50 protein-coding genes, 1 tRNA gene and 1 riboswitch (1 of these 52 only partly in view) are annotated in these 57270 nt (G+C 58.2%); of the genes, 27 read left to right on the forward strand and 24 right to left on the reverse strand.

The window, feature by feature from the left end:
* Positions 1 to 612 precede the first annotated feature (612 nt).
* Complete coding sequence (locus tag C7477_RS13165; RefSeq protein ID WP_110752862.1) at positions 613 to 1056, reverse strand: Ros/MucR family transcriptional regulator; 444 nt, start codon at positions 1054 to 1056, stop codon at positions 613 to 615.
* A gap of 559 nt (positions 1057 to 1615) precedes the next feature.
* Positions 1616 to 2518, reverse strand: a complete 903-nt coding sequence (locus C7477_RS13170; protein ID WP_146226100.1) for a hypothetical protein — start codon at positions 2516 to 2518, stop codon at positions 1616 to 1618.
* A 210-nt stretch (positions 2519 to 2728) separates the two neighbouring features.
* On the opposite strand from C7477_RS13170, the gene C7477_RS13175 reads away from it, so the two are divergent.
* Positions 2729 to 3427 carry a hypothetical protein gene (locus tag C7477_RS13175; RefSeq protein WP_110752866.1) on the forward strand — a complete coding sequence of 233 codons (699 nt, stop codon included), beginning with the start codon at positions 2729 to 2731 and terminating at the stop codon, positions 3425 to 3427.
* Positions 3428 to 3798: 371 nt separating this feature from the next.
* Here the strand turns inward: C7477_RS13175 and C7477_RS13180 are convergent, their stop codons facing one another.
* Positions 3799 to 4059 (reverse strand): hypothetical protein, encoded by a 261-nt coding sequence (locus C7477_RS13180; protein ID WP_110752868.1) that lies wholly within the window; start codon positions 4057 to 4059, stop codon positions 3799 to 3801.
* A gap of 671 nt (positions 4060 to 4730) precedes the next feature.
* A riboswitch (cobalamin riboswitch) is annotated at positions 4731 to 4973 on the forward strand.
* 36 nt (positions 4974 to 5009) lie between these two features.
* Between C7477_RS13180 and C7477_RS13185 the strand changes: the two genes are divergently transcribed.
* The 3 genes from C7477_RS13185 to C7477_RS13195 all read left to right on the forward strand — a co-directional run bounded on the left by C7477_RS13185 (position 5010) and on the right by C7477_RS13195 (position 8052).
* Positions 5010 to 6056 (forward strand): ABC transporter substrate-binding protein, encoded by a 1047-nt coding sequence (locus C7477_RS13185; RefSeq protein ID WP_110752870.1) that lies wholly within the window; start codon positions 5010 to 5012, stop codon positions 6054 to 6056.
* A gap of 194 nt (positions 6057 to 6250) precedes the next feature.
* Positions 6251 to 7285, forward strand: coding sequence for a FecCD family ABC transporter permease (locus C7477_RS13190; protein WP_110753010.1), 1035 nt, complete (start codon positions 6251 to 6253; stop codon positions 7283 to 7285).
* Entirely contained in the window at positions 7282 to 8052 is a 771-nt protein-coding gene (locus C7477_RS13195) for an ABC transporter ATP-binding protein (RefSeq protein WP_110752872.1), read from the forward strand. The genes C7477_RS13190 and C7477_RS13195 overlap by 4 nt, the downstream gene beginning before the upstream one ends.
* 7 nt (positions 8053 to 8059) lie before the next feature.
* Here C7477_RS13195 and C7477_RS13200 read toward each other — a convergent pair whose 3' ends face one another.
* From C7477_RS13200 to C7477_RS13215, 4 genes are all read right to left on the reverse strand, one after another.
* A complete protein-coding gene (locus C7477_RS13200) occupies positions 8060 to 8587 on the reverse strand; it encodes a GNAT family N-acetyltransferase (protein ID WP_245411837.1) in 528 nt (175 codons plus the stop codon).
* 131 nt (positions 8588 to 8718) lie between these two features.
* Positions 8719 to 9495: a metallophosphoesterase family protein gene (locus tag C7477_RS13205; protein WP_110752874.1), complete on the reverse strand. Its 777-nt coding sequence runs from the start codon at positions 9493 to 9495 to the stop codon at positions 8719 to 8721.
* A 70-nt stretch (positions 9496 to 9565) separates the two neighbouring features.
* The gene (gene aptA, locus C7477_RS13210) at positions 9566 to 10888 is read right to left on the reverse strand and encodes an omega-aminotransferase AptA (protein ID WP_110752876.1); all 1323 of its coding nucleotides are present in this window, start codon (positions 10886 to 10888) and stop codon (positions 9566 to 9568) included.
* A gap of 223 nt (positions 10889 to 11111) precedes the next feature.
* Positions 11112 to 12251 carry an alpha-hydroxy acid oxidase gene (locus tag C7477_RS13215; protein ID WP_110752878.1) on the reverse strand — a complete coding sequence of 380 codons (1140 nt, stop codon included), beginning with the start codon at positions 12249 to 12251 and terminating at the stop codon, positions 11112 to 11114.
* 160 nt (positions 12252 to 12411) lie between these two features.
* Here C7477_RS13215 and C7477_RS13220 point away from each other — a divergent pair, with 160 nt between their 5' ends.
* The 4 genes from C7477_RS13220 to C7477_RS13235 all read left to right on the forward strand — a co-directional run bounded on the left by C7477_RS13220 (position 12412) and on the right by C7477_RS13235 (position 20871).
* A complete protein-coding gene (locus C7477_RS13220) occupies positions 12412 to 13509 on the forward strand; it encodes an efflux RND transporter periplasmic adaptor subunit (protein WP_110752880.1) in 1098 nt (365 codons plus the stop codon).
* Positions 13510 to 13682: 173 nt separating this feature from the next.
* Positions 13683 to 14786, forward strand: a complete 1104-nt coding sequence (locus C7477_RS13225; protein WP_110752882.1) for an efflux RND transporter periplasmic adaptor subunit — start codon at positions 13683 to 13685, stop codon at positions 14784 to 14786.
* Positions 14783 to 17848, forward strand: a complete 3066-nt coding sequence (locus tag C7477_RS13230) for an efflux RND transporter permease subunit (protein ID WP_110752884.1) — start codon at positions 14783 to 14785, stop codon at positions 17846 to 17848. Before C7477_RS13225 ends, C7477_RS13230 begins: the two co-directional genes overlap by 4 nt.
* Positions 17849 to 18438: 590 nt before the next feature.
* Positions 18439 to 20871 carry a mechanosensitive ion channel family protein gene (locus C7477_RS13235; protein WP_181418416.1) on the forward strand — a complete coding sequence of 811 codons (2433 nt, stop codon included), beginning with the start codon at positions 18439 to 18441 and terminating at the stop codon, positions 20869 to 20871.
* A 46-nt stretch (positions 20872 to 20917) separates the two neighbouring features.
* Here C7477_RS13235 and C7477_RS13240 read toward each other — a convergent pair whose 3' ends face one another.
* From C7477_RS13240 to C7477_RS13260, 5 genes are all read right to left on the reverse strand, one after another.
* Positions 20918 to 21868 carry a hypothetical protein gene (locus C7477_RS13240; RefSeq protein ID WP_110752888.1) on the reverse strand — a complete coding sequence of 317 codons (951 nt, stop codon included), beginning with the start codon at positions 21866 to 21868 and terminating at the stop codon, positions 20918 to 20920.
* 108 nt (positions 21869 to 21976) lie between these two features.
* Positions 21977 to 22903, reverse strand: a complete 927-nt coding sequence (locus C7477_RS13245) for a hypothetical protein (RefSeq protein WP_110752890.1) — start codon at positions 22901 to 22903, stop codon at positions 21977 to 21979.
* 509 nt (positions 22904 to 23412) lie between these two features.
* Complete coding sequence (locus C7477_RS13250; protein ID WP_110752892.1) at positions 23413 to 24798, reverse strand: aspartate aminotransferase family protein; 1386 nt, start codon at positions 24796 to 24798, stop codon at positions 23413 to 23415.
* Between the two features lie 294 nt (positions 24799 to 25092).
* Positions 25093 to 25620, reverse strand: a complete 528-nt coding sequence (locus tag C7477_RS13255; RefSeq protein ID WP_110752894.1) for a hypothetical protein — start codon at positions 25618 to 25620, stop codon at positions 25093 to 25095.
* A 156-nt stretch (positions 25621 to 25776) separates the two neighbouring features.
* Complete coding sequence (locus C7477_RS13260; RefSeq protein ID WP_245411839.1) at positions 25777 to 28101, reverse strand: DNA translocase FtsK; 2325 nt, start codon at positions 28099 to 28101, stop codon at positions 25777 to 25779.
* Between the two features lie 495 nt (positions 28102 to 28596).
* Here C7477_RS13260 and C7477_RS19435 point away from each other — a divergent pair, with 495 nt between their 5' ends.
* Together C7477_RS19435 and C7477_RS13270 are read left to right on the forward strand one after the other, a co-directional pair.
* On the forward strand, positions 28597 to 30060 hold the full coding sequence (locus tag C7477_RS19435; RefSeq protein ID WP_342633279.1) for an N-acetylmuramoyl-L-alanine amidase: 1464 nt from the start codon (positions 28597 to 28599) through the stop codon (positions 30058 to 30060).
* A gap of 131 nt (positions 30061 to 30191) precedes the next feature.
* Positions 30192 to 30374: a DUF3606 domain-containing protein gene (locus tag C7477_RS13270; protein WP_110752898.1), complete on the forward strand. Its 183-nt coding sequence runs from the start codon at positions 30192 to 30194 to the stop codon at positions 30372 to 30374.
* Between the two features lie 82 nt (positions 30375 to 30456).
* On the opposite strand, the gene C7477_RS13275 is transcribed toward C7477_RS13270, so the two are convergent.
* A tRNA-Met gene (locus C7477_RS13275) sits at positions 30457 to 30533 on the reverse strand.
* Between the two features lie 172 nt (positions 30534 to 30705).
* Between C7477_RS13275 and C7477_RS13280 the strand changes: the two genes are divergently transcribed.
* Positions 30706 to 31668, forward strand: coding sequence for a Gfo/Idh/MocA family protein (locus C7477_RS13280; protein WP_110752900.1), 963 nt, complete (start codon positions 30706 to 30708; stop codon positions 31666 to 31668).
* A 203-nt stretch (positions 31669 to 31871) separates the two neighbouring features.
* On the forward strand, positions 31872 to 32996 hold the full coding sequence (locus C7477_RS13285; RefSeq protein ID WP_110752902.1) for a DegT/DnrJ/EryC1/StrS family aminotransferase: 1125 nt from the start codon (positions 31872 to 31874) through the stop codon (positions 32994 to 32996).
* Between the two features lie 12 nt (positions 32997 to 33008).
* Here C7477_RS13285 and C7477_RS13290 read toward each other — a convergent pair whose 3' ends face one another.
* Positions 33009 to 33926: a coiled-coil domain-containing protein gene (locus tag C7477_RS13290; protein ID WP_110752904.1), complete on the reverse strand. Its 918-nt coding sequence runs from the start codon at positions 33924 to 33926 to the stop codon at positions 33009 to 33011.
* Positions 33927 to 34003: 77 nt separating this feature from the next.
* Positions 34004 to 34600 (reverse strand): DUF1134 domain-containing protein, encoded by a 597-nt coding sequence (locus C7477_RS13295; protein WP_181418417.1) that lies wholly within the window; start codon positions 34598 to 34600, stop codon positions 34004 to 34006.
* Positions 34601 to 34885: 285 nt separating this feature from the next.
* Here C7477_RS13295 and chpT point away from each other — a divergent pair, with 285 nt between their 5' ends.
* On the forward strand, positions 34886 to 35527 hold the full coding sequence (chpT, locus tag C7477_RS13300; protein WP_110752907.1) for a histidine phosphotransferase ChpT: 642 nt from the start codon (positions 34886 to 34888) through the stop codon (positions 35525 to 35527).
* Positions 35528 to 35610: 83 nt separating this feature from the next.
* Positions 35611 to 35979, forward strand: a complete 369-nt coding sequence (locus C7477_RS13305) for a response regulator (RefSeq protein WP_110752909.1) — start codon at positions 35611 to 35613, stop codon at positions 35977 to 35979.
* A gap of 51 nt (positions 35980 to 36030) precedes the next feature.
* Here C7477_RS13305 and ctrA read toward each other — a convergent pair whose 3' ends face one another.
* Positions 36031 to 36732 carry a response regulator transcription factor CtrA gene (ctrA, locus tag C7477_RS13310; RefSeq protein ID WP_110752911.1) on the reverse strand — a complete coding sequence of 234 codons (702 nt, stop codon included), beginning with the start codon at positions 36730 to 36732 and terminating at the stop codon, positions 36031 to 36033.
* A 508-nt stretch (positions 36733 to 37240) separates the two neighbouring features.
* On the opposite strand from ctrA, the gene C7477_RS13315 reads away from it, so the two are divergent.
* Positions 37241 to 37630: a flagellar export protein FliJ gene (locus C7477_RS13315; RefSeq protein WP_110752921.1), complete on the forward strand. Its 390-nt coding sequence runs from the start codon at positions 37241 to 37243 to the stop codon at positions 37628 to 37630.
* A 196-nt stretch (positions 37631 to 37826) separates the two neighbouring features.
* Here C7477_RS13315 and C7477_RS13320 read toward each other — a convergent pair whose 3' ends face one another.
* Complete coding sequence (locus tag C7477_RS13320) at positions 37827 to 38111, reverse strand: GNAT family N-acetyltransferase (RefSeq protein ID WP_110752923.1); 285 nt, start codon at positions 38109 to 38111, stop codon at positions 37827 to 37829.
* A 254-nt stretch (positions 38112 to 38365) separates the two neighbouring features.
* Positions 38366 to 38641 carry a CtrA inhibitor SciP gene (gene sciP / locus C7477_RS13325; protein WP_068882250.1) on the reverse strand — a complete coding sequence of 92 codons (276 nt, stop codon included), beginning with the start codon at positions 38639 to 38641 and terminating at the stop codon, positions 38366 to 38368.
* Between the two features lie 330 nt (positions 38642 to 38971).
* On the opposite strand from sciP, the gene mnmA reads away from it, so the two are divergent.
* Positions 38972 to 40165: a tRNA 2-thiouridine(34) synthase MnmA gene (mnmA, locus tag C7477_RS13330; RefSeq protein WP_181418418.1), complete on the forward strand. Its 1194-nt coding sequence runs from the start codon at positions 38972 to 38974 to the stop codon at positions 40163 to 40165.
* 6 nt (positions 40166 to 40171) lie between these two features.
* On the opposite strand, the gene C7477_RS13335 is transcribed toward mnmA, so the two are convergent.
* Positions 40172 to 41008 carry a TrmH family RNA methyltransferase gene (locus tag C7477_RS13335; RefSeq protein ID WP_110752925.1) on the reverse strand — a complete coding sequence of 279 codons (837 nt, stop codon included), beginning with the start codon at positions 41006 to 41008 and terminating at the stop codon, positions 40172 to 40174.
* Between the two features lie 30 nt (positions 41009 to 41038).
* Positions 41039 to 41374 (reverse strand): ArsR/SmtB family transcription factor, encoded by a 336-nt coding sequence (locus C7477_RS13340; RefSeq protein WP_110752927.1) that lies wholly within the window; start codon positions 41372 to 41374, stop codon positions 41039 to 41041.
* Positions 41375 to 41997: 623 nt separating this feature from the next.
* Here C7477_RS13340 and C7477_RS13345 point away from each other — a divergent pair.
* The 5 genes from C7477_RS13345 (at position 41998) to C7477_RS13365 (ending at position 47276) form a co-directional block, all read left to right on the forward strand.
* Positions 41998 to 43593, forward strand: coding sequence for an ABC transporter substrate-binding protein (locus C7477_RS13345; RefSeq protein WP_110752929.1), 1596 nt, complete (start codon positions 41998 to 42000; stop codon positions 43591 to 43593).
* Positions 43594 to 43657: 64 nt separating this feature from the next.
* Entirely contained in the window at positions 43658 to 44665 is a 1008-nt protein-coding gene (locus C7477_RS13350; protein ID WP_110752931.1) for an ABC transporter permease subunit, read from the forward strand.
* A 7-nt stretch (positions 44666 to 44672) separates the two neighbouring features.
* Complete coding sequence (locus tag C7477_RS13355) at positions 44673 to 45581, forward strand: ABC transporter permease subunit (protein ID WP_110752933.1); 909 nt, start codon at positions 44673 to 44675, stop codon at positions 45579 to 45581.
* Between the two features lie 4 nt (positions 45582 to 45585).
* Positions 45586 to 46434 (forward strand): ABC transporter ATP-binding protein, encoded by an 849-nt coding sequence (locus C7477_RS13360; protein WP_110752935.1) that lies wholly within the window; start codon positions 45586 to 45588, stop codon positions 46432 to 46434.
* Entirely contained in the window at positions 46434 to 47276 is an 843-nt protein-coding gene (locus C7477_RS13365) for a dipeptide ABC transporter ATP-binding protein (protein WP_110752937.1), read from the forward strand. The genes C7477_RS13360 and C7477_RS13365 overlap by 1 nt, the downstream gene beginning before the upstream one ends.
* Positions 47277 to 47573: 297 nt before the next feature.
* On the opposite strand, the gene choV is transcribed toward C7477_RS13365, so the two are convergent.
* The 3 genes from choV to C7477_RS13385 form a co-directional block, all read right to left on the reverse strand.
* Positions 47574 to 48614: a choline ABC transporter ATP-binding protein gene (choV, locus tag C7477_RS13375; protein ID WP_110752939.1), complete on the reverse strand. Its 1041-nt coding sequence runs from the start codon at positions 48612 to 48614 to the stop codon at positions 47574 to 47576.
* Positions 48615 to 48675: 61 nt separating this feature from the next.
* Positions 48676 to 49506, reverse strand: a complete 831-nt coding sequence (choW, locus tag C7477_RS13380) for a choline ABC transporter permease subunit (RefSeq protein WP_110752942.1) — start codon at positions 49504 to 49506, stop codon at positions 48676 to 48678.
* Between the two features lie 224 nt (positions 49507 to 49730).
* Entirely contained in the window at positions 49731 to 50675 is a 945-nt protein-coding gene (locus C7477_RS13385; RefSeq protein WP_245411833.1) for a choline ABC transporter substrate-binding protein, read from the reverse strand.
* Between the two features lie 438 nt (positions 50676 to 51113).
* Here C7477_RS13385 and C7477_RS13390 point away from each other — a divergent pair, with 438 nt between their 5' ends.
* The 5 genes from C7477_RS13390 (at position 51114) to C7477_RS13410 (ending at position 55195) form a co-directional block, all read left to right on the forward strand.
* Positions 51114 to 52076 carry a small ribosomal subunit Rsm22 family protein gene (locus tag C7477_RS13390; protein WP_110752946.1) on the forward strand — a complete coding sequence of 321 codons (963 nt, stop codon included), beginning with the start codon at positions 51114 to 51116 and terminating at the stop codon, positions 52074 to 52076.
* A 268-nt stretch (positions 52077 to 52344) separates the two neighbouring features.
* Positions 52345 to 53412: an FUSC family protein gene (locus C7477_RS13395; protein WP_181418419.1), complete on the forward strand. Its 1068-nt coding sequence runs from the start codon at positions 52345 to 52347 to the stop codon at positions 53410 to 53412.
* A gap of 47 nt (positions 53413 to 53459) precedes the next feature.
* Positions 53460 to 53672, forward strand: coding sequence for a DUF4287 domain-containing protein (locus C7477_RS13400; RefSeq protein ID WP_110752950.1), 213 nt, complete (start codon positions 53460 to 53462; stop codon positions 53670 to 53672).
* Positions 53673 to 53765: 93 nt separating this feature from the next.
* Positions 53766 to 53909 (forward strand): small ribosomal subunit Rsm22 family protein, encoded by a 144-nt coding sequence (locus tag C7477_RS19520; RefSeq protein ID WP_425373572.1) that lies wholly within the window; start codon positions 53766 to 53768, stop codon positions 53907 to 53909.
* Positions 53910 to 53962: 53 nt separating this feature from the next.
* Positions 53963 to 55195 carry a DUF5677 domain-containing protein gene (locus tag C7477_RS13410; RefSeq protein ID WP_110752952.1) on the forward strand — a complete coding sequence of 411 codons (1233 nt, stop codon included), beginning with the start codon at positions 53963 to 53965 and terminating at the stop codon, positions 55193 to 55195.
* A gap of 48 nt (positions 55196 to 55243) precedes the next feature.
* Here C7477_RS13410 and C7477_RS13415 read toward each other — a convergent pair whose 3' ends face one another.
* Positions 55244 to 55705, reverse strand: a complete 462-nt coding sequence (locus C7477_RS13415; RefSeq protein WP_110752954.1) for an Lrp/AsnC ligand binding domain-containing protein — start codon at positions 55703 to 55705, stop codon at positions 55244 to 55246.
* A 164-nt stretch (positions 55706 to 55869) separates the two neighbouring features.
* Here C7477_RS13415 and putA point away from each other — a divergent pair, with 164 nt between their 5' ends.
* Positions 55870 to 57270, forward strand: the start of a protein-coding gene (gene putA, locus C7477_RS13420) for a bifunctional proline dehydrogenase/L-glutamate gamma-semialdehyde dehydrogenase PutA (RefSeq protein ID WP_110752956.1). It continues 1728 nt past the right edge of the window; the window shows 1401 of its 3129 coding nt (coding positions 1-1401); the start codon lies at positions 55870 to 55872; the stop codon falls past the right edge of the window.

The raw sequence follows: 57270 nt of genomic DNA on the forward strand, positions 1-57270 counted from the left end.
CGATAAAATTCCACAACAGAATGCTTGAAAGCAGTGCTGTGCCTGGACATGAAAAACCCCCGAAGGTTGACATCCAACTTTCGGGGGTCAGTTCATGGGGAGGGGCTTTTTTTATATTTTTATACAAGTCCGGACGAAACACGGTGTCGTAAACGGATGAACTTCAGAGGCCTCCAGATCATATTTCATCAGGAGAATGCCGAATTACCCGCTGTCACGCATAATTTATCCTCAAAAACGCATTCTGCTATTTTGAGATTTTAGGGTCCGTCAGAGCTAGCTCGAAACATCGCCCCTCTCGCCGTCATTCTCGGGCTTGTCCCGAGAATCTACCGAGGCCTAATCTGTCAGGACGGTAATCGCTTATGTTTTTCTTATGGCAGATTCTCGGGACAAGCCCGAGAATGACTTCTCTTATCAGCGTTTCAGTTGACGCCCGACAGACCCTAGCTATTTTTGAGGCACCTACCGGGCAAATATCGAAGGAATTGAGCAGGATCAAACGGGACGAGAATATCCTGCTCACAAACCTCATTCCGGCAATATACCGCTGTCAAGGAATCCCAGAGGAATCCCGGATTTGGGCGAATTCCGATCAAGGACCTAGAAAGCCTAGGCAGCCTTCTTGCGGGGCTTTGCCAGTTCAGCCGCCTTGGCTTTGCGCCCCAGCCCCATCTGCTTGGCAAGGTTCGAGCGGGTGGCGGCATAATTCGGCGCGACCATCGGATAGTCGGACGGCAGATCCCACTTCGCGCGGTAGTCCTCAGGGGTCAATCCGTAGTGGGTCATCAGGTGCCGCTTTAGCGACTTGAATTTCTTACCGTCCTCCAGGCAGATCAGGTAGTCGTCCGTGATGGATTTCTTGACGGAAACCGCAGGCGCCGGCTTCTCCGTAGGCATCGCGACTGTTTCCATGAGCAAGCCGGACAGAGATGCGTGGATCTCCGCGATCAGGGACGGCAGATCGGTGGCCGAAACCGAATTGTTGCTGACATAGGCGGTTACGATCTCAGCGGTGAATTCGATGATCTCGTTTGGGTTCTTTTCTTCCAACATTATTGGCTCCTCTAGAATCATTATGGTTGGCATCTCGCAGGCAATAATTTTCAGCAGTCCGCGCAACTGGCAAGAGCAATGTTCTTATCTTTATTATCAGCTAGTTAATGCCAATTTGCTATCCATAGTATCTAAGTGAGAATATGGCCCTTTATGTGGCATTATCAGGAATTATTGCGCAGTAAAAATGGCGAACGAGGTATACGTATGGTTTAGATATGGCGTTAAAAAGAATTTCATTATATCTTATTCCTGGCTGCAATTTCACAATTGCTAAAAATAACATATTTAGTGATGTGTTACGAAGCGTGCGGTTTGCGGATACATGGAAATTTAGGCGTTCCGATAATAGAAAATCGATTAAAATAAATTATCAGTAACTCTAAATATATGTGGATAGATGTGGATAGATTCCGCGAAGTGTCTTCGGAATGGTTCTGGACTGACCGAAGGCTGGCCCAGAACTAATTGGAATTGATTTATTGCCGGCGCAAGTACCAGGCAATTGTGTCGCAAGTCACGGACGGAAAACCGGTTCCCACTTTTCCTGGGACTTGCTTTATCGCGCCGAAGCCGTGATGGGGCTGGACAGGCAGCGCGCCGGGCAGGAAGGGGCGTGGTGAAGAATGTCGCCCAAAGCTGCCGCGTTTCCGTTGTTGCAGACATAGCCTAGATATTCGCGGTCATTCGTGCCGAAATCCGGTATTCCGCAGGACGCGGCCATCACCGTTTCAGCCTGTTTCCAGAGCGTATTGATGACTTTGGCTGTGTTCGGCTCGTTCATGCCTTTCCAGGTCTCGGGATTATTCTTCCGCGCGTCCTCTGCGTAGGCGGTGACAAATGCCATCATCGCCGCCAAACCGTCGCGGTGGTCGGGCCGGCTATTGCCGGTGTGCACGGAGGTGAGCTTCGTTGCCGCGTTCAAATCGTGGCTGAAGGCGTTGAGCTCATCCAGCAGGAACATAAAATTATCGGACGAGGTCGCCGATCCAGGTTTCAGATACGTATCGATGAAGAGCGGGTCCTTGAACTTCTTTGCCATTTGTCCGGCGATTTCTTTCGGGGGCATGAATTGTTCGGTTGCATGCGGGCGCGCAATGCTGCCGCCGCCGATGAGCGGATAGGCATCCTGCTCCTCCGTGAGCGTGTGCACGGATTCATGCACCGCCGTTGCAAGGTCAAGTTGGATGTCCTCGCAGGTTATCCAGGTCATGAACTGGGTCTTATCCGTCATCGCGCGGTATACCGCATATCCATCCGGGGAGAGTTTCTGGAGACTGCGAATGGCGGAGGCGTGGCAGGCAGTATCCGACGCGGAAAAGGCTGATTGAGAAAGACAGAAGAAAGCCGCAAAAACCAGACTCACTCTTACAAACATACTCATTCTGACGTTCCTTGTAATATTTAAAATTTTAGAAGATGAAATAAGAAATACATATAATTTTGTCTGGATAGTGTCCATGTATATCAATGAAGTATTGTTTGATATTTCTAAAATAATTAAAAATTATCTGGAACATTTTAAAGTAGAATAAGTGTTGTTTCTGTTTTCCTTTGTACATTGGTAAATATTATCGACTAGACTTCTGTGGTAGGTCCTTGCCAGCTTGGGGAAGCGGAGGACTTATTTGTGAGAAAGTGTTGTTTGTGTAACCCCCAGGAGACAGAAGTCATGATGAAGTCTTTCAAAACCATCTTTGCTATTGCCGCTCTGGCGAGCGCCTCCATGGTCGCCATATCGGTATCTGCGGAAGCGCAGGAAGCAAAGAGGTCTATCCCTACGACGAAGGTCAACACGATCTATCGTGACGGGCAGACCACACGCCAGGTGCGCAATGTCACTCGCTATCGTGACGTTGAGCGTCCCCGCGTCGTTACGCATACCAAGCGCATCGTAAACGTGACGCGCGTTCAGCCTGTCACGCGGGTAAATCAGGTCACGCGCGTCCACAACCGGACCGCCGTGATCCGTGAGAACCGTTATGGTTCCCAGACGAACGTCCTGCCGACCCGTCATATCCGGACCAGCAAGACGATCGTCAACCGCGCCTATGCGGCCCCGACCTCGGAAACGGCCTATCGCTACAAGACCGTTCGCCAGGTTCGGAACCTGACGCGCGTTCGTGACGTTCACAACACCCGTTATGTGCGTCACGTGAACCGGATCGTGAAGATCAATCACGTTCAGCCGGTCGTGCGTGAGAATGTCGTGACGCGCATTCACGAGCGTCCCCGGGTGGTAACCCGCAATCAGTACGTCAATCGTACGGAGGTTCTGCCGGAGCGCACGATCCGCACCTCGAAGACGGTTCGCGTCAATGACGGGACCGTGTACAGGAACGGCAAGCGCGCTTATACCGAGATGGAATAAGCAAGGCTTCCATAGTTCCTTCAGGACGGCGGGCTGCCATAGGGGCCCGCCGTTTTTTTTACGTGACTACGTTCGCTCGGACGTAAATTCACCGCACCATTAAGGGTAGGGCGCTTTGTATCGGAGAAGCGCAATTGTCATGAGGGGGAGGGGTAGAGGCCCGACCTGGATGATGGTTGCGGGTGGGGGTCGGGCCTCAGTGCCGATGGAACATCCGGCCTGCAATTTGTGCGATAAATACGGGGTGAGTCGCAACCCTAACAAATGGGGGGCAATTTCCACTAATTAAGAAGAAATTTATACGACTGCGTTTTGGGCTCACGCATAAGCCGGACGGCAGTCCGGCGCTCTATTGGCAAAGAACGAACGGGTCAAATGGCGGCAAGACGGTTCTTTTCCTGCTCCGTGCGGTTGCCTTCGCTATCGGCCGCGGCGAAAGCCAGCGCCTCGATATCCCTGTAGCCAAGGTTGAAGAGGCGCATCACCTCACGTGCCAGCCGGTCGGCTTTCCAGTTCTCGTTGGAGCCTTTATCGACGATGGCGGCAGCTCTATGATAAGCCGCCTGCATGATGCGCCAATCTTCGTTGCTATAGGCTGATCCGGTACCTGGATATTCACCCCTTATTGGCATGTTTCCCTCCATTGAGCTTCGACAGGGCTACGGATGATATAGCCAAAATAAGCGGAGTTGCCTGGGTGAGAAGTGTGGTCCCGTCGCGTTAACGAGTCAAACTGTTTGAAATATTCCAGATATTTCAGGTAGTTGGAGATTTATCCCGTGATGCGCGGATAGCTTGGGGGCCGGGAGCTTTTAGGCGAGAAGGCCGCGCAATTCATTGACCACGAGGCAGACGACGACAAAGAGGCCAGCATAGCTGAGCCAGATCAGGACGTCCTTCAGGCCTCGATCATTTGCTTCGTGCATGGAGTCCCCCAACAAGTTGCGAGAGATAAATAGTATTATTGTTTAAGAGTCAACAGCCTATTCGCTATCCTGCGTTGAATGCCCAAAGGGAAGGCAGCGCGCGTCATCGTTGTGGAAATCCGGATGGCAGAAAGGCCGAATCTGTCTGGCGGTATATTCGTATTGTTCACCTGCATAGGGCTTTTGTTGCGGTAATTGCAAGTACAGTTTTGATGAAATTCTGCTGCCAGTGGTTTTATTTCTAAATTATTCTTGTGACTTCAAACGTCGGCCGTTCTGACTGCGATGCTGCCTTCGTATTGACATGCGTAACGTTATTACGTTACGAACCGTGTTGTTCAAACGCAGCTTCATCTTGACGGAGGCCTAATGCGCACTTTAAGAAATCAGGCGACGGTTCCCCGAGGGATGACTTCCAGGGGGATTAATAGGGAACACGGTGCGGACGACCCAATCGGGACCAAGACCGTGGCTGCCCCCGCAACTGTAAGCGGATTGCCTGATATCCTCGTGGCAGCCTTTTTGGGTGCCATGCCACTGCCGGGTCGATTACCGGCGGGAAGGCAGATGTAAGGCAGATATCCGTGAGCCAGGAGACCTGCCGTCACATCAGAAATCCAAGTTCACGGGCGGGGTTGCCCGGAGAGGAAAAAATCATGCAAGACTTCGCTCACCGGCGCGCTCGGGGAGGCGCGTTCGTCGTCACGGTTGCCCTGGGACTTGTCGCAAACGCCTCGTCCGCTTATGCGTCTGAACAGACGAAATATCCGCTGACGCTTCAGAATTGCGGCGCATCGGTCACATTCGACAAGGCGCCGCAACGGGCGGTGGCTATCGGCCAGAACAGCACGGAAATTCTGCTTTCACTCGGTCTTGCCGACAAGATCGTGGGCACGGCGGTCTGGGTGGGCCCGGTTCTGCCGCAGTTCGAAAAAGAAAACGAGAAGATCAAGCGACTTGCGGACAACAGCCCGAGCTTTGAGTCGGTGGTCGCACAGGAGCCGGACCTCGTCGCCGCGCAGTTCGAGTGGGATGTCGGGCAGCAAGGGCAAGCCGGCACGCGGGAGCAGTTCTCCGATCTTGGCATTCCGACTTATATCTCGCCCGCCGATTGTGTCGCCAAGGACAATTCCGGCGGTGGCGACGGCGTACGCAAGGAGCCGTTCACGATGGCGCTGGTTTATCAGGAGATTCGTGAACTGGCAGAGATATTCAATGTTCCGGACCGTGGCGAGAAGCTCGTTTCGGACCTGAAAAGGCGCGAGGCAGAGGCCATTACCTCCATCGCTGGAGATAAGGCTACCGGGTTGCCGGTCGTCTTCTGGTTTTCCAGCAAGGATGTTAAGGGCGACGCTTTCGTTGCGGGCAAGAACGGTGCGCCCGCTTATATGCTGCGCGCGCTTGGCGCGAAGAACATTATCGATACCGATGAGGAGTGGCCGCTGGTTAGCTGGGAGACGATCGCAGCCAAGGATCCGGCAGTGATCGTGGTTGCGGAAATGACCCGTCGCCGCTACGCCGCCGATGATCCGGCTGTGAAAGTCAAATTTCTCGAAACCGATCCCGTCACCAGCCAGCTCGACGCCGTGAAGGAAAGGCACTTCGTGATGATGGACGCGCAGGCGATGAACCCGACGATCCGAACGATCGACGGGATCGAGGCGCTGGCGAATGGTATCAGGGCGTTTGGGTTGGCGAAGTGAGCGAGCGCTTGAATTTGAAACGCTGGCGGGGCAGGTACCCCCCTCTGTCCTGCCGGACATCTCCCCCTCAAGGGGGGAGATTGGCTGACACGAACCGGCCTGCTCACATTTCAACTTCCGCGATTGGTGGCGACCGTCATGAAGGCGTAATCTCCCCCCTTGAGGGGGAGATGGCTGGCAAGCCAGAGGGGGGTATGCCTCGCGCTTCCATCAAAACAAAACGCACCTTCCTCCTCCTCGCTCTCCTCTCAATCGCCACCCTCCTTCTCGCCATCGCCATGGCTGTCTCCATCGGCGAGATGACCATCCCGATAATCACCACCTTCAAGGCGGTCGCCAACCGGCTGTTCGATGCGAATTTCGCGGTAAGCCGCCTCCAGGAAGGCGTCATCTGGGATTATCGCATGAGCCGGGCGCTGGTGGCTGCCGCGTGCGGGGCGGCGCTGGCGCTTTCCGGGGTTATCCTGCAGGCGCTTTTGCGCAATCCGCTGGCGGAACCTTATGTACTCGGCATTTCCGCCGGCGCCTCCACCGGCGCGGTGGCGGTGATGATCCTGGGGGTGGGCTATGGTGTGCTCACCTTATCGAGCGGTGCCTTTATCGGCGCCCTCGTCGCCTTCGCGCTTGTTTCCGTGCTTGCGGCAGGTTCCGGCGGCAGTCATGAGCGGATCATCCTGGCGGGAGTCGCCGGGTCGCAGCTGTTCAATGCGCTCACCTCCTATATCGTCACCACATCGGCCAATGCGGAACAGGCGCGCGGCGTCATGTTCTGGCTCCTGGGCAGCCTCGGCGGCGTGCGCTGGCCGGATGTCTATCTCGCCGCGCCGGTGGCGCTTGGCGGGTTTGTCGTCTGCCTGTTCCATGCGCGGGCGCTCGATGCATTCACCTTCGGGAGCGATGCGGCTGCATCGCTGGGCATCCCTGTCACCCGTGTGCGTATTGTCCTTATCGGCCTCACGTCGCTGATGACGGCGGCGATGGTCAGCATTGTCGGCTCCATCGGCTTCGTCGGGCTGGTCATTCCGCACGCCGCGCGCTTCATTGTCGGGCCGGGGCATCTGCGCCTCATCCCTGCTTCCGCCATGGCAGGGGCCATTTTCATGGTGCTGGCGGATATCGTCTCGCGAATCATCATTCCCCAGCAAATCCTGCCGATCGGCGTGGTGACGGCGCTGTTCGGCGCTCCGGCTTTTGCATTCATTCTTTATCGGGCGAGGAGGGCGGTATGAGCATATCGGTCAAGGAGGCGAGCTGGGCGATTTCGAACAAGCCGATCGTCGATTCCGTTACGCTCGGCGTCGAGACGGGGCAGATGCTGGGGCTGCTCGGGCCGAACGGCTCGGGCAAATCGAGCCTGTTGCGGCTGATCTGCGGATTGCGGCGGGTGGAAAGCGGAGTGATCACGCTTGGCGACCAGGAAATCAGCCGGATACCGCGGGCGCAGCTTTCCCGCCGGATAGCCCTCGTCGAGCAGCAGGCAACAACCGATGCGCATATAAGCGTGGAGGAGGTCGTCCGGCTCGGGCGGACGCCGCATCGCGGTCCGCTTTCGCCATGGACCGTCACCGATGAAGAGGCGGTGGCCCACGCGCTTGACAGCGCAGGCATGACGAGCAAACGGGCGCGGTCGTGGCACACCCTATCGGGCGGCGAGCGCCAGCGCGTCCACATCGCCCGGGCGCTGGCGCAGACGCCCACGGAACTTCTCCTGGACGAGCCGACGAACCATCTCGACATTCAGCACCAGCTGGACATCCTTTCACTGGTTGCGAAGCTGCCGGTGACGAGCGTGGTTGCGCTACATGATTTGAACCTGGCCGCGATGTTCTGCGACCGGATCGCAATCTTGCAGCATGGACGGGTGGTAGCCATCGGAACACCCGAGACGGTGCTGACCGAGGACCTTATCGCCGAGGTTTTCGGTGTACGGACATATGTCGACCGTTCTCCGCATCACGGAAGGCCGCATATTCATTTTCTGACGCGGGGAGGCTGAGCGCGAATTATCTAGCTCTTGAAGGCGCCGCCGTATCCCCCGGTCCAAGTGCCCGCTGAGCGAGCACCGTATCGAGCCATCTGCCATGCTTCCAGCCGACCGATGTCAGCGTGCCGATGATGTTGAAACCTAGGCTTTCGTGCAGGCCGATCGAGGCGCGGTTGGCGGAATCGCCTATGACCGCCACCATCTGGCGAAAGCCGCGCTCTTCCGCCTGTTCGATCACCTCGATCATCAATGCCTTGCCGATGCCGCGCCCGTGAAAATCCTCGTGCACATAGACGGAGCTTTCCACCGTATTGCCATAGGCCGGCCGTGGCCGGTATGGGCCGGCATAGGCATAGCCTGCGAGCCTGCCCGCAACGATGGCGACGACATAGGGGAAGCCGCCGGCAGTGAGCACTTCACGGCGTCTCGCCATCTCCTGTTCGGTTGGCGGCGCAAGCTCGAAACTCGCGGTGCCGGTGAGAACCGCATGGGCGTAAATGGCGGTGATTTCGGGAATGTCTCCAGGCTCGCAGCCGCGCAAGGTCATTGTATCGATAGGGGATATCAAGGCAGGCTCCATTTAGAGATGCCGCCGCAATCCGGCGTCTCTGGCGCAAATAAGCCGGATTGGCGGCAAAGCGCAAGAAGCCGGATATAGCGTTGAGGTAAAGACGAACATCACGTCGAGAGAATACGGCCCTTCCGATTCCAGAGGCGCACGGCGCTAAGCCTGTCGGAAAAGAACGCGCCGGTATCCACATTGATCCGCCGCCCGGCCGGACCCGCCGTCTCTACAGGCGTGTGGCCATGAACCACCCATCGATCGAGCAGATGCGCGTTGTTGAAAAATTCATCGCGGATGAAGATGAGGTCGTCCTCCGTCTGTTCCGCGGGGGGGACACCGGGTCTGATGCCCGCATGGGCAAATAGGAAGAAGCCTGAATCGACGAGGATAGGCAGGGAGCGGAGGAACTCTACATGGCGTTCAGGAATGGCAGAACGGATGGCCTCATTCAGTGTTTTCGCTGAACGGTAGGTTTTCTTCATATGGTCGACGTCGATGCCATAGGAGAAAAGGGTGGCGGCCGCGCCCAGTTTCAGCCAGTCCTTCAAGGGCAGTTGCCCATCCAGATAATCGAGCATTGCCAGTTCATGGTTACCCATGAGGCAGATGCGATAAAAGCCGTCAGGCGGCGGCCCGATGAGATGTTCCAGAACCTCCGCCGGGGCCGGCCCGCGATCTATATAATCGCCGAGCATGACGATGAGCTTGGGATCGGGCAGGCGGCTTGCATCCGCCTCGATGATGCGTTCCAGCGCCACGAGCTGGTCATAGCAGCCGTGGACATCGCCGATGGCGTAAACGGCGATGTGCGAAATATCGAGCGAAATCCGCTGCCGGGCAGGCCGCTGGGGAGCCTTGGTGAACCCCAGTGACCGGAAAAGATTTTTCATTGCAGTTCCTGTTCGCCATAGTTTTTCCAAAGTTTAGGCGAGTACAGCGTCGCTGGAAAGAGAATTTTAACTATGAAATTCGTCTGATACTTTCGCCTAATACGGAAACGATCGTATCGATTTCGCCGCGCTCGACGATCAATGGCGGCGAGAGGGCGATGATGTCGCCGGTGACGCGGATGAGCAGGCCCTTTTTGAAACAATCGGTGAAGATTTCATACGCGCGGGCGCCCGGCGCATCCTTGCGAGAACTGAGCTCGATGCCGGCGACGAGGCCGATGGTGCGGATATCGATTATGTTGGGCAGGCCGTTCAGCGAATGGATCGCGTCCTGCCAATAAGGGGCGAGTTCCGCTCCTCGCGAGAGAAGACCTTCCTCCTCATAGATTTCGAGCGTCGCGAGCCCCGCCGCGCAGGCGGCGGGATGGCCGGAATAGGTGTAGCCGTGGAAAAGCTCGATCTGGTTTTCCGGCCCGTGCATCAGGGCGTCATGGATATGGCGGCTGGAAAAAACTGCACCCATCGGGATCGCGCCGTTGGTGAGCCCCTTGGCGGTGGTGACGAGATCAGGGACGACGCCGAAATAATCGACGGCGAAGGGCGCGCCCAGACGGCCGAAGCCGGTGATGACCTCGTCGAAGATCAGGAGAATGCCGTGCCTATCGGCAATGGCGCGCAGCCGTTCCAGATAGCCTTGCGGGGGGAGCAGCACGCCGGTCGATCCGGCGACCGGTTCGACGATGACGGCGGCGATGGTCTCCGCACCGTGCAATGCGACGAGACGCTCCAGATCGTCGGCAAGTTCCGCACCATGGGCGGGCAGGCCTTTCACGAAGCTGTTGCGCTCGGGATTGTGGGTGTGGCGCAGATGATCCGTGCCTGGCAGCATCGGGAAAACGCGGCGGTTGTTGACGAGGCCGCCGACCGAAATGCCGCCGAAGCCGACGCCGTGATAGCCGCGCTCACGGCCAATCACGCGCGTCCGCGTCCCTTGGCCGATGGCGCGCTGGTAAGCTATGGCGATCTTGAGGGCCGTATCGACGGATTCCGAGCCCGATCCGGTGAAGAATATCCGGTCAAGTTTCGCGTCCGGACCGCCCGGCGCTCGCTCGCCAAGCTTCTCGGCGAAATCGAAGGCGATGGGATGGCCCATCTGGAAGGAGGGGGCGTAATCCATGGTGGTGAGCTGGCGCGCCACCGCGTCCGCGATACGTTTGCGGCCATGGCCCGCATTGACGCACCAGAGGCCGGAGGTTCCGTCAAGAATCTTGTTTCCATCGACATCGGTGTAATACATCCCCTCCGCGCTGGCGAGCAGCCGCGGCACCGCCTTGAACTGCCGGTTGGCGGTGAAGGGCATCCAGTAGTTTTCAAGGCTGGGGGTGTTTCGCATGGTGAGGTTTTCCAATTGATAGATCGTCGGAGCGTTACCGCGTAGCCCCTCACCCTTACCCTCTCCCCGTGATTTACGGGGAGAGGGGGCGTCAGCGTTGGCCGCCTCTTTCTTCTCCCCTGCATCAGGCAAAAAAGAGGGGGAGAGACGCTTATGTCCGCCTCTCCCCGCATGCGGGGAGAGGGTAAGGGTGAGGGGCATTCAGTGGCACCTACGGAAAGCACTACTCCCTATAAAGCACATCCGGCCCGATATCGACCGCGCGGCGCTTGCCGCAAAGCGCCATGGTGGTGTCGAGTTCCTTGCGGATGATGTCGAGGGCGAGCGTCACGCCCTCCTTGCCCATCGCGCCAAGACCATAAAGGAACGGGCGGCCGATGAACGTGCCCTTTGCGCCGAGAGCCAGCGCTTTCAGCACATCCTGGCCCGAGCGGATACCGCCGTCCATGTGGATTTCGATCTTGTCGCCGACGGCATCGACGATATGGGGCAGCACGGAGATGGAGGAGGGCGCGCCGTCTAGCTGTCGTCCGCCATGATTGGAGACGATAATCGCGTCCGCGCCCGATTGCGCCGCCATCTTCGCGTCTTCCACGTCCAGAATGCCCTTGAGGATCAGCGGGCCGCCCCAGCGTTGCTTGATCCACTCGACATCGCTCCAGTTGAGCCGCGGGTCGAATTGCTCCGCCGTCCAGGAGGAAAGCGAGGAGAGGTCGCCGACGCCCTTGGCGTGGCCGACGATATTGCGAAACGTGTGGCGCTTTGTGCCGAGCATGCCCAGGCACCAGCCGGGCCGCGTCGCCATCTGCCAGATGTGCTTCGGGGTGAATTTCGGCGGGGCGGAGAGGCCGTTGCGGAGATCCTTGTGGCGCTGGCCGAGGATTTGCAGGTCGAGTGTCAGAACGAGAGCCGAGCACTTGGCGGCCTTGGCGCGGTCAATCAAATTGATGACGAAATCCCGGTCGCGCATGACATAAAGCTGGAACCAGAACGGCTTGCTGGTGACGGACGCGACATCTTCGATGGAGCAGATGCTCATGGTGGAAAGTGTGAAGGGAACGCCGAACTCTTCCGCCGCCTTCGCCGCCAGCATCTCGCCATCGGCGTGCTGCATTCCGGTGAGGCCCGTGGGAGCCAGCGCCACCGGCATCGAAACCTTCTGGCCGATCATGGTGCTTTCCAGCGAACGGTCGGTCATATCGACCAGGACGCGCTGGCGCAGCTTGATCTTCTTGAAGTCCTCTTCGTTGGCGCGATAAGTGCTTTCCGTCCAGGCGCCGGAATCGGCGTAATCAAAGAACATTTTTGGGACGCGGCGGCGCGCGAGTTCCTTCAGTTCAGCAATTTCGTTGATCGTCGCCATCTTTCCCTCCCGGCATCTCACCTCTCTCGCATGGCGGATTGCGGACTGAGAATCAAGCCTTCAAATATAAAGCATTGCATCCTGACGCGGATGACGTATCTCTTCCGCAGGGTAAGGACTCGCGGGGGTGAGATTGGCGGTCAAGGAGAAGGCAGGGGGAATGCGCCATTCAGGAATTGCCGGGTGGAAACGGCTCGCTTGCCTCGGCATCATAGCGGCCTCGGTCTCTGCGTGCGAAAGGCAGGGGGAGACCGCGAAGGGTGAGGATAGCGTCGCGGTCGCCGTCCAGACCGTCAGATATGTTGACTTCGCTCCCGAGATCACGCTGACCGGCGCTATCGCTGCGCGCACACTCACCAATCTCTCTTTCCGCGTTGGCGGGCAAGTCATCGAGCGTGACGCCGATGTCGGGCAGCATGTCACCGCCAGTCAAGTGCTGGCACGGCTCGACCCTTCGGCGGAGCAGGTCAATATCCGCACGGCGCAAGCCTCGCTCGATGCGGCCAAATCGCAAGTTGCGCAGGCGTCGTCGGCATTTCAGCGGCAACAGGCGCTTCTTGATCAAGGCTTCACCACGCGGCGTCAATATGATGAGGCGGAAGAAGGTTTACGCACGGCGCAAAGCGCGGTGACGGTGGCGCAAAGCCAGCTTGCCAACGCGCAGGACGAACTTTCCTACACGCAATTGCGGGCCGGGATTTCCGGTATCATCACGGCGCGCAACATCGAGGTGGGACAGGTTGTGCAGGCGACGGAGACGGCCTTCGCGATAGCCGAAGATGGGCCGCGCGACGCGGTGTTCGACGTGCAGGAGTCGCTGGTCGCGAATGCCAAAACCGATCCGGCCGTTACCATCGCGCTTCTCGCCAATCCGAAAATCGCCGTAAAGGGCCAGGTGCGCGAGGTTTCTCCCGTGGTCAATCCGGCCACCGGCACGGTTCGCGTCAAGATCGGCATAAACGACACGCCGCCGCAGATGACGCTTGGCGCGACGGTGACCGGCACCATGCGGAAGCAGCCACAGCGGGCCGCGATCCTGCCGTGGAGCGCGCTCACCTCCGACATGGGACGGCCTGCCGTCTACCTGCTGGAGGCGGATAATGTCGTCAGGCTCGTTCCGGTGGACGTGCTTAGCTATGAGCGCGAGCGTGTCGTTATCGCGGGAGGGCTCAAGGACGGCCAGAGGGTGGTGACGAAGGGAACCCAGTTGTTGCGTCCGGGAGAGGTGGTCGATGTGGTTGAGGGGGCGGGGGAATGAGGCGTTTCTTGTTAAACTGGAAATGTCGGCGGGACAGTACCCCCCTCTGCCCTGCCGGGCATCTCCCCCTCAAGGGGGGAGATTGGCTGACGCGGTCCGCGGCGTTTATTCTGCAACATTTGCGATTGGTGCCGACCGCCAATGACGGCGTAATCTCCCCCCATGAGGGGGAGATGGCTGGCAAGCCAGAGGGGGGTATTACAAGCGGTTCCCTTAAAATAGGAATCGCGCTCACCTCCCTCCTCCTCGCCGCCTGCAGCGAACAGCATGAGCAGGCAGCGGAACCCGTCCGTCCCGTTCTGTACGTTAAGGCCGAACCGCAGGTGCAGCGCACCTATGGCTTCGTCGGCACGGTCGAGCCGCGCTACAGCACGAACCTCGCCTTCCGCGTGCTTGGGCGGATCATCAGCCGGGAGGGTGATGTCGGCGATCCGGTGAAGCAGGGCGAGACGGTTGCCACGATTGATCCGACCGCGCTTGATCTTTCCCTACAGGCGGCGCGGGCGGATCTGGCGAGCGCGGAGGCGCAGTTTTCCAATGCCTCGGCAGCGGAGGAGCGCCAGCGCGCGCTTCTGGAGCAGGGTAATCTTTCCCAGGCCATGTATGACGCCGCAACGCAGGCGCGGGACGCGGCGAGCGCCGGTGTAGAGAAGGCGCAGGCAGCGCTGAGCAAGGCTGAGGACCAGCGCGGTTATGCGCAGCTGAAATCGGATTTCGATGGCGTGGTGTCGCAGGTCGCCGCGCAGGTGGGGCAAGTGATTGCCGCCGGGCAGACGGTGATGACGATCGCGCGCTCCGATATCAGGGAGGCGGTGGTTGATATTCCCGATAGCATGATCGGCGATATTCCGGTGGGGGTGCCCTTCGACGTCATCCTGCAATCGGCGCCTTCCATTCAAGCGAGCGGCCAAGTCCGCGAGATCGCGCCGCAATCCGATCCCGTGACGCGAACGCGGCGTGTCCGCATTACGCTTGACAATCCATCGCCGGCATTCCGGCTGGGCTCGATGATCACGGCGGCGCGGGCCGTGTCATTACAGCCCGCGGTGGTGCTGCCGCTTTCGGCTCTGCTGGAAGAGAACGGCAAGACGTCGGTGTGGATCGTCGATCCGGCCACGCAAACCGTCGGCACGCAGGAGGTGAGGGTTCTGGCGCGCAACGGATCGAGCTTCACGGCGAGCGGTATTGCTGACGGCGCTTTGGTGGTGACGGCGGGCGTTCATAGCCTGAAGGCGGGCGAAAAGGTCACGCTTGATCAAGCAGGAGCAGAGCGGTGAAGAATTTCAATCTCTCCGACTGGGCGCTGAACCATCGTTCGCTTGTCTGGTATTTCATGCTGGTGTTCCTGATCGCGGGCGCGGTTTCCTATCTTGATCTGGGGCGCGAGGAGGATCCCGCTTTCACGATCAAGACCATGCTGGTGCAGGCTTACTGGCCGGGCGCCTCGGTCGATGAGACGATCAATCAGGTGACCGACCGCATCGAGAAAAAATTGGAGGAACTCGACGATCTCGATTTCACCCGTAGCGTCACGACGGCGGGAAAGACCATCGTCTTCGTCAACCTGAAAGCGACTACCCGCGGGCGCGATGTCGAAGAAACATGGGTGCGCGTCCGCAACATGATGAACGACATCAGGACGTCGTTTCCGGAAGGCGTTCTAGGACCATTTTTCAACGACCGGTTCGGCGATGTCTTCGGCAATATCTATGCCTTTACCGGCGATGGGCTGACACAGCGGCAATTGCGCGATTACGTCGAGGATGTCCGCACAAAGGTGCTGACCGTTCCCAATGCCGGTAAGGTAGAGCTCATCGGCGCGCAGGACGAGGCGATCTATCTGGAGTTCTCGACGCGGCAACTGGCGGCGCTCGGTCTTGACGAACAAGCCATCCTGCAGAGCCTGCAGGACCAGAACGCCATCACCCCCTCCGGGGTCATCGAGGCCGGCCCTGAGCGGGTGAGTGTGCGGGTGAACGGGCAGTTCACCTCGGAAGACAGTTTGCGCGCCGTTAATCTGAGAGTGAACGACCGCTTCTTCCGGCTGACGGATGTGGCGACCATCACGCGGGGTTATGTCGATCCGCCGGCATCGATTTTTCGCTTCAACGGTCAGGACGCCATCGGGCTGGCCATCGGCATGAAGCCGAACGGCAATCTGCTGGATTTTGGCGCTGCGCTTGAAAAAATGATGCACAAGGCCGTGGCGGAATTGCCTGTTGGCGTCGGGGTGCATCAGGTCGCAGACCAGCCGGTGGTGGTGGAGGAAGCGGTTTCCGGCTTTACCCGCGCGCTGTTCGAGGCCGTCGCCATCGTATTGGTCGTGAGCTTCATCAGTCTCGGCATCCGGGCCGGTTTCGTGGTGGCGCTTTCGATCCCGCTGGTGCTCGCCATCACCTTCCTGACGATGAGCTATCTCGACATCTCGTTGCAGCGCGTCTCGCTCGGCGCGCTCATCATCGCGCTGGGGCTTCTGGTGGACGACGCGATGATCGCGGTCGAGATGATGGTGGCGCGGCTGGAGATGGGGGATCCGCTCAACAAGGCGGCGACGTATGTCTATACCCACACGGCGTTTCCCATGTTGACGGGCACGCTGGTGACCATCGCCGGCTTCATACCGATAGGGCTCAATTCCAGCCAGGCGGGTGAATATACCTTCACGCTCTTCGTTGTCATCGCGGTTTCGCTGATCGTGTCATGGGTCGTGGCGGTGCTGTTTGCGCCGCTTTTGGGCGTGACCTTCCTGCCCGCGACGATGCCGCACCACGCGGAGAAGCCGCGCCGGTTCTTCATGGCGTTCTCGCGTGTGCTGCGTCTTGCGGTGCGCCATCATTGGCTGACCATCATTTTGACCGTGCTCGCCTTCGCGGTTTCGGTCTTCGGCATGCGGTTTATCGAGCAGCAGTTCTTTCCATCCTCTGATAGGCCGGAACTTGTGATCGACTGGAAGCTGCCGGAGTCGAGCTCCATCGAGGAGACGAAAGCGCAGATGGAACGCTTCGAGAAGGTGATGCTCGTGGGCAATCCCGAAATCGACCACTGGAGCAGCTATATCGGCCAGGGCGCCGTGCGTTTCGTGCTCACCTTTGATGTGCAACCGGCCAATCCCTATTTCGGCCAGATGATTATCGTCGCGAAGAATATCGAGGCGCGCAATCGGCTGAAGGCGCAGTTCGATGCGGCGCTGCGGAAGGATTTCGTCGGCACGGACACCTATGTGAAGTTCCTGGAGCTGGGGCCTCCCGTTGGCAGGCCGGTGCAGTACCGCATCGCTGGCCCGGATATCCAGATGCTGCGCAGCCTGTCGCAGGAACTGGCGGGGATCATGAGCGCAGATCCGCACCTGGGCATTGTCACCTATGATTGGAACGAGCCCGCCCGCATGGTCAAGGTCGATGTGATGCAGGACAAGGCGCGGCAACTTGGCATTACCTCCAAGGCAATCGCGACGACGCTCAACAGCGTTGTCGGCGGGGTCACCATCACGCAGGTGCGCGACGCGACCTATCTGATCAATGTGATCGCGCGGGCGGATGCCAAGGAGCGGGGCTCAATCGAAACGCTGCGCAATTTGCAGATCGCCACCGGCACGGGCGAATCCGTGCCGCTCGCCTCAATTGCCAATTTCCGCTATGAGCTGGAGCAGCCGGTCGTCTGGCGGCGCGACCGTATCCCAACCATCACCGTCTCTGCGGGTATCAACGATGGGGTGATGCCGATGACAATCGTCGAGGAACTGGCGCCGAAGGTCGATGCCTTCGCGGCCAAGCTTCCCGCGGGCTATTCCATCGAGACGGCGGGCACGGTCGAGGAAAGCGGCAAGAGCCAGGGGCCGATCATCGCCGTCGTGCCGCTGATGCTGTTCGTCATGGCGACGATCCTGATGTTTCAGCTGCAAAGCTTCCAGCGGCTTTTCCTGGTGGTCGCGGTGGCGCCGCTGGGGCTGATCGGCGTCGTCGCCGCGCTGCTTCCAAGCGGTTCGCCGCTGGGCTTCGTCGCTATTCTCGGCGTGTTGGCTCTCATCGGCATCCTGATCCGCAATTCGGTGATTCTCATCGTGCAGGTGGAGGATCTGATCAAGGAAGGCATGCACCCCTGGGACGCGGTGATTGAGGCGACGCAACACCGCATGCGGCCGATCGCACTGACGGCGGCGGCGGCGAGCCTGGCGCTGATCCCCATTGCTCGCGAGGTATTCTGGGGGCCGATGGCCTATGCCATGATGGGCGGTATCATTGCTGGTACGGCGATTACGCTGCTGTTCCTGCCGGCGCTATATGTTGCGTGGTTTCGTATCAAGGAACCGGAGGGGCTTGAAACTGAGCGGCTGGCGTAATACATTGGAGGAGCTAGAGACGGGAGTGTTATCTCCCGTCTCCGTTTACCTAAGAGACGAACTGAACCCGCACTTTCACTGTCCAGGTGGTGCGGGTTTTTCGTATCTCAAAGGTGATATTTATTGGTATTGACCATATTGGTGGTAACCACATCATATCTTCTCCAATCGAAGGCAAGGGCCTCTTGCCGTGGCTGGCGCTGCCAATCTTCGCCAGCGCGCCCCTGGACCGGCGCTTACTGCTTTCAACCTTCGACGCGATAAACGTAGCAGAGTCGGTTGCTTAGGTGGAGAGGTGTTTGGGGGGCTGAAAGATTTTTGACGGAATTAAAACAATGGTTTATCGATGAGTACTGTAACTATACTTTAAACAATATTTAAAATATATTATCTGTATGGAAATATAGTAAAGCTGAGTTAATATCGACATCAAAGGTCACGAGGGGCTTTTGATGTATGTATTAAAGAATACTCGCGAAGCATCTCGAAGGAATTGGCGTTTTGCTTTCCTTCTCTTATTACTTTCGCTCATAAGTCTCATGTTCCTCGTCTCCGAGGTTCAATCCCAATCGTCTACCGATTGGACGGGTGTGTGGAACACGAAATGGCCCAATGGCGCCGCGCCGATCACGCTCCAGCAAGAGGGCGCGGACGTGACCGGGCGCTATCCGCTCTATAATGGCCGCATCGAGGCCAGGGCTGTGGGGAGGCAGTTGATCGGACGCTGGACCGAGGGGAGCCGGCAGGGCGATTTCCTGTTTGTCCAGTCACCGGACGGATCCAGCTTCATGGGGCGCTTCGGAGATTCTACGGCGGAGTGGTGGACCGGGGTCCGGGCGGATGCCTCGCTTTATCAGAGCGTGCAGGTGGATCAATCGAGCCCGATGGCGGCCATGGGCACTTTTCTGAAGGCGATGAATGAAAGCGGCGCGGACAGTATCTCGCGCGGGGCTGGGGGCGGCATGGCGCTGGTCGGCAAGGCGGCGAGCGTTGTTGCCGTCAGCGATGCCGATCGCGGTGGCCTGAACATCAATGACTACATGCATGCGCTTTATGCGGTCATCGATAAATTGACCTTCCGCCTGGCGAGCCTGCCGCATGGGCGCGTTCAAGGCGAAGAAGCGACGGCGAAGCTCGGCCAGTTCGATACCAATGTGACGTTCGATACCGTCTTCCGGCGCGAGGGCGGCAAATGGTTCATTGCCGGGCCGGCGCTTCCCGTGCTGACGGCCAAGCTTGCGGAGCTTTCCAAGGCGCGCGGCGAGCCGGTGGACGCGGTGAGTGAGCCGGAGAAGCTCCGAACTCCCCGAGATGCCTTCAAGGTGCTGCTCGGCAGCTTCAGCGGCGGCAGCGATGCCCCGGCGGAGAGCGCGCTCAACCTGCAGGGCGTCAACGCGGCTGTTCGCGACGACGAAGCGCCGCTCTTCACCCGTTACCTGAAGAAGGTGATCGACCGGATCGGCTATGTCTACTGGCAGGAAATTCCTGATGATCCTAAAGCCAAGACGCCTTTCGTCTTTTTCCAGCACCCGGCGGGTAATATCGCGGTTGGCCCCGTCGAGACCGACAAAGGCATGATATGGCAGTTCACGCCGGATACGCTCCATCATATCCGCGCGCTTTATGCGGCGGTGGAGGATATGCCGGTGGCACCGGAATTCGCCGCAACGGCGGGGGATGATGCCTATTTCAAGGCGCGCTCTTTTGCCCGGTCGCTCAGCCCAACCCTGCTTAAGCGCGCGGGCCCGGTTGAATGGTGGCAATGGCTATCGCTTGGCATTCTGGGTGGCCTTGGCATCGTGTGCGGTTTTATCGTCAACGCCGTGCTTCGCATTTTTTCTCGCCGTAACACCGCTATTTCCACGGGTGAAACGACGCCGCTTTTACAAGTGCTGGCATGGCCGGTGCGCGCCATCTTGCTTGGGCTTTTCCTGCTTGCCGCGCTGCGCCTGTTGGGGCTGCCCGCGATGGTGGCGACCACAGTCAAGGGACTGGCCTGGGTGGCGATCCTCGCCGGCGCCGTTCCGGTTCTCTGGCATCTCGTGGGCACGGTTGCGGACGCCTACCGCCGCCGCTGGCCGGGACCCGGCTATCACGATACGCTGATCGCGCTTCTGACAGGCGTCGCACGCGCGGGTATTGTCATCGGTGCCATTCTCATGCTGGCGCAGGTGTTTTCGCTGCCCTATGAGCATGTGTTGGCGGGCCTGGGCATCGGCGGTCTGGCGGTGGCGCTCGCCGCGCAGCCGACATTGCAGAATTTCCTCTCCGGGCTCACGCTCTATGCCGACCGGCCGGTCAGTGTCGGCGATTTCTGCAAGTTCGACGATACGCTCGGCACGGTCGAGCATATCGGGATGCGTTCCACGCGGGTGCGCTCGCTCGATCGCACGGTTATTTCGGTGCCGAACTCGGATTTCGCCGACATGAAGATCGAAAATTATGCAAGGCGCGACCGCACCCGGTTCAACACGACACTGCAATTGCGGTCCGAGACGACGGCGGACCAGTTGCGCTATGTGCTCACCCAATTGCGTCAACTCTTCATCGCGCATCCGCGCGTGACGGAAGATCCGCATGTGCGCTTCGCCGGTTTCGGCGACTATTCGCTCGATATCGAGATTTTCGCCTATATCAAGACAGCCGATAATGCTGAATTCCTGGCGATACGCGAGGATATTCTCCTGCATATCATGAAGATCGTGGATGACGCCGGCGTTCAGTTCGCGTTCCCATCATCAGTCCAATACGGCCTGGACGATCTTCCGCTCGACAAGGCAAAGCAGGCGGAAGCGGAAAAAAGGGTGGCGGCATGGCGCCGCGCCGAAAAGCTGCCATTCCCGGATTTGCCCGAGGAAGACAAGGCGCGATTAAGCGATACGCTTGCCTATCCGCCGGAGGGTTCGGTGCAGCCTTCCCCGGAACAGGGGGTGAAAAAGACCAAAAGTGCTTTGCGCAATAAGCACCAGTCTCGCTGGGGACTTTTCGGGGCAAGCCGGGAAAGCCCACGACGCGGGCGATAAGGTGACCCACGCATTGAAGTGGATCACCTTGTCGTCGATATTCAAGTTACGAGGTTGTTGCAGCCCGGTATACGCAGCAAGTAATATTCGTACTCGAGGACAGTCCCACACCGGTTCCGGGCGCCCGCAGGATGGGGAGGCTCGGCAAATCCGATTTTAATTCCTTTCGCGGGATCCACTTGTTGGGGGATTCTTCCGTGTATGTATACCACAGCGTGGTGCTGCCTTCACTGTCCCCGTATACACAAAACAGCACGTTTACATTCGGTGTAACGGAAGTGCTTTTTATATTGACGAGGGCCGGCTCGCAATCGCTGTAATGCCCCATTGCTGTTGGGCCGTTCCAGCTCGTTCCGTTGGTGCTGGTTATGGCGTAAAGGCCCTTATCGTTTTGGCCGCGGAACACACACCATAGTTGATTATTGAATACAGCCAGTGCCGGCGCCTTGGACGTGTAGTAATTGCCGCCCATGTTTACGGAATACCAGTTTTGACCGTTGCTGCTCGACATGAGGACCAAGCGGTTTGACACAGCGGCCATACACCACAGCGAACCGTTGAAAAACGTCAATGCCGGGGCAAAACCTGCTCTGGAAATGATGGGCTGGGCATTGCTCCAGTCTATGCCGTTGCTGCTGTACGTGACCCATATGTGAGCATCTGTGCCAAGATAGGCGCAGTATAGCTGATTATTCATAGCAGCCAGCGCAGGGCCGGCGACACTTTGCTGACCGCCGGGAACCGTCCCTATGCTTGTCCAGTCGGCGTTGAGGCCAGCGTTGTCGGCGGGCAAGGTCCAATCCCGTAACGACGTATCCGCTCCACCGCCACGATGCATGCACCACACCTTGTTTTGAAACTCGGTCAAGGCCGGCGCGGCGGCGCTGGTGGCGGGATTTGTAGGAGTGGCAATCAGATTCTTCGGCGGGAACCAGACCATGGTATCATCAATGACGGAAGGAGAAACTGCTAAGGTAGATTTAAGGTTGTCGCTCATGGTAATATTCCTTGTTTATAAAGTATTGTTGTTCAATAACTAGAATTGATAGTGGAGTATAATGGTGCGGTAGCGGTGTTCACCGTCGCCACTATTGACGTTAAATATTCACACAGCTGCGCTTCGGAATACGCATGTGAGTATTCTATTGTGCACAACTACCCCGACGCCGGTGCCTTTCGCGCGCTTGATGGTGTCCCCTGTTATTTTCTTGGGTTCTGTCCAACCGCTGGGACCCGCATCTTCGGTGTATGTGTAATACAGTGAAGGATCGCCATTGCTGTCTCCGTATAGACACAACAGCCGGTCTGGAATCTGGCTATTATCACCGGCGACAAAGACAAGCGCCGGCTCGCAGTCTGTGGTATGTCTTGGGATCGGTTTCGCCGCTGTCCAGGAGGCTCCATCGCAGGTCATATAATACAGGTTTTTATCGTCGAGGCCGCGGAATACGCACCACAGCTTATCATGGAATACAGCTAATGAAGCCGCCTTGGAAGTATGGTTTGTGCCCATAGGTACAGCGGTCCAGTGCTGGCCGTCGCTGCTTTTCAATCCGATCAAGCGATTTTTATCCCAGGACAGGGTGGTTACACACCACAGCGCGCCTTTAAACAAAGTCATTGCCGGGGCAAAGCTCGCTTTGGAACTGACGGCGAGGGGATTGCTCCAGTATATGCCATCGGTGCTGCTGGTAATATAGGTATCGGTATCGGTACCGGTATAGGCGCAGTATAGCTTATCGCCGTTCGGCACATTCGGGCCCAGCATAGCCAGCGCTGGGCCGTAAACGCTCTGCTGGCCTCCGGGAACATTCGTTTCCGGACTCCACTGTTGGTTAGCGTAAATATATTGCAAGTGGAATAGCTCCTGGTTGACCCCGGGTCCGCGGTGCATACAGAAGGCGGTATCCTTAAAGATAGTCAGGGCCGGCGCGGCGGCGCTGGCAATGGGGCTGGGAAAATCATTTACCTGCCAGTCGATGCGGTCGAAGATAAAAGAGGGGGTGGTTGAATATTGTAGAGTGTCGCTCATGGTAATATTCCTTGTTGTTAAAAGATTAAAAATACATATTCAGCATATTTAAGGATTTACTTGTTTTTTGGGTGACCGAAAATTCCTCCTTTATCGTAATGGCTACTTTTTCAGGGGCGTACCTGAAATCGTCTCACACGCTGGGGCGGACGATGAAAACATTTTCCTCGTAGTGCGCCAGCCCGACGGCGGTGCCGGGTGCGCGTTTAACTCCGGGGATGACTTGAGGCGAATGGATTGGGGGCGCCCTCCCCGAAAACAGCAGTAAAAAATAGATAATGGCCTTGGAAGCTCAATAGTCTTAAAATTTTTTCAGACAACAACCTCCTCATGCGGCGCCATAGACGCAGAAAGCCGTGTTTTAAAAACCCGATGGTTCGTAATTTTACACCGGCGCAATCATATCTGTGGTTGCTGAAAAGTCAACACAATTTACCGCTGATTGTATTGCCGGAAAGCGTCGGGCTGCGCTGCGTACTTCACAGCAAAGACGATACTCAACATAGGCATCAAGCCTTGCCATTGTCGATCGTCGCGTTCACCGCGTCGAACGATGCTTCGACGATATCGAATATTTCGTCTATCTGTGCCTCGTTGATGATCAGCGGCGGGCAGAAGGCTATCGTATCGCCCAGATTGCGCGCGATCAGGCCGCGCTCGTGCATGGCGCGGTTGAGTGCGGCGCCAAGCGCGCCCGGCTTCTCCGCGAAGGCTGCGTGATAGGTTTCGAGCGCGCCGATGAGGCCGACGCCGCGCGCTTCCACGGCCAGTGGGTGGCTTTCCAGAGCGCGCAAGCGCGAGAGAAAATGCGGGCTAAGCGTCCGCACATTGCCGACCAGATCGCGTTCCTCGATGATGGCGAGGTTTTCGAGCGCGACCGCCGCGGCTACGGGATGGCCGCTGGCGGTGAAACCATGGCCGAAGGTGCCGATGAGGGCGGATTCGTCGGCGATCGGCTGATAGATGCGGTCATTGATGAGCACGGCGGAGATCGGCAAATAAGAAGACGAGAGCTGCTTGGACAGTGTCATGATGTCGGGCTCGATTTCATATTTCGTCGAGCCGAACATCTCGCCCGTGCGGCCAAACCCGCAGATGACCTCATCGGCGATCAGCAGGATATCGTATTTCTTCAAAACGGCCTGGATCGCCTGCCAATAGCCTGACGGAGGCACGATCACGCCGCCGGCGCCTATCACCGGCTCGCCGATGAAGGCGGCGACGGTATCCGGCCCTTCGGCCAGGATCAGGCTTTCGAGATCGTTGGCGCAGCGCTGGGAGAATTCGAGTTCGCTCTCGCCGGGGACCGCGCCCGCACGGTAATGCGGGCATGTGGTATGGAGGATGCCGGGCATAGGCAGATCGAAGGCACGGTGATTGTTAGGAAGGCCTGTGAGGCTGGCGCTTGCGAGCGTCACGCCGTGATAGCCCTTAAGGCGCGAGATGATTTTCTTCTTTTCCGGCTTGCCCAGCGCATTGGAGCGATAGCGGACGATCTTGACCACAGTGTCGTTGGCCTCGGAGCCGGAATTTGTGAAATAGGCCTTCGACATCGGCACGGGTGCCATGGCGATCAGCTTTTCAGCCAGGTCAACCGATGGGCCATGCGTCTTCTGCGTGAAAGTGTGGTAATAAGGCAGCTTGGCCATCTGGCGCGTCGCGGCCTCGACCAGCCGCTTTTCGCCGAAGCCGACAGCGACGCTCCAAAGCCCTGCCATGCTCTCGATATAGCGCTTGCCATTGTTGTCGAAGACATAAACGCCTTCGCCGCGCTCTATGACAAGGGAGCCTTCGGCCTCCTGCTTGCGGGCGTTGGTGTAGGAATGGAGCTGATAGGCGATGTCTTTGGCTTCGATGGAATTTGGGGCTTCGGTGGAACTAGGCTGATGGGACACGGCGCTGCACCTTGCGATTTGATTTATGGCCCAAAATAGCCCAGTGCCGTGTGGCAGGGAAGGGCGGGAGACGGGTATTTCCGCGCAATCAGCCAGCGAGGGCTGTAATGGGGCTGGAAATTACTTCTGGATGTGAATCAGAAAATTGCACTAATGCTTTGATTTTGAAGTCTATACTCTGGAGTACATGAGTATATATTATAGCTAAATCTGTATATGAACTAGAGTATTCAAATATATCACAGTTTAACTAAGATGGTAAATCAAGTATACTCCTTATGTATACATATTGTCTCAACAGCTTCCATCAATGCAGCGTTTTGCCTTACTGGGCACCAGAGTCGCGCCTTGGCCGATCATGGGAGCAGGGCGGGCCGGGCGGGCATCATCCGGGCGAGCCGGATTGAGCCGTTGGATCGGCAGGCCGGGAATAGAGGCTGGGCTGGCTGGAGTGGCCGGAACGATTGCGCCCTGACCGATCATCGGAGCGGGGCGGCCGGGGCGGGTGTCATCCGGGCGCGCCGGGTTGAGTGGCGGAAACCGGCGGCCGGGAATATAGGCGGGACGAGATGGAGTCGCCGGAACAGTGTAGGCGGGGCGGCTGGGGATGGACCACTGACGCCAGGAGTTGCGGCCATAATAGAAGCCGTCGTCATAATAGCCGCCATAAGCTGGCCCGTAATAGCCATCATACGCGGGGCCATAGCCATCATATGCAGGGCCGTAATATCCCGCGTAATAGCCTGTTTCAGTCACGCAGCCTGACAGCGCCAGACCGGCAACGCAGATCACTGCGGCAATGGCTACTGATTTTCCCGGCATGGTCCTGCCTCCAAATATCAAAAAATATGGAGCGCCCGTGCCGTTCGGCAATCCTTGGCGAGAGGGCCTCGCCTTAAAGTGATTATGATTTTCATAAAAAAACCCCGCCGAAAGGGCGGGGCTGAAGGGTTTAATGGAATGACTCTGGTCGCGGTTTTACGAGAGGATTTCCCGCTTGCCGACATGGTTGGCCGGGCCGACCAGGCCTTCCTTCTCCATCCGTTCGACCAGCGAGGCGGCGCGGTTGTAGCCGATGCCCAGGCGGCGCTGGATATAGGAGGTGGAGCATTTCTTGTCGCGCATGATGAGCTTGATGGCTTGCTCGTAGAGATCGCCGTCGCCATCTTCCGCCGCCATGGCGCCCTTGTCGAACACGGCGCTGTCTTCCGGCTCGGCTGCCTCTTCGTCTTCATCCGCCGTGACGGTGTTGAGATATTCCGGGCGGCCCTGTGTCTTCAGATGCCGGACGACCTTCTCTACTTCCTCGTCGGAGACGAAGGGTCCGTGGACGCGGGCGATGCGCCCGCCGCCGACCATGTGCAGCATGTCGCCCTGGCCGAGCAGCTGTTCGGCGCCCTGTTCGCCAAGGATGGTGCGGCTGTCGATCTTCGAGGTCACCTGGAAGGAGATGCGCGTTGGGAAGTTCGCCTTGATCGTGCCGGTGATGACATCGACCGAGGGGCGCTGAGTCGCCATGATCAGATGGATGCCGGCGGCGCGGGCCATCTGGGCGAGACGCTGGATCGCGCCTTCGATTTCCTTGCCGGCGACCATCATGAGATCGGCCATCTCATCGACGATGATCACGATATAGGGCATCGGCGAAAGGTCCATCTCTTCCTGTTCGAAGAGGGTTTCGCCGGTGTTCTTGTCGAAGCCGGTCTGGACTGTGCGCATGATCGCCTCGCTCTTCTCCTTCGCGATGGCGACGCGGCTGTTGAAGCCGTCGATGTTGCGCACGCCGACCGCCGACATCTTGCGATAGCGGTCCTCCATCTCGCGCACCGCCCATTTGAGGGCCATCACGGCCTTCTTCGGGTCGGTGACGACAGGGGTGAGGAGATGCGGGATGCCGTCATAGATCGACAGTTCCAGCATCTTCGGATCGACCATGATGAGGCGGCATTCTTCCGGCGTCATGCGGTAGAGGAGCGACAGGATCATGGTGTTGATGGCGACGGACTTGCCCGAGCCGGTGGTGCCGGCGACGAGCAGGTGCGGCATCTTGGCGAGTTCGGCGACGACGGGCTCGCCGCCGATGGTCTTGCCGAGGCAGAGCGCGAGTTTATAACCTGAGGACTGGAAGTCCTGCGAGGTGATCATCTCGCGGAAATAGACCGTCTCGCGATTGGCGTTGGGCAGTTCGATGCCGATGACGTTGCGGCCCGGCACCACGGCGACGCGGGCCGACAGGGCCGACATCGAGCGGGCGATATCGTCCGCAAGGCCGATGACGCGTGAGGATTTGATGCCCGGCGCGGGCTCGAATTCATAAAGCGTGACCACGGGACCGGGGCGGACGTGGATGATCTCGCCCTTGACGCCGAAATCCTCCAGAACGCTTTCCAGCAGGCCAGCCTTGCGTTCCAGCATCTCCTGCGTGATGACCTCGCCGGTCTGCGCGGGCGGCTCCTGCAGCAATTCGACCGGCGGCAGTTCATAGCCGAATTCGCCTTGGGCGCCCATGAGGCGGAGCTCCATGCGGGCCGAGGCGAAGGGCTGCTCCTTGCGCGGCATGGTGACCGGGGCGACGCGTACGGTTTCGACTACGGCTGCGGGCGCTTCATTCTCCGATTCGTCAGATTCATCGATTTCGTGCGGCGCGGTCATTGTTTCCGGCTCGAACACGATGCGCTGCGTCTGGTTCTCCACGGGTGTTTCGAGCGAGGGCGCCTCGGCGGCAATCGTTTCCGGAGCGGTCTCGATGGTGGTGGAAGTCACAGGCACCGGCGCGGCATGCTCCGGCGCACCGGACTGCTTGTTCCATTCCCTCACGCGGAACAGGTCGGTGATTGCCGTGGGCGCGGCCTGCGGCTTCGGACGGGCAGGAACCACGGCTGGCGCGGAGGGCAACTCACCGAAGAGATCGATCGATTCCCAAAACGCGAAATCGGACAGATGCGCGAAAGGCGCGTTCTGCTGGCTGGGGGACGGCATCTCGCTTGCGGGAGCCGGTATTGCCTGCGGCATCATTACGGGCGTTTCTTCCTTCGATATTGGGGCGGCGACCATAGGCTTGGGCGCAGGGGCGGGTGCAGCAGGCTGGGAAGCGCGCGCGCTTACCACCGGCTTTGCCGGCACATCCTTCTTCGGTCGCACCAGATCATTTGCCCGCGGATCGACCGGCGGGGTCTTGGTTTTCGCCAATTCGATTTCCGGCGTGCGGGTGAAGCGGACATTTTCCGCGAGCGAGAACGCGTGCTTCCACACTGGCGGATAGCCGGAATCGGTTGAGCTTCCAGGGCGCGCGCTCGGTGTCATCGCCGCCAGCTGAACGGGGCGCGTGGTGACTGAAGCCGGTTGCGCCGGTCGGGGTTTGACCGGCTGGAGCTGAACAGGGCGCAAGGGCTGGTAGACGCCCGGCGCGGTCTGGCGGACTGCTTGCCCGCGATATCCCGAGGGAACATGCGAGGCGGTGACGGATTCGGGAGCGACGGCATGTGTTTCAACTGCCGCGAAAGACTCGGGCATTTCAGCGCCTTCGTCGTAATCATCTGAATTTATAGGGAAATTTGTTCTCTGGATACGCATGACACCCTGCAACCCGCAAATATGAGATCGCCTGCTTGGCTTACATCAATCAATAAAAAATGAAGGTTAATAGTGTCCTTAAGCGGGGACGAATAAAGGGGGAGGGGGGCCGATTGAGGTCTCGCGGGTATTGGTGTTGTATTCTCGCTATGGTAGAGTTTTCCGGTTTATAGCTCACAAAAGGTTGTGAGAGGCGGCGTGTTTTGAACAAGGAGGGGAGACACCATGAGCAATGGGAATAAAGACAGGCAGGATCAGGCCGGCACGATTACGATCTGGTCCCCGGACGCGGATAATCCCGGTGGCGGTTCTCTTTCCGCGCAGGAGTGGCATGTTTTTCAAGTGACCTATATGCGTGGCAGCACGCCTGTGCCCAACTGGCCGATGACTTGGAATCTTTCCATTTCAGGCGGAGACATTGTTCTTGCGACATCGAATGGTAGGACAGGCCCCGATGGAACGGTGACGAATGCCATTCGGGGCACGCAGATCGGCTCATCAGGCATGGTACGGGTTACGGCTGATGGAACCACTGACAGCAGCGATTGGGTCCCGGTCTTTTTCGGTCCCACCAACTCGAATATCCCTGGACAGGGAAGCATGGCCATTACATCCGCGGATGGGCAGACCATGTCGCTTGCCAACAAGCATCAACTGTCGGTCACATACAAAGATACCAATGGTCTGCTCATACAAGACGGCACTGAAGTCACCTGGACAGGCTATCCCTCCGGTCGTCTGGAGTTTTTTGACAGTCAGGGGACTGCTACAAGCACATCGACGACGTTGAACGGGGTGGCTACCATCCAGGTCAAAGCGTCGGGCGCCCTCGACATACCGCTTGCGGTGATCACCACGACCGCCATCAATCCGGTATCGGGCGTGCATGACCACGCGGATCACGATCTCGCGGTAGGCTTTCAAACCGCGCCCGGCCAATATCCGATCGAGTACCACAAATATCGATCCATCGTCAGCTATAATGATCGCGTCCGCTTTCTGATCATGCATTACACGGCGGAGAATTTCGAGGATTCGATCCGGGATCTCACTGTAGGCCGCAGTGTGCATTATGTGGTGCCGGACCCGACCGATCTCAGCTATCAGAATGCCGGCTATGCCAGCATCCAGATTTTCAATCTCGTTGATGAGGCCGAGCGCGCGTGGCACGCGGGCGTCAGTAACTGGAAAGACCGCAGCAATCTCAACGATACTTCCATCGGCATTGAAAACGTCAATCTTGCGAACGACACCAATTTCCCCGATTACAATCCGCAACAGATGGATGCGCTAAAACAGCTGGCCCTCAACATTCTCCAGCGTTATCCCGACATCACCCCGACCAATGTCGTGGCCCATTCCGACATCGCCTGGGAGCGCAAAAGCGATCCGGGGCCAAAATTTCCGTGGAAAGCCTTTTACGAGGCGGGTATCGGCACCTGGTACGACGACGCGACCAAACAAAAATATGTCGATCTTTTCAATACCAATGGATTGCCCGCGCAGGCCGATCTGCTCAAGCGCTTGCGCACCTACGGATACAACGTCGCGGCTGCCACAACCGACGCGAAATATCAGCAGCTCGTCCGCGCCTTCCAGCTCCATTTCCGGCCTGAAAACTATAATGGCGTCATGGATGTAGAGACGGCTGCGGTTCTCTATGCGCTCGTTGAAAAGTATTACAGCTGAAATCGGGCGGGCTTCGAGCCAGTTTTGATGGTTGATACTGTATTGATAAATATAATTTAAGTATACTGCAGGTAATAATTTCCCTTGCCCGGCGCATTTGACAGTGACGGGGTCAGTTTTGGAGAATGAACATGACGGACCATAAGGACAAGCATAAGCAGGATAGACGGCGTATTGCGGAAAGCCAGCCATATGAAGTCGGCTACTTCCGCAAAAAGCACGGACTATCCCAAGATGCTGCGCGCAAGATCATAGAGGCTACGCACGGTGACCGGAAAAAGGCCAACGAAATGGCGGAGAAGTGGAGGAAGTAGATTCGCTCCCGACGCTGCCATATCTAACCAGCCGAACCGCTGTGCCGACATGCTCAAAGGAGGGCTTCGTCATGGGGATAGGTGGTAGCGAAGGAGGGATTCGAACCCCCGACACAAGGATTATGATTCCTCTGCTCTAACCTACTGAGCTACTTCGCCCCAAGTGCCGCATCCTTGACAAGTCGGTGTGTCAGAATGGGTTGTTCTCACCGGGAACGGCGCGGGTATAAGGTGGGGTGTGGGGCGCTGTCAAGCGTTCTTGATCGCCTGTGACACTTGTCTTCCTTCTTTTGCACCGATAAGGGAAGGGCCAAATCGAAGGCAAGAGTTGATGGCACCGCGTATTGCAGTATTGGGTTGCGGCTATTGGGGCAGCAATCATATCCGTACATTGAAGTCTCTCGGCGCGCTTTATGCCGTTGCGGATCAGAACAACGATCGCGCCGCGGGTTTCGCGGCGGAGCATGGCGTGCTCGATATCGAGGTCGAGGAGCTCTTCACCCGTAAGGATGTGGATGCCATCGTGCTGGCGCTGCCGCCGCAGTACCATGCGGAATATGCTATTCATGCCGTGACCAATGGCAAGGATGTGCTGGTCGAAAAACCGATCGCGCTGACGGTAGCCGATGCGGAAGCCGCGGTAAATGCGGCGCGAGACAATGGCCGCATTTTCATGGTCGGCCATGTACTCCGCTTCCATCCGGCTTTCGAGAAGCTTCTCGAACTGGTGCAGGCGGGCGAATTGGGCGAGGTGCGCTATATCCATTCGCACCGCATAGGACTTGGTAAATTCCACACGGAAAACGATGCGCTGTGGGATCTCGCGCCGCACGACCTTTCCATGATCCTGGCTTTGACCGGCACCGCGCCCATCGAGGTGCGGGGCGAGGGAGCGGCGCTTCTCGATCATTTGAGTGATTTCGCGCATTTGCACCTGAAATTCCCTGATAATGTGAGCGGCCACCTTTTTGCTTCACGGCTCAATCCCTATCGCGAGCGTCGTCTCACCGTGGTGGGCACCAAGGCGATGGCGGTGTTCGACGATGTCGAGCCATGGGAGCGCAAGCTCGCCGTTTATCGTCATGCGGTCTGGCAGGACAATGGGCAGTGGGCGTTCACCGCCGAAGAGCCGACCTACATACCGGTGGGCGAGGGAATGCCGCTCACCCGCGAATGCCAGCATTTTGTCGATTGCATCGAGACCCGCGCCAAGCCGCGCACCGATGGCGAGGAGGCGATCAACGTGCTGCGGATTCTAACCGCCGGCACGGTCACTCACGACAGGCAGCGTTAAGCAAACTACGAAAATTCAGCTGCCGGCAAAGTCCAGACACAGGGATGTGATCGGCAAACCGTGACAACAGCCTCAAGCGTTGTTACACACCCGATCAATCTTTGAACGGTGGCCTGATGGAAGCCGCCTGGATGAGGCGCTAGACAAATTTCACGGGATTCACGCGGGTTCGGGCCGCATATCAACCGTTTATTGGAGCAGACATGCAATTTATTGATCTGGCGGCGCAACGCGAGCGTATCGGCGACCGGTTGAACACAGCCATCGCCAAAGTGGTGGCCGACGGGCGTTATATTCTTGGCCCCGAAGTTGGCGAGTTCGAAAAGAAACTTGCCGATTATGTCGGCGTCGAGCATGTGATCGCATGCGCCAATGGCACGGATGCGCTGCTGATGCCGTTGATGGCGCGCGGGATCGGGCGGGGCGATGCGGTCTTCTGTCCGAGCTTCACCTTCGCGGCGACCGCTGAAGTGGTGGCGCTCGCCGGCGCGGAGCCGGTCTTTGTGGATGTCGATCCGGACAGTTATAATATGAATGTCGCGCAGCTTGAGGCGGCGATTGCCGAGGTTCGCAGGGAAGGGCGTCTGCAGCCGAAGGCGATCATTCCAGTTGATCTCTTCGGTCTTGCCGCAGAGTATAACGCGATGATGGCGCTGGCGGAGCGCGAAGGGCTGTTCGTCATCGAGGATGCGGCGCAGTCCATCGGCGGCAAACGTGACAATGTGATGTGCGGCGCGTTCGGCCATGTCGCCGCGACCAGTTTCTATCCGGCCAAGCCGCTTGGCTGCTATGGCGATGGCGGCGCGATGTTCACCAATGATGGCGAACTGGCGGAGACGCTGCGCTCGGTGCTGTTCCACGGCAAGGGCGAAACTCAATATGACAATGTCCGCATCGGCCTCAACTCGCGCCTCGACACCATCCAGGCGGCGATCCTGATCGAGAAGCTCGCCATTCTTGAAGACGAGATGGAAGCCCGGCATGTCGTAGCGAAGCGGTATGCGGAGGGGCTGAAGGATGTGGTGAAGGTTCCGCATCTGCCGTCGGGATATCGTTCCGCATGGGCGCAATATTCCATCGAGAGCGAGAATCGTGACGGCCTGAAGGCGCATCTTACGGCGGCGGGAATTCCATCGGTGATTTACTATGTGAAGCCGTTGCACCTGCAGACGGCCTATAAGCATTATCCGGTGGCCCCCGGCGGTTTGCCTGTGTCCGAGGCGTTGCCCAATCGCATCCTGAGCCTTCCGATGCATCCTTATTTGAGCGAAGCCGATCAGGATCGCGTTATCGATGCCATTGCGGAGTTTCATGGGAAGAAGGGGTAGCGTACTTCCCCTTTACTCCCCCTTCTTCTGACGGATGCGGCCGGCGAGGCTGTCCTTGCCGCTTCCGTCTTGCGGCTCCGGCTGTTCCAAAGCGTGATGGATCGGGGATTGGGGACCTTCACGCTCGGCGGCAAGCGCGACCACATCGGCCGCGAGTTCGCGCATCTCCTCGCGCAGCCGTGCATCCGCTTTCAGCTGGGCGGGTGCGGGCTTGGCACCCCCCTTTTTCAGCGCGGCCAGTTCGCCTTCACGCCGCTCCAGCTTTTCCCGGACATCAGTCAAATCGGTGAGCAGGCGCGCCAGCCGCTTTTCCAGCGCGGCGTTGCGCTTGTGCTCGCTCGCGAGCTCCGCGCGGGCGGATTTTGCCTCCGCGGATAATTCGCGTTGCGCGGCCTCGATGGTCCGGCGGTGATGCCGCATGTCGTCCAGTTCTCCCATCAGCTTTCCCAACTCGGTTTCGCGCACGGCGATTTCTATGCGCAGCGTGTCCGCGTGGCTTGAAAGCTCGCCATGGCTGATCTGCAATGTCTCCAGTTCAGTCTTGAGCTGTTCGAGGCTATGTTCCGCTATTGCCAGCGCGCTTGCGGCTTCTTCCCATTCGTTCTGGCGCTTGCGCAATTCCCGCACTTCGCGCTCCACCTGGGAGAGGCGCCGCAGTTTTTCGTAATTGACGGCGAATTCCAGCTTCTGTTCGGCATGTTTCTCGCCAAGCGCGCGCAGCCGCATTTCCAGTTTGCGGACCGCCATGGCATGTTCCGCGCGCAGTGCGTCCTTGTCGGCGCCAATTTCGTTGAGCGTCAGCGGAACTTCGGTTTCGATGCGCCGCTTGGTGAGCAGCTCCGCGCGCCGCCATATGGACGGCGCGATGAGTGCCACAAGAAATGTGGCACTCAGGAAGCCGAGAATGAAAAAAAGAGCAGACTCGATCACTTCCTAGGACCCAAGGCCGGTTTTGCCTGTTTGGCACAGAATGACACAGGCGCGTGCGGTAATCCAGCGCCGGCGCGTCAGAATGGATTCCAGGTTGGGGATGGCGTCAGTTTGAGGTAGCCGATATTGACGCCGAGGCGCGCGCCGACACCGGTACGTATCGGTACGAGCAGCATGTTCTGACGTTTCAGCACGTTGAATCCGACGCCGGCGATGACATAGGCCGAACCGGAAACGCCGGCATAACGGCCATACATGTTCTGCACATCATCGAGATTATAGACGAGCATCATGACGCGCGAACCCTGGCCGCCGAAATCCCAGCCGATCGAAGGGCCCTGCCAGAAGGTCTTATGGTCGCCCGCGTTTTTGGTATAGAGCGTTCCCTCGCCATAGGTGAGGCCGCCGATGAGCGCGCCGGAACCTTCCTCGCCCAGGATATAGCCGTTGGGCAGGCCATGGCTTTGGAAAACCTTCTCGATCGCCGTTGCGAGGCCGCCGGAGGCCGAGCCAAAGAAGCGATGGCCGGAATCGACGATTTCCTGCGCCGTGAATGTGTCGTTAGCGCGCGCGGGCAGGGCGAACATGAACGCCCCCATCAGCAACGCGACGAAGGCCGCCGCAATCCGCAGGCGGGGAAACGGCTGGATTTTGGACAGGGATAGTGAGGCCAATTCAAATTTCCTTCTGGCTGCTCGCTTCTCCGTCTGACGCTCCTGAGGGTATATGCGGATCTTGCGTCCGCTTGGTCGAATCGCCGTTATCAAACAACGATATGATTTCGAAAGTCCTTACGTTCCGATCTTGGCGATTCGATGACTGGTTCCTTCGGCGCTTCGTATCTTGGAATGGACGAAATGAGGGCTTTCCTTGCCGTCGCCAAAAGGGCTGTGTATCCAGAGGTTGAATAAAGCCGGGCGATTCGGCCCGGAACAATCATGCTGTCCGGAGATATGTATATGTCCTTGCCCGTTGTGCTTTCCGCCGCCGATCTTGCCGCGCTTTTGTGCAGCCGGATCTGCCACGACATTATTTCGCCTGTCGGAGCGATCAATAACGGCCTCGAGCTTCTGGAAGAGGGCGGCGCGGACGAGGATGCGATGAACCTTATCAAGGCGAGCGCGCGCAACGCGTCCGCCCGGTTGCAGTTTGCTCGCATTGCCTTCGGCGCCGCCGGCTCCGCCGGGGTGCAGATCGACACGGGTGACGCGCAGAACGTGGCGACTGAATATATGAAGGGCGAGAAGGCCGAATTCACCTGGAGCGGCAATCGCGTGCTTCTGCCGAAGAACAAGGTCAAGCTTCTGCTCAACATGATCCTTATCGGCAATGGCGCAATTCCCCGCGGCGGCTCGCTCACGGCGGCTATCGAGGACGCCGAGGCTGATGCGCGTTTCGTCATCACCGCCAAGGGGCCGATGCTCCGCGTACCGCCGAAATTCCTGGAGCTGCATAGCGGAAAGGCGCCGGAAGAGGCGGTCGATGCGCATTCCGTGCAGCCTTATTACACGCTGCTTTTGGCTCAGGAATCGGGAATGACGATTTCCATCAATGCCACTGGGGAAGAGATTATCTTCACGGCTGCATCGACAGCGGGATAGCTAAAACTTTACCTTCCGGCTTTGGCGTTTTTTCACGCGCAGCAATTAGGTTGCGTCCCTAAGGAATAGAGGGGACGCAACACATGACGCGCTGTTTGATCGTGGACGATTCACCGGTAATAAGAAAAGTCGCCAGACGGATATTGTCCGATGGCGCGATTGAGATCGCGGATGCGGCGAATGGTTCACAGGCCATCGAGCAGTGCATGGCTGAAATGCCCGACGTCGTCCTGCTCGATAGCGAGCTGCCCGATCTGCCGACGCTCGAAATCATCGATGCGATAAGGGAACTGCCCGGCGGAAAGGCAGCCCGAATCATGCTCTGCCTCAACGAGTTGGATCTGACGAAGATCATGCGCGCCAAGCGCGCCGGCGCTTGTCATTATATGCTTAAACCGTTCGACCGGCCTTATCTGATGGCGCAATTCGCCGGCTGTCTCAAGGCTGCTTGAAATGAAAAAAAGCCCCGGATGGGGCTTTTAACCATGGAACAGCGGGCGCTATCAGGCGATTTCGCGCATCTGGTCCGCATCGGGCTCACGAAGCACATAACCGCGACCCCAGACGGTTTCGATAAAGCTCTGGTTACCGGAGGCGGCGTCGAGCTTCTTGCGCAGCTTGCAGATGAATACGTCGATGATCTTGAGTTCCGGCTCGTCCATCCCGCCATAGAGATGGTTCAAGAACATTTCCTTGGTCAGCGTGGTGCCCTTGCGCAAGGACAGAAGCTCCAGCATCTGGTATTCCTTGCCGGTCAGATGCACGCGCTGGCCGCCGACTTCCACCGTCTTGGCGTCGAGATTGACGATGAGATCGCCCGTGGTGATGACAGACTGCGCATGGCCCTTGGAGCGGCGGACGATGGCATGAATGCGGGCGATCAGCTCGTCCTTGTGGAACGGCTTGGTCATGTAATCATCCGCGCCGAAGCCGAGGCCACGCACCTTATCCTCAATACCGGCCATGCCGGAAAGAATCAGGATAGGCGTCTTGACCTTGGACAAACGCAGGGTACGCAGAACCTCGTAGCCGGACATATCCGGCAGGTTGAGATCGAGCAGGATGATATCGTAGTCATAAAGTTTGCCGAGATCGACACCCTCTTCGCCGAGGTCCGTCGTGTACACATTGAAACTTTCCGACTTGAGCATCAATTCGATGCTCTGCGCCGTCGCACTATCGTCTTCAATCAAAAGGACGCGCATCTTTTTAAAATCCTCTTTTCCGCCGCCGAACAGGTTTAGCCCTCAAAGCAGCACACGGAACAGTCGTTGCCTTTGTATGAAGGTTGCCAGCAAATGGTTAACAAAATCTGATTCCGCTTGGCAAGGGAGTTTGGATTTTAATTAAAAATTTGCCGTATTTTGCTGATTCACCTCGCAAAATTCCATGCCGGAAATTTTAATTTCCACATTAAGAATCCCGCCTAAGCGATTCAATCGACTCAGTGTTTTCCTGTTGCTGGAAAGCCACACCGGATTTACCGAGCCTTAAGTCCTAACGCCTATGATTAACGCTGCTCGTAAAAAAAAGGTTACCGAACGGACAAACCTTTAATTTTTTGTTGCGTTTTGGGGGATCGATTCCGATGCGCGACTGACCGGGCGGCCCGAAAAGGTATTTCGGGCGGATTTTTAAGGGTGGAGCGTCCGCGTCGCGTCAAACAGATGCGCGGCTGCTTCCCGGGGGATCGGTGTTCAAGGAGTAATGCGTATGAAACCGCGTGAGAGCCTCGTGAGGCTTAAACTGTTCCAGGTGAAGGAAAAGCGTCGGCAGCTTGGCCAGCTTGATCTGATGATGGGCGAATTCGAGCGCATGGCAAGCGAACTCGACGCGCAAATTCAATCGGAAGAGAAAAAGGCGGGCATCACCGATATGTCGCATTTCGCCTATCCGACCTTCGCCAAGGCCGCGCGCCAGCGCCGCGACAATCTTTTCGGGTCAATCCGCGATCTGATAGCGCAGAAGGAAGCCGCCGAGGCGTCTCTTGCGGAAGCGGAAGCGGAATTGGCCAAGGCGGAAGCGCTGGAGACACGCGACGGCAAGGTTCGCGATACCGAAGAACGGCCGGCAGCGCCAGACCGGCGCGCGATGATTGGTTGAGGCGCTCTTTCTCCTTCCCCCTTGCGGGGTAGGTGCCCGCGGAGCGGGCGGATGGGGGTGGTGACGTTTGCGCTTTTTCTGGAGACAATGGCGTAAACGTCACCACCCCCACCCGACCCGGAGCCTGTCCTGGGCTTGCCAAAGGCAAGACCCGGGAGGCCACCCTCCCCGCAAGGGGGAGGGAAGGCGCATACCATCACCGCTCCTGAATCACGTCATTCCAATCGGGATGGCGCTGGGCCTGGGCGCGCACGAAGGGGCAGAGCGGCACGATCTTCCAGCCACCCCGACGTGCGTCTTCCACCGCGTGGTGCGTTAGCGCCACGCCAACACCCTGGCCGCGCAACGCATCGGGAACGCCGGTGTGGTCCACGATGATGAGCCCGGGATTGACCCGCGAAAAAGTCATCTCCGCCCTATGGCCGCCGATTTCCGCGACATAACGGCCGCCGCTGCCGGTTTCCTCTTTACGGATCGTCATCTTTTCACTCACGGCGGCCTCCCATTTTTGGTTTCTTGTACGTAAGGTCCGGACGGAAAGCCCGGCTCCCGCTTTTTCTGGACTTGCTTGAATAAACTAACGCGCAAACCAAAAATGGCCAGCCCCAAGGGGCCGGCCATCCGGTAATTGTTGAAGTTGTTCAATGGCTAGATAATCATCGATATTGCCTGATCACTGCGTAAATCATGCAGCAATCCAAAAGTGTTCGTGCGTCCGATTGAACGCACGGCGCTCTAATGGCGATATTGCTGAATACGGGTCGTCCGAAGACCTGCGAGACCATGCTCGTCGATCGAGGACTGCCAGGACAGAAATTCCTCCACCGTCAACGTATAGCGCTGACATGCTTCCTCAAGGCTGAGGAGGCCGCCGCGCACGGCAGCGACAACCTCCGCCTTGCGGCGAATGACCCAGCGCCGCGTGTTGGCGGGCGGAAGATCGGCAATGGTCAGCGGACTGCCATCAGGGCCGATAACATATTTGACTCGTGGTCTTACCAGATCGGTCATTGTACTCTCTACACAACACTCAAGGACCTAATCGCAGTTCACGATAATGACACAGCTTTAAAATTTGCCTAAGCTGCTGGTAATACACTGGTAACGAAACGTGCTCCTGGTTTTAATATTTTTTTATTCAATTTCAGCATGTTAGCCAAAAATGCCCGTCTGGTCACAAATCAAGGCGGCGTCTTGGCAAACAGGTGCCATTCGGCTTATATAAGAGGCAGAAAAAAGTCTTGTGTAGCGCGTGATCTTGTCCGAAAAGTCTGCAACTTTTTGGGATCATGCTCTTTTCTCAATAAAAAATGGGCGCTTGCCCAAAGCTGAGATCCGCTCATGATGTTGAACAGCCTCGATCTGCCGGGAAAGCCGGAAGACACCCGCATCGTCGTCGCCATGTCGGGCGGGGTCGATTCGTCCGTTGTGGCGGGAATACTGAAGCGCGAAGGCTATGATGTTGTCGGCGTGACGCTGCAGCTCTACGATCATGGCGCGTCGGTGCATCGCGCCGGTTCGTGCTGCGCGGGGCAGGATATCGAGGATGCGCGCCGCGTCTGCGAAGCCTTGAGCATTCCGCATTATGTGCTCGATTATGAGGCGCGCTTCCGCGAGGCGGTGATCGATCCCTTCGCCAACAGCTATGTCAGCGGCGAGACGCCGATCCCTTGCGTTTCCTGCAACCAGACGGTCAAGTTTGCCGACCTTCTGCAGACGGCGCAGGATCTGGGCGCGGCGGCGCTCGCCACCGGGCACTATATTCGCAGCCATGCCAATGGCGCGCATCGTTCGCTTTATCGCCCGGTCGATACGGATCGCGACCAGAGCTATTTCCTGTTCGCGACCACGCAGGAGCAGATCGATTACTTACGTTTCCCGCTCGGTCATCTGCCGAAGGCGCAGGTGCGGGAGATGGCCGAGGAAATGGGGCTCGTCGTCGCCAAGAAGCAGGACAGTCAGGACATCTGCTTCGTTCCGCAGGGAAAGTATTCCGACATCATCGCCAAGCTGAAGCCGGAAGCGGCCAATCCCGGCGAGATCGTCCATATGGATGGGCGGGTGCTGGGCCATCACGAGGGCATTGTTCATTACACGATCGGCCAGCGCCGTGGTATCGGCGTGGCAACTGGCGATCCGCTCTATGTGGTGCATCTCGATGCTGCGCAGGCGCGCGTGATTGTAGGTCCGCGCGAGGCGCTGGAGACGCACAAGGTCTATCTCCGCAAGGTCAACTGGCTCGGCGACGGCGCGCTCGAAGATATTCCGGAATCCGGCTTCGAAGTCTATGCGAAAGTCCGCTCCACCCGGCCGCCGCGTCCGGCGGTGCTGCACCACGCTAATGGCGAGACCTGGGTCGAACTGGTCGATGGCGAAAGCGGTATCGCGCCGGGACAGGCCTGTGTGCTTTATTCCGACGACAGCAACACCGCGCGCGTTTTCGGCGGTGGCTTTATTGGACGGTCGGAACGCTCCCGGCAGGCGGAAGAGATGCTACGCCGCCTGGCCCAGGCGCCAAACGCATCCGCGGCTTGATCTCATTCACGAAAACCGGCTGAAACGCGAGAGTGCGATGCCGGATGCGGTGGCGACGTTCAGGCTGTCGAAATCCCGTGACATTGGAATGCGCGCGGTGTTGAGCCGATCGAGCAGCGGTTTCGGCAGGCCTTCGCCTTCGGTGCCGAATAGAAGCGCCAGCCGGGGGGCAGGCGAGGCTTCGTAGATGCTCTGCGTGCCGGAAGGGCTGAGCGCCAGCAGGTTGAAGCCTTCCTGGCTGAGCGAAGCCAGAACGTCCTCGATCGAGCCATGCCGGGCATAGGGGACTTTAAGCGTCGCGCCGACGGAAACGCGGATGGCCTTGCGATAGAGCGGATCGCAACAGGTTTCGTCCATCAGCACGCAGTCTGCCTCGAAGGCGGCGGCGTTGCGAAAGATCGAGCCGACATTGTCGTGATTGGAAATGCCGCAGAGCACGGCGACGAGCGCCCGCTCCGGCAAGCCGGCGAGCAATTCGGCGGACGAGGGAATCGCCTTGCGCCGGCCGATCGCCAATATGCCGCGATGGACGTGGAAGCCGGAAATTTCATCCATTGTCGCTTGCGAGACGCGATAGACGGGAAGCTCCTCCGGGCAAAGGCGCAATTGCGCTTCGAGGCCGCTAAGCCGATTGTCCAGAACGAGAATCGATTCTGCTTCGAATCGGGCAGATGAAAGGAGCACGTTGAGGACAACTTTGCCTTCGGCGACAAAACGCTGAGTGCGTCCCACCAGGTCCCTCTCGCGAATATCGCGATAGGGCGCAAGGCGTGGATCATCTGCATGCTCAATTTTCACAACACGCGCCTTGGGGCGAGCGTTCTTCGCTATATCGGAGGTCATTCCCGCCTGTGTTTCCTCAAGCTCGGTATCTTACTGCCGAGTCGGTTCGGCCGCGGATCTCGAGTTCATATAGAGGCTGTCTAGCGTGGCAAGCATAAGCTCGATGCGTTGTGACGATACGACGTAATATATCGTCTGCGCATCGCGGCGCGTCGTGACCAGATTGAGCGCGCGCAGTTTTGCCAGATGCTGGGAAAGGGCGGACTGACTGAGATTGACGGTCTTGGCCAGATTGCCCACCGACATCTCGTTTTTCAGTAGTTCGCATAAGATCAACAAACGCTTGTTATTGGCCAGGGCCGACAAAAAACCCGCAGCCTGATCCGCGTTTGCAACTAAATCCGTGTAATATTTTTCAGATCTCATAAAGCCGTCCTACCCCCGTATGACTGCATGAAGTGTTGCCTGATAGCGATTGTCACCAAAGTCAGTATACAACTATCGATAGAATTTTTCGTTGCAAGGCCTTAGTGCGAGATATCCCAAGAATTTAATCACTCTTTATTGCGGTTGCCCGATGCATCCTCATTCCTCCCATTGGATCCTCTCTTACATCTTATAAGACAAAACTGTATCATGATACAATCACCTTTTAAATAGAACTTTGTGATTTCGAACGAAAAATCTTAACAGTTTAAGTAATTTTAAGATTTACCTGTTTTTAACATGGTATTGTATCGGTTCATACTTCGTTAAAAATAAAGGCGTCGCGGGCAAGTGTTGGGGGAGCAGAGGTTTTTCGGTTGCATCGCCATGTTGCAGCCCGGGTTTTGTTTATGCGGGTGACGCTTTTCGATCGTCGAAAATTGCAATTTTTCTCCTCCAGCCGGATTGCTGGAAATTTTTTCCACAGCTTGCCCTTACGTTAACTACAAAATTGTCACTTTGTTTCAATAATTAGGCTTGCAAAGAGTCGCGTCAGGCGCTTCCATGAGGCCAAGCTGTGGGCAAGGGGTGTCCACGGCAGGAGTACCTCTTGGAGGCGGAAGATGAAAACTTACAAAAAAATACTGGCCGCAACGGCGCTTTCCCTGCTGATGGCCGGAAGCGCTTCGGCTAAAACTTTTATCTATTGCTCGCCGGCTTCGCCGGAAGGCTTCGATCCGGCGGCTTATACCGGCGGTGACACGTTCGATGCGTCGGCGCATCCGGTCTACAACCGCCTTGCCGAATTCGAGAACGGAACGACCAAGGTCGTGCCGGGTCTCGCGGAAAGCTGGGATGTTTCGAAGGACGGTCTGGAATATACCTTCCACCTGCGCAAGGGCGTGAAGTTCCATTCGAGCGACCAGTTCACGCCGACCCGCGATTTCAATGCGGATGACGTGATCTTCTCCTTCGATCGCATGCGCAACAAGGACAATCCCTGGCATGCCTATACCGCCGGGATCGCCTACGAATATTTCGACAGCATGGAAATGGGCACGCTGATCAAGGATATCGTCAAGGTTGACGATAATACGGTCAAGTTCGTGCTGACCCGTCCCGAAGCGCCGTTCCTGGCGAATATTTCGATGCCGTTCGCTTCGATCCTTTCGAAGGAATATACCGACAAGCTGGCAGCCGCCGGCAAGAAGGACCAGCTCAACCAGTTCCCGGTGGGTACCGGTCCGTTCTCCTTCGTCGCCTACCAGAAGGACGCCGTCGTTCGCTTCAAGGCAAACGACAACTATTGGGGCGGACGTCCGAAGATCGACGATCTGGTTTTTGCAATCACCACCGATGCCGCCGTTCGCGCGGAGAAGCTCAAGGCCGGTGAGTGCCAGCTGATGTCCTATCCTGCTCCGGCGGACATCAAGGGTTTGCAGGGCGAGCCCAATCTGAAGGTCGATGAGCAGGCAGGCCTGAACGTCGCTTATTTCGCCTACAACACGCTGAAGGCGCCATACGACAAGCCGGAAGTGCGCAAGGCGCTCAACATGGCGATCAACAAGCAGGCGATCATCGATGCCGTGTTCCAGGGTTCCGGCCAGGTTGCCAAGAACCCGATCCCGCCGACAATGTGGGGCTATAATGACGCGGTGAAGGACGATCCGTACGATCCGGAAGCAGCCAAGAAGGCGCTCGAAGCTGCCGGCGTGAAGGATCTCAAGATGAAGCTCTGGGCGATGCCCGTGAGCCGTCCGTACATGCCGAATGCGCGCCGCGCCGCGGAACTGATGCAGTCGGATTTCGCCAAGGTTGGGGTCAACGCTGAAATCGTGTCGATGGAATGGGGTGAATACCTCAAGAAATCCTCCGACAAGGACCGTGACGGCAACGTCATCATGGGTTGGACCGGCGACAATGGCGATCCGGACAACTTCCTCGGCACGCTTCTGGGCTGCGCCGGCGTGGGCAACAACAACCGCGCGCAATGGTGCTACAAGCCGTTCGACGATCTGATCCAGAAGGCGAAGATCACGTCCGATCAGGCCGAACGCGCCAAGCTTTATGAAGAGGCGCAGGTCATCTTCAAGGAGCAGGCACCCTGGGCGACTCTGGCGCACTCGACGGTTTTCGTGCCGATGTCCGCCAAGGTAACGGGCTTCAAGCAGAGCCCGCTCGGCGACTATCGCTTCGACGGCGTCGACATTTCTGAATAATATCTGGTAAAGAAGCGGCCGGGCGCGGGACGGAAATGTCCCGCGCCCGGTTGGAGTTTTGTACATGTTGCGTTTCATACTTAGAAAACTGGCCTATCTGGTCCCGACCTTCATCGGCATCACCATCGTCGCCTTCGGCTTCGTCCGCGTGCTGCCGGGCGATCCGGTCCTCCTGATGGCGGGCGAACGGGGCGTCAGTCCTGAACGGCATGCCCAGCTGATGGCCCAATTGGGCTTCGACCGTCCGATCTGGGAGCAGTATCTCCATTATCTTTGGGGGCTCATGCATGGTGATTTCGGCACTTCGCTGATCACCACGCGACCGGTTCTCCAGGAATTCATGACGCTGTTTCCGGCCACGCTCGAACTCGGCCTCTGCGCGATCGTGCTGGCAGTTCTTATCGGCGTTCCGGCGGGTGTGCTGGCCGCGGTGAAGCGCGGTTCGTGGTTCGACCAGCTATCGATGGGGACGGCGCTTGTCGGCTACTCCATGCCGATCTTCTGGTGGGGCCTGCTGCTGATCATCCTGTTTTCGGGCATCCTGGGATGGACGCCGGTTTCCGGTCGCATCTCGCTTCTCTATTACTTCCCGTCCGTTACCGGCTTCATGCTGATCGACAGTCTGCTCTCCGGGCAAAAAGGCGCGTTCGCCTCCGCTGTGTCGCATCTGGTGCTGCCGACCATCGTACTGGCGACTATTCCGCTTGCCGTCATCGCGCGGCAGACGCGCTCGGCCATGCTGGAAGTGCTGGGCGAGGATTATGTGCGCACCGCGCGGGCCAAGGGCCTTCCGGTCCGTCGCGTCGTCGGGCTTCATGCGCTTCGCAATGCGATGATCCCGGTCATTACCACCATCGGCCTGCAGATCGGCGTATTGATGGCGGGCGCGATCCTGACCGAGACCATCTTTTCCTGGCCCGGCATCGGCAAATGGATGATCGATTCGATTTTCCGGCGGGATTATCCCGCGGTGCAAGGCGGCCTGCTTCTGATCGCCGGGCTGGTGATGATCGTCAATCTGGTCGTCGATCTGCTTTACGGTCTGATCAATCCGCGCATCCGGCACAATTGAGGTTTCCATGAGCAACGCAACGCTTCCCGCACCGATTTCTTCCGGCGCGATGCGCCGCCGGGCGCTGGCGGATTTCTGGTTCTATTTCAGCGAAAACCGCGGCGCGGTGATCGGATTCTGGATATTCCTGGCGCTTGTCGTGGTGGCGCTGTTCGCGCCGCTGCTGGCGCCGCATGACCCCACCCAGCAATTCCGTGACGCGCTTCTGGTTCCGCCTTTCTGGCAGGAGGGCGGCCGGTCCGAGTTCCTTCTGGGCACCGACGCCATCGGTCGTGACATCCTTTCGCGGCTGATTTACGGCGCGCAATATTCGCTGTTCATCGGCGTGGTCGTGGTTTCTATCGCGCTGGTTGGCGGTATCATCATCGGCCTCATCGCCGGCTTCTTCGGCGGGTGGATCGATACGGTGATCATGCGCGTCATGGACGTCATCCTCGCGTTTCCCTCGCTGCTTCTGGCGCTTGTTCTCGTCGCGGTTCTCGGACCGGGGCTGGTCAATGCGATGATCGCCATCGCGCTTGTTCTCCAGCCACACTTCGCCCGTCTGACGCGGGCGGCGGTGATGTCCGAAAAAAACCGCGAATATGTCATCGCGGCGCGGCTTGCCGGGGCAGGGCGGCTGCGGCTGATGTTCAAGACGATCCTGCCGAACTGTCTCGCGCCGCTGATCGTGCAAGGGACGTTGTCGTTCTCCAATGCGATCCTCGACGCCGCGGCGCTGGGCTTCCTCGGCATGGGCGCGCAGCCGCCGACACCGGAATGGGGCACCATGCTGGCCGAGGCGCGCGAATTCATCCTGCGCGCCTGGTGGGTCGTGACCTTCCCGGGCCTTGCGATCCTGATCACGGTTCTCGCCATCAATCTGGCCGGCGACGGCCTGCGTGACGCGCTCGATCCCAAGCTGAAGAGGAGCTGACAAGATGGCTCTGCTTGAAATCAGAAACCTGACGGTTTCGTTCCAGACATCCACCGGCGCGTTCAAGGCTGTCGATGGCATCGACATGACGGTGGACAAGGGCGAGGTGCTCGCCATCGTCGGGGAGTCCGGCTCGGGCAAATCGGTGGGGATGCTGGCGGTTATGGGGCTTCTGCCCAAGACCGCCACGGTCACCGCCGACCACATGATGTTCGACGGCAAGGATTTGCGGCAACTCAGTGACAGCCAGCGCCGGGCGATCGTCGGGCGCGACATGTCGATGATCTTCCAGGAGCCGATCGCCAGCCTCAACCCCTGCTTTACCATCGGCTTCCAGATCGAGGAGGTGTTGAGTTTTCATCTGGGCCTCGACCGCTCGAAGCGTCGGAAGCGCGCAATCGAACTTCTGGAACTGGTCGGTATCCGTGATGCGGAGGCGCGTCTCGGCTCCTTTCCGCACCAGATGTCGGGCGGACAGTGCCAGCGCGTGATGATCGCCATGGCAATCGCGTGCAATCCGAAGCTCCTGATCGCCGACGAGCCGACGACCGCGCTCGACGTGACGATTCAGAAGCAGATTCTTGACCTGCTCATGCGGCTCCAGGCAGAGCATGGCATGGCGCTCATCATGATCACCCATGACATGGCTGTGGTGGCTGAAACGGCGGATCGCGTCATCGTTCAATACAAGGGCCGCAAGATGGAGGAGGCCGACGTGCTTTCGCTGTTCGAGGCGCCGAAAAGCGCCTATACGCGGGCGCTGCTCTCCGCCCTGCCGGAAAACGCGATGGGTGACCGCCTGCCGACCGTATCCGATTTCGTGCTCGATCAAGCCGCAGCGGGAGCAGCCTGATGACCAAAACCGTTCTCGAAGCGCGCGATATCGTGCGCGATTATCATGTCAGCGGCGGCTTTTTCGGCAAGCAGAAGACCGTTCATGCGGTCAAGGGCGTGAGCTTTTCGGTGGAGAAGGGCAAGACACTCGCCATCGTCGGCGAAAGCGGCTGCGGCAAGTCCACGCTGGCGCGCATTTTGACATTGATCGACGCGCCAACCGCGGGCGAGCTTCTCATCGACGGGATGAAAATCGACATCGCCCGCGAGGGGTTGACGCGCGAGATGCGCCAGAAGGTGCAGATCGTCTTCCAGAATCCCTATGGCTCGCTCAACCCGCGCCAGAAGATCGGCGACGTCTTGGGCGAACCGTTGCTGCTCAACACCACCAAAACGGCTGCCGAGCGGCGCGATCTGGCCATGCAGATGCTGGTCAAGGTGGGCTTGGGGCCGGAACATTTCAACCGCTATCCGCACATGTTCTCGGGTGGCCAGCGCCAGCGCATCGCGATCGCGCGCGCGCTGATGCTGAATCCGAGCCTGTTGGTGCTGGACGAGCCGGTTTCGGCGCTCGATCTTTCCGTGCAGGCGCAGGTCCTGAACTTGCTCGCCGACCTTCAGGACGAACTGGGGCTGACCTATGTATTCATCAGCCATGATTTGTCCGTGGTGCGTTACATCGCCGATGAGGTGATGGTGATGTATTACGGCGAAGTGGTGGAATACGGCACCCGCGACAAGGTATTCTCCGACCCGCAGCACGACTATACCAAGACGCTGTTCGCCGCGACGCCGAATGCCGATGTGGAGAGCATCCGCGCGCGGGTGGCTGCGAGGCAGAAGGAGAGGGCGAGAGCCTGAGGGTTTTCTCCTTGTGAGCCACTTCGCTCAGAACGGTTCATGGTTTAGTGGAAGCGCGAGGCATACCCCCCTCTGGCTTGCCAGCCATCTCCCCCTCAAGGGGGGAGATTGGTCTGCGTCGATGACGGCACTTATTCTGGAAATGTTGGCGATTGGCGGAAGCGGCAATGACAGCGTAATCTCCCCCCTTGAGGGGGAGATTGCTGGCAAGCCAGAGGGGGGTGTAGTGCCCCCCAGCGTTTTTTCCATTAAACCATGAACCGTTCTGCTAAACCATGAACCGTTCTGCGCTGACGGCTATCGCTGATGCCGCGTCAGTCCCCTGACAATATCATCCGCTGAAATCTTGCCGATGATCTGGCCGTTTTCGACGATGCCGACGTCGCCGCTGCTTCTCGCCACCGCATGCATGATTTCGCGCACGGGTGTTTCGCGCTTTACCGTGGCGGCGAAGGGGCGGGAGGGGAAGGTGCTGCGGGCGAATGGCGCCATGATGTCGCCTGCGCGGAGCACGCCCAGCGGGTTCATATGCGCGACGAAATTGGCGACGTAATCATCGGCTGGTTCGGCCAAAATTTGCTGAGGGGTGCCGCACTGGACGATGCGGCCGCCTTCCATGATGGCGATGCGGTTGCCGATCTTCATGGCTTCATCGAGATCGTGGCTGACGAAGACGATGGTCTTGTGCAGCCGTGCCTGAAGATCGAGCAACTCGTCCTGCAACCGGGCACGGATCAGCGGATCGAGCGCGGAGAAGGGCTCGTCCATCAGCAGGATCGGCGCGCCGGTGGCGAAGGCGCGGGCAAGGCCGACGCGCTGTTGCATGCCGCCGGAGAGTTCGCCCACTTTACGGGAGGCCCAGTCCTTTAAGCCAACCAGTTCCAATTGCCGCTGTACCACACTTCCGCGCTCGGCTTTCGTAAGGCCTGATATTTCCAGGCCGAAGCCGACATTCTCCTCCACCGTGCGCCAGGGCAGCAGGCCGAATTGCTGGAACACCATGGACACCAGATGCGTGCGCAGGTGCCGCAACGCCGCCTCGTCGGCCTTGCCGACATCGGTGGAGCGCCCGCCATTATGCACCATCACCTGGCCGCGCGTGATCGGGTTCAGCCGGTTGATCGCGCGCAGGAGCGTGGATTTCCCTGAGCCGGACAGGCCCATCAGGACGAGGATTTCGCCTTCCCGGATTTCGAGCGAGCAATCATGCACGCCTAATATATGGCCGGTCTCCGACTGGATCTGTGACCGGGTAGCGCCCCGGTCGGCAAGCGCAAGCGCATCCTTTGTCTGCTTGCCGAAGACGATCGAGACGCTGTCGAGGGAAATCGCCGTCATCTCATTTCTCCTTATTTCAAGTCGCATGATCTTGTCCGAAAAGTCTGCAACTTTTCCGGGATCATGCTTTGGATCGGAACATGCGGTCGAGCACGATGGCGACGACGACGATGACGAGGCCTGCCTCGAAGCCCAGCGCGGTGTTGACTGAGTTCAGCGCGCGCACCACCGGCACGCCGAGACCGTCCGCGCCAACCAGCGCGGCGATGACCACCATGGATAGCGACAGCATGATCGTCTGCGTCAGCCCGGCGAGGATTTGCGGCTTGGCGTGGGGGAGCTCGATTTTCCACAGGAGCTGGCGGCGCGAGGCGCCGAAGGCTTCGCCGGCCTCGATCAGGGAAGACGGAGTGGATGAAATGCCGAGCTGGGTGAGGCGGATCGGGGCGGGGAGGACGAAGATGACTGTCGCCAGCAGGCCCGGCACCATGCCGATGCCGAAGAAGACGATGGCCGGGATGAGATAGACGAAGGTGGGCAGCGTCTGCATCAGGTCCAGCACGGGGCGCATGGCGGCATAGAGCTTCGGACGGTGCGCGGCGGCGATGCCGAGCGGCACGCCCAGCCCCATGCAGAGGACGCAGGATGAGAGAACCAGCGTCAGCGTCTCCATCGTCTGGCTCCAATATCCCTGATTGAGGATGAAGAGGAGGCCGAGGACGACAATCGCGACGATTGAGAGTTTTCGCTGCAGGAACCATGCAATCGCGGCGAAGATGGCGATCATGATGAGCGGGGGCGGGGTGTTGAGAGCGAACAGGAGCCCGTCGATCAACGTCTGCATGATGGCGGCAAGCGCATCGAAAGCCCAGGTGAGGTTTTCCGTCAGCCAGTCTACGGCAGCCTTGGCCGTGCGCCCGACAGGGATCTTGTACTCCGTCAACCAATTCAAATTTCTGGTTCCCCTGTGTTTAGATTATTTGAAACGCTGGCTCAGATACCCCCCTCTGCCCTGCCGGGCATCTCCCCCTCAAGGGGGGAGATTACGCTTTCATAGACGTTCGGCGCCAATCGCCAGCCTTGCAGAAGGAAGGCAGAGGGTGGTGTCAGCCAATCTCCCCCCTTGAGGGGGAGATGCCCGGCAGGGCAGAGGGGGGTATTTATCAAGCACTGCCCTCAAAGCCCCAACGCCGCCTTCACCGCCGCCAGCCCATCGCCGCCATCCGTCGTCGTCACCCCCGCCAGCCATTTGTCCAACACCGCCGGGTTGGCCTTCAACCACTCCTTGGCGGCTTTCGCGGGTTCCTCGCCATCGTCCAGAATCTTGCCCATGATCGCATTTTCCATATCGAGCGAGAATTCCAGATTGGTCAGGAACTTGCCGACATTGGGGCATTCCGCGGTATAACCGGCGCGGACATTGGTGCTGACTGTGGCGCCGCCGAAATCGGGGCCGAAGAACTCATCGCCGCCGGAGAGATATTCGATCTGGAAATTCTTGTTCATGGGATGTGGCGCCCAAGCGAGGAAGACGATCGGCTCCTTGCGCTTCACATCCTTGGCGACCTGCGCCAGCATTCCCTGCTCGGAGGACTCCGCCACCTGGAAGTCCTTGAGACCGAAGGCGTCCTTCTTGATCATGTCGAGGATCAGGCGGTTGCCGTCATTGCCGGGCTCGATGCCATAGATCTTGCCGCCGAGCTGATCCCTAAATTTGGCGATGTCCTTGAAATCCTTCAGCCCCGCCTCATAGGTGTATTTCGGCACGGCGAGGGTGTATTTTGCGCCGGTCAGGTTGGTGCGCAGCGTTTCCACCGTCTTGTTGTCGAGATAGGGCTGGAGATCGGCATTCATGGACGGCTTCCAATAGCCGAGGAAAACGTCGATATCCTTCTTCGAAAGCGAGGCATAGGTGACGGGAACCGACAGGATCTTAATGTCCGTCTTGTAGCCCAGACCTTTCAGGATTTCCGTCGTCACTGCCGTGGTGGAGGTGATGTCGGTCCAGCCGACATCGGAAAAGCGCACGGTGGAGCAGCTTGTCTGTTCGGCGGCCTGGGCGGCGGGAACAAGTGAAAATGCGAGGAAGGATGACGCGATTGCGAGGATCGAGGATTTCATGGTGGTCTCCATTGCCGGGCTCATTTTTCTCCGGTCTCCGATTTCAGAGCCAATCACCAAAGCGGCGGTCATTCAAGCACCGGGGCGGTGAAAAGTGCTTGTTAGAGACAAATTGGGACTTGGGGCAAGCCGCCTCCAGTCGTCATCCTCGGGCTTGTCCCGAGGATCCACGGCTAGGAGGCGGAAGCAGCGATATCATTCGCTAAGGGATCGTAAATTAACCTGCCCCGATATCGACCGTATTCGCTACTGGATTGCGCCGAGATGATATTCAAGGCAGCGCCCCCTTTGCCGTGGATCCTCGGGTCAAGCCCGAGGATGACGACTGGAGGAGATGAAAGTGGTCGACAGGATAGCGAGGCGCTATCCCGCCAGAGTTTTCATTTGATGCAAAACCCTTTATCCCAGTGGCAACCAAACCCGGATATCCCGCTGCCCATGGAACTTCCCACACATTTGAGGCTCGCCGTCGATGCGGCGCTGGAAGGCATTCCGCTTGGCCGTTTGAAGGATGCCGCCGATCTGCTTTCGCGCCGCTACCGGGCGGAGACGCGGGACGGGGCTTTGCATCTCTCAAGCGATCTTGCGGCGCGGGCTTATCTCGCGACACGGCTGCCCGCGACCTATGCGGCGGTGCGGGCGAGCATGACGAGCGCTGCCGAGCTCGCCCCGGATTTCGCGCCCGCGAGCCTGCTCGATGTGGGCGCCGGGCCCGGCACGGCGCTATGGGCGGCAAGCGATTGCTGGCCGTCGCTGGAAAAGGCGGTGATGCTGGAGGCGAGCCCGGCGATCCGCGCGGTGGGCGAGGCGCTCTCGACGCATTCCCGGCTTGGCAGCATCGAATGGCGGGCGGCGGATGTGGCGAAAAGCTTGGCCGAAGAACGGCAATTCGATCTGGTGACGCTTGCCTATGTGCTGGACGAGCTTTCGCCGGAGGAGGGGCTAAAGCTCACGGAAAAGCTCTGGCAGGCGACGGCGGGGATGCTGGTGGTGGTGGAACCTGGAACGCCCGCCGGCTGGCGGCGGATGATGGCGGTGCGCCACCGGCTTATCGAAGAGGGCGCGCATCTCGTCGCTCCCTGTGCGCATGTGGCAACATGCCCGCTCATCGCCCCGGACTGGTGCCATTTCTCGCGCCGGGTGGCCCGCTCGCGTCTGCATCGGCTGGCGAAGGGCGGCGAGGTGCCGTGGGAGGATGAGAAATATATCTACCTCGCCGCCACGCGCTTTCCCGCCACGGCGGCTAATGCGCGTGTGCTCGCGCCGCCGAAGGCGAGTTCCGGCAGGATCGCGCTGAAGCTTTGCCTCCCCGATGGGACGGTGGGGGAGAGGCTTTTCACCAAGCGGGACGGGGAGGGGTATAGGCGGGCGAGGAGGATGGATTGGGGGGATGTAGGGTAAGATCGGACTTGTAATTACAGCGGGCAGGTGCAATCCATCTCGAAGCAACCACCAATCGAGAGTTTGCCAGAGTTAGCTTGAAACGGATTCCTCGCTCCGTCGTCATTCTCGGGCTTGTCCCGAGAATCTGCTGCGGTTTGAGCCGTTAGAACCGTAATTGCTTTTCTTTGTTCTTATGGCAGATTCTCGGGACAAGCCCGAGAATGACGGCACCGAGCGGCGGTTTAATCTAGTTCTGACTAATTCTAAACAATGGGGCGTGTGCTTCATGTCTCGCGAGAAACCTTCCAGTTTCGCTATGTTCCGTTCCCGTCTCGCATTACAATGGCGCGCGCTTCGCGCCGCCTTGCTCGACCGCGATGCATTGCGCCGCGCGTTTTTGTGCATGGTCCCGACCGGTGGTCCCATCGTTGCGGGCGTGGCGATGGGGAAGCCGGAGGCGGGGCTTATCGGCGGGGTGATCGGCGTCCTACTCTATTTCGCCGACGCCGATGGCGGCTGGCGATCGCGTTTTTTCGTCCTTGCGCTAAACGTCGCCGGACTGTTCGCGGGCACATTGGCGGGATTCATCATCGCGGGGGATCACCCCCTCTTCTGGATCGTTTTCGCGCTCACGGCCTTTGCCGCAGGCTATCTCTATCGCGTAGGTCCGGCGCAGGCTATGGCGATGCGGCTTGCCGCCCTGGCGATGACCGTATCCGTCGGCATACCGGAAGCCGATCCCTATCTCATTGCCTTTTCGATTGGCGCGGTGGCGCTGGTCCTACTCACGCGCCTCATCGATCACGGGCTATTCGGCCCGCTGCCCTTGTTGCGTGCGCCGGCTGGCGCAACGCCGCCAATACAGAATGGCTGGGTCCGCTTTGCCCTGGCTTATGCCTTCGCGGCAGTGGTGGGGCTCTGGATCGGCATGGAAATGGACCCGACCCACGCGATCTGGGTGGTGATAACAACCATGCTGGTGATGCAGCCCGACGCGCGCTCAAGCTATGTGAAGGTGGTGGAGCGCACGGTTGGCACCTTTGCCGGTGCTTTGTGCGGCTGGGTGATTGTGATGCTGTTCGGCTCGCCGGCCTTGCTGTGCGTGGCGGTTGTCATCCTGGCGCTGTTGACGCCGCACCATTTCGCCCGCCGCTATTGGCTGCACACCACCATCATCACGGCGCTGATCCTCATCGCCTACGATCTTGTCGAACTGGGCTCAGACCGCGTATCGGCACTGTTCATCGAGCGCGTGCAGGACATGCTGGTCGGCAGCAGCCTAGCCATAATCGCCACCGCCGCGGCTTTTCCGTGGGGGAAGCGGACGGGTGGGGATGCGGAGACCTCGCTGTAGGGTGAGATGCGTTATAAATATCCCGGCAGAAACAGGAGAAAGCGCACATGCCGGCAGAAAAAGTGAAAGGCCCCGCTTCCTATTTTCCTTCCATCGAGAAAACCTACGGCCAGCCGATCAGCCACTGGCTAGCGGTGCTGGATGGGCTGAAGGGGAAGAAGCATATGGAGATGGTGTCGGTGTTGAAGACGGAGCACGGGCTGGGGCATGGACATGCCAATGCGCTGGCGGCGTATTATTTGGCGGAGGATAAAGGGTGAGCGGGAGCATATGGCATCGCAGGGCGAAGGGCGCAGAAGTGCCGTGGGAAGACGAGAAATTTATTTACCTCGCTGTTTGCGAGGTTTCTCGGCGTGGCGGCACATGCCCGCGTACTCACGCTGCCGAAAGCGTGTTCAGGCAAGGTGGAGCTGAAGCTGTGTCTGGCGGATAGGGCGGTGGTGAAAAGGCTGGTTACGAAGCGGGACGGGGAGGGGTATAGAAGGCGCGGAGGGTGAACTGGGGGATGTGAGGAAGACACAGATTGGGGAGAATGATGAAAAAAAATAACATGAACAAAATTATTGGACAACAAATTCAAAAAGTTCCTCGGTTATTGCTTCGTAAGGTTCTTCAACGAAAGCTTGAGGAGCAGAACATCCATGATGATGGATTGCTGGAAGCCTTAACGGACCATATTTTATCCCAATCCGCAGAACAGTTTCGTTGGGAGGATGGAAGTGAAGGTACAGATAAAAACTTAACTTTAACGCTCACTGAGGAGGACTCAAATAACTTAATAAATGACTATAAAAATTTTGTTGAGCTAAAAGTACCGAAATTGGTTCGGAATGTCATTAAATCCGGCGCTAAATTACAAGTAAAAAATTTAGGAAAGCGATGGGCTGAATTAAAAATAAACGATTTTAATGAAATGCGCCATTTTCGGGATCACCTAGAGTTGCGATGGGCTTCAGGGCTTGATGTGCTGCGTATGCTACTTATTGCTTCAAGAGAGATTGGGGAGACATTTTCACAAAAATTATTCCGATCAAAAGCAAAAAGAGGATTGGTGAAGCGCGAAGCAATTGTATTATTGCACATGCGTGCATGTCAAACAACTTTGGAAATTGTTACATTATTAGAAAATGGTCTTCCTGATGGAGCCTACGCACGCTGGCGAACGCTCTATGAAATTTCAGTTGTGGCTTTCGTTATTGATCGCTTTGGGGATGAAATTGCCGAACGATACCTAGCGCACGATTTGGTGAGTATGAGAGAATATATTATAAATGAATATAAACATGAGGGTCGTAAGTATGAACCTCAATCTCTTGAGGGAGAAGAAAAAGAAATAGAGGAAGGGTTCCAAAGGGTTATAGCGGAATTTGGACAATCTTTTGCTGGGCCATATGGCTGGTCTGCTGATTCGCTGAGCTTGAAAAGCCCTCGTTTTCAAGATTTAGAGAAGGCAATAAATTGGGTGGCTCTCCCTCCGCAATATAAATGGTCTAGTTATAAGATTCATGCCGGAGTAGCTGGTACTGTCAGGACTCTTGGATTTGTGGGGAATAATCATTTTATCCATGCTGGCGCGACGAATGCCGGTCTAGAAACGCCCGCGATAAATACAGCATTTTCACTTGTGCATATGACGTCGCTGCTTTTTGGCAAATTGAACGATATTGAAACACAAATACACCTTCGTTCTTTGATTTTGCTGCGCGATAAAGTCGTTAAGAAATGTCAAAAAACAGCGAGGAAATTAGAACAGGACGAACTGAATTTTCAAAAAGAACTCTGAAGGTAGGGATTTTTAGCGGAGTAATTTAGCATAGAAAGTTATAGCCCCTCACACCGGAATATTCGCCGTCTCCTTCACCTCCTCCATGACAGCATAAGTATGCGTCTCCCTTATCCCCGGTAGCGACAACAGCGCATCCGAGAGAAACCGGCGGTAGTGTTCCATGTCGGCGACGCGGGCTTTGACGAGGTAGTCGAAGCCGCCGGCTACCATGTGGCATTCCATCACGTCGGGGTTCTTGCGCGTGGCTTCGGCGAAGATGTCGAAGACTTCGGGCGTGGTGCGGTCGAGCTTGATTTCGACGAAGACCAGCATCGAGCGGTCGAGCAGCTTGGGCGAGAGCCTTGCGGCATAGCCTGTTATATAGCCGTCGCGGGTGAGGCGCTTTACGCGTTCCGCCGTCGCCGTCTGCGACAGGTTGATGTGTTCGGCCAATTCGGTGTTGGTGAGCCTGCCATTGTCCTGCAGCGCGTGCAGGATCTTGCGGTCCATCTGGTCCAGGTCTTTCATTCCCTAAAAATCCCCCTTTTTAAGGATAAATCGCTATGGGACGTTCATTAATCCGTGAGAACAACTATGTAAAATAAAATATATGGGTGAAAACTCATTCGTTAGCCGCATTTACGCGAGGCTGGGCAGTTTGCCCGGCTGCAAAATGCTCCCAGGAGAAAAACATGACGGTCCAGGCCGCCCCCCGTGCTTCCGCAACGCCTTCTTCCCCGGCAACGGTGATCGCGCCGTTTTCGGCGCCTTATGCGCCGGATGACAATATAGTCGTTCCCGCGCTTTTGAAGGATGTCAGCTTCAGCGCGGAAGCCAACCGGCGCATCGATGAGCGGGCGGGGGGGTATATCGCCTCGATCCGCGCGCAGGCGAGCGGCATTGGCGGGGTGGAGGATTTCCTGCGCGAATATGGGCTTTCCACGCGTGAAGGTCTCGCGCTGATGGTGCTGGCGGAGGCGCTTTTGCGGGTGCCGGATGCGGCCACGCAGGACAAGCTCATCGAGGACAAGCTGAAGCAGGGCCGCTGGTCGGAATATGAGGCGCAGGGCGACACCTGGTTCGTCTCGGCCTCGGCCTGGGCGCTCGGCCTTTCCGCCAAGGTGATCAAGCCGGGCGAGACGCCGGAGGGCGTCATTGCTTCGCTGGTCAAGCGCATGGGCCTGCCGACGGTGCGCACGGCGACCAAGCAGGCGATGCGGTTTCTGGGCCATCATTTCGTGCTGGGCGAGACCATAGCGGAAGCATTGAAGCGGGCGCGTGCGAGCGAGGCCAAGGGCTATCGCCATTCCTTCGACATGCTGGGCGAGGGCGCGCGGACGCTGGCCGACGCCAAGCGCTATTACAAGTCTTATGCCGACGCGATCGATGCCATCGGCAAGGCGACGGGCAGCAAGCCTTTGCCTGACCGTATGGGCATTTCGGTCAAGCTCTCGGCGCTGCATCCGCGGTATCTCGCGACGCATCGCGAGCAGGTGCTGGAGGAGCTGGTGCCGGATGTGCTGGCCTTGGCGCAGAAGGCGATGGCCTATGATCTCAACTTCACCATCGACGCGGAGGAGGCGGACCGGCTGGAACTTTCGCTCGACGTGATCGACCGGGTGTTCGCCGATCCTTCGCTTGAAGGCTGGGACGGTTTCGGCCTCGCCATTCAGGCCTATCAGAAGCGGGCATTGCAGGTGATCGAGCATATCGAGCGGCTCACGGAAAAGCTTGGGCGGCGCATGATGGTGCGGCTCGTCAAGGGCGCCTATTGGGACACGGAGGTGAAGCGCGGGCAGGAGCGGGGGCTGGCGGATTATCCTGTTTTCACGCGCAAGCCGGCGACGGATGCTTCTTACTTGGCTTGCGCCAAGCGGATGCTTAGCGCACGCCCGCGCATCTTCCCGCAATTCGCCACGCATAATGCGCTGACGGTCGCCACGATTCTGGAGATAGCGGGCGGCGACAAGAGCGGCTTCGAGTTCCAGCGGCTGCATGGCATGGGCGAGAGCCTTTACAAGCAGATCACCGAAAAGGGCGAGAAGATCGCCTGCCGCATCTATGCGCCTGTTGGAGGCTATCGCGACCTGCTC

Source organism: Paramesorhizobium leguminum (genome assembly GCF_003217235.1).
In the GTDB taxonomy this organism is placed as follows: Bacteria; Pseudomonadota; Alphaproteobacteria; order Rhizobiales; family Rhizobiaceae; genus Paramesorhizobium; species Paramesorhizobium leguminum.

What these genes read in the sequence shown, in the direction of transcription:
- C7477_RS13390 (WP_110752946.1), top strand. Translation starts at nt 51,114, where the DNA reads ATGGAACTTCCCACACATTTGAGGCTCGCCGTCGATGCGGCGCTGGAA.
- C7477_RS13220 (WP_110752880.1), top strand. Translation starts at nt 12,412, where the DNA reads ATGCGCCATTCAGGAATTGCCGGGTGGAAACGGCTCGCTTGCCTCGGC.
- C7477_RS13270 (WP_110752898.1), top strand. Translation starts at nt 30,192, where the DNA reads ATGACGGACCATAAGGACAAGCATAAGCAGGATAGACGGCGTATTGCG.
- sciP (WP_068882250.1), bottom strand. Translation starts at nt 38,641, where the DNA reads ATGACCGATCTGGTAAGACCACGAGTCAAATATGTTATCGGCCCTGAT.
- C7477_RS13410 (WP_110752952.1), top strand. Translation starts at nt 53,963, where the DNA reads ATGAACAAAATTATTGGACAACAAATTCAAAAAGTTCCTCGGTTATTG.
- C7477_RS13205 (WP_110752874.1), bottom strand. Translation starts at nt 9,495, where the DNA reads ATGAAAAATCTTTTCCGGTCACTGGGGTTCACCAAGGCTCCCCAGCGG.
- C7477_RS13285 (WP_110752902.1), top strand. Translation starts at nt 31,872, where the DNA reads ATGCAATTTATTGATCTGGCGGCGCAACGCGAGCGTATCGGCGACCGG.
- C7477_RS13395 (WP_181418419.1), top strand. Translation starts at nt 52,345, where the DNA reads ATGTCTCGCGAGAAACCTTCCAGTTTCGCTATGTTCCGTTCCCGTCTC.
- C7477_RS13190 (WP_110753010.1), top strand. Translation starts at nt 6,251, where the DNA reads ATGCCTCGCGCTTCCATCAAAACAAAACGCACCTTCCTCCTCCTCGCT.
- C7477_RS13240 (WP_110752888.1), bottom strand. Translation starts at nt 21,868, where the DNA reads ATGAGCGACAACCTTAAATCTACCTTAGCAGTTTCTCCTTCCGTCATT.
- C7477_RS13340 (WP_110752927.1), bottom strand. Translation starts at nt 41,374, where the DNA reads ATGAGATCTGAAAAATATTACACGGATTTAGTTGCAAACGCGGATCAG.
- C7477_RS13355 (WP_110752933.1), top strand. Translation starts at nt 44,673, where the DNA reads ATGAGCAACGCAACGCTTCCCGCACCGATTTCTTCCGGCGCGATGCGC.
- mnmA (WP_181418418.1), top strand. Translation starts at nt 38,972, where the DNA reads ATGATGTTGAACAGCCTCGATCTGCCGGGAAAGCCGGAAGACACCCGC.
- C7477_RS13165 (WP_110752862.1), bottom strand. Translation starts at nt 1,056, where the DNA reads ATGTTGGAAGAAAAGAACCCAAACGAGATCATCGAATTCACCGCTGAG.
- C7477_RS13305 (WP_110752909.1), top strand. Translation starts at nt 35,611, where the DNA reads ATGACGCGCTGTTTGATCGTGGACGATTCACCGGTAATAAGAAAAGTC.
- C7477_RS13180 (WP_110752868.1), bottom strand. Translation starts at nt 4,059, where the DNA reads ATGCCAATAAGGGGTGAATATCCAGGTACCGGATCAGCCTATAGCAAC.
- C7477_RS13225 (WP_110752882.1), top strand. Translation starts at nt 13,683, where the DNA reads ATGGCTGGCAAGCCAGAGGGGGGTATTACAAGCGGTTCCCTTAAAATA.
- C7477_RS13260 (WP_245411839.1), bottom strand. Translation starts at nt 28,101, where the DNA reads ATGACACCGAGCGCGCGCCCTGGAAGCTCAACCGATTCCGGCTATCCG.
- C7477_RS13350 (WP_110752931.1), top strand. Translation starts at nt 43,658, where the DNA reads ATGTTGCGTTTCATACTTAGAAAACTGGCCTATCTGGTCCCGACCTTC.
- aptA (WP_110752876.1), bottom strand. Translation starts at nt 10,888, where the DNA reads ATGCGAAACACCCCCAGCCTTGAAAACTACTGGATGCCCTTCACCGCC.
- C7477_RS13365 (WP_110752937.1), top strand. Translation starts at nt 46,434, where the DNA reads ATGACCAAAACCGTTCTCGAAGCGCGCGATATCGTGCGCGATTATCAT.
- C7477_RS13280 (WP_110752900.1), top strand. Translation starts at nt 30,706, where the DNA reads ATGGCACCGCGTATTGCAGTATTGGGTTGCGGCTATTGGGGCAGCAAT.
- C7477_RS13415 (WP_110752954.1), bottom strand. Translation starts at nt 55,705, where the DNA reads ATGAAAGACCTGGACCAGATGGACCGCAAGATCCTGCACGCGCTGCAG.
- ctrA (WP_110752911.1), bottom strand. Translation starts at nt 36,732, where the DNA reads ATGCGCGTCCTTTTGATTGAAGACGATAGTGCGACGGCGCAGAGCATC.
- C7477_RS13345 (WP_110752929.1), top strand. Translation starts at nt 41,998, where the DNA reads ATGAAAACTTACAAAAAAATACTGGCCGCAACGGCGCTTTCCCTGCTG.
- C7477_RS13335 (WP_110752925.1), bottom strand. Translation starts at nt 41,008, where the DNA reads ATGACCTCCGATATAGCGAAGAACGCTCGCCCCAAGGCGCGTGTTGTG.
- chpT (WP_110752907.1), top strand. Translation starts at nt 34,886, where the DNA reads ATGTCCTTGCCCGTTGTGCTTTCCGCCGCCGATCTTGCCGCGCTTTTG.
- choV (WP_110752939.1), bottom strand. Translation starts at nt 48,614, where the DNA reads ATGACGGCGATTTCCCTCGACAGCGTCTCGATCGTCTTCGGCAAGCAG.
- C7477_RS13170 (WP_146226100.1), bottom strand. Translation starts at nt 2,518, where the DNA reads ATGGACACTATCCAGACAAAATTATATGTATTTCTTATTTCATCTTCT.
- C7477_RS13385 (WP_245411833.1), bottom strand. Translation starts at nt 50,675, where the DNA reads ATGAAATCCTCGATCCTCGCAATCGCGTCATCCTTCCTCGCATTTTCA.
- C7477_RS13255 (WP_110752894.1), bottom strand. Translation starts at nt 25,620, where the DNA reads ATGCCGGGAAAATCAGTAGCCATTGCCGCAGTGATCTGCGTTGCCGGT.
- C7477_RS13185 (WP_110752870.1), top strand. Translation starts at nt 5,010, where the DNA reads ATGCAAGACTTCGCTCACCGGCGCGCTCGGGGAGGCGCGTTCGTCGTC.
- C7477_RS13200 (WP_245411837.1), bottom strand. Translation starts at nt 8,587, where the DNA reads ATGACCTTGCGCGGCTGCGAGCCTGGAGACATTCCCGAAATCACCGCC.
- C7477_RS13245 (WP_110752890.1), bottom strand. Translation starts at nt 22,903, where the DNA reads ATGAGCGACACTCTACAATATTCAACCACCCCCTCTTTTATCTTCGAC.
- C7477_RS13195 (WP_110752872.1), top strand. Translation starts at nt 7,282, where the DNA reads ATGAGCATATCGGTCAAGGAGGCGAGCTGGGCGATTTCGAACAAGCCG.
- C7477_RS13400 (WP_110752950.1), top strand. Translation starts at nt 53,460, where the DNA reads ATGCCGGCAGAAAAAGTGAAAGGCCCCGCTTCCTATTTTCCTTCCATC.
- C7477_RS13215 (WP_110752878.1), bottom strand. Translation starts at nt 12,251, where the DNA reads ATGGCGACGATCAACGAAATTGCTGAACTGAAGGAACTCGCGCGCCGC.
- C7477_RS13315 (WP_110752921.1), top strand. Translation starts at nt 37,241, where the DNA reads ATGAAACCGCGTGAGAGCCTCGTGAGGCTTAAACTGTTCCAGGTGAAG.
- C7477_RS13175 (WP_110752866.1), top strand. Translation starts at nt 2,729, where the DNA reads ATGATGAAGTCTTTCAAAACCATCTTTGCTATTGCCGCTCTGGCGAGC.
- C7477_RS13320 (WP_110752923.1), bottom strand. Translation starts at nt 38,111, where the DNA reads ATGACGATCCGTAAAGAGGAAACCGGCAGCGGCGGCCGTTATGTCGCG.
- C7477_RS19435 (WP_342633279.1), top strand. Translation starts at nt 28,597, where the DNA reads ATGAGCAATGGGAATAAAGACAGGCAGGATCAGGCCGGCACGATTACG.
- C7477_RS13360 (WP_110752935.1), top strand. Translation starts at nt 45,586, where the DNA reads ATGGCTCTGCTTGAAATCAGAAACCTGACGGTTTCGTTCCAGACATCC.